At 66.5% G+C, this 55217-nt stretch carries 58 protein-coding genes and 4 pseudogenes (1 of these 62 running past the window's edge); 19 read left to right on the top strand and 43 right to left on the bottom strand.

Translation table 11 applies throughout. The features are described 5' to 3' along the window. On the top strand, positions 1–614 hold the 3' portion of the coding sequence (locus Q0925_RS09725) for an AI-2E family transporter (protein ID WP_299334752.1). 388 nt of this gene lie to the left of the window's left edge; the window shows 614 of its 1002 coding nt (coding positions 389–1002); its start codon lies off the left edge, out of view; the stop codon is at positions 612–614. 93 nt (positions 615–707) lie between these two features. Here the strand turns inward: Q0925_RS09725 and Q0925_RS09720 are convergent, their stop codons facing one another. Next, complete coding sequence (locus Q0925_RS09720) at positions 708–1490, bottom strand: sulfurtransferase (RefSeq protein ID WP_299334749.1); 783 nt, start codon at positions 1488–1490, stop codon at positions 708–710. A gap of 236 nt (positions 1491–1726) precedes the next feature. On the opposite strand from Q0925_RS09720, the gene Q0925_RS09715 reads away from it, so the two are divergent. Continuing rightward, positions 1727–2596, top strand: coding sequence for a sulfurtransferase (locus Q0925_RS09715; RefSeq protein WP_299334746.1), 870 nt, complete (start codon positions 1727–1729; stop codon positions 2594–2596). A 144-nt stretch (positions 2597–2740) separates the two neighbouring features. Beyond that, on the top strand, positions 2741–3352 hold the full coding sequence (locus Q0925_RS09710; protein ID WP_299334744.1) for a transcription antitermination protein: 612 nt from the start codon (positions 2741–2743) through the stop codon (positions 3350–3352). Between the two features lie 69 nt (positions 3353–3421). On the opposite strand, the gene Q0925_RS09705 is transcribed toward Q0925_RS09710, so the two are convergent. Together Q0925_RS09705 and Q0925_RS09700 are read right to left on the bottom strand one after the other, a co-directional pair. Beyond that, positions 3422–3685, bottom strand: a complete 264-nt coding sequence (locus Q0925_RS09705; RefSeq protein WP_299334742.1) for a DUF7553 family protein — start codon at positions 3683–3685, stop codon at positions 3422–3424. A gap of 101 nt (positions 3686–3786) precedes the next feature. Then, a complete protein-coding gene (locus Q0925_RS09700) occupies positions 3787–4500 on the bottom strand; it encodes a hypothetical protein (protein ID WP_299334738.1) in 714 nt (237 codons plus the stop codon). Between the two features lie 161 nt (positions 4501–4661). On the opposite strand from Q0925_RS09700, the gene uvrB reads away from it, so the two are divergent. Together uvrB and Q0925_RS09690 are read left to right on the top strand one after the other, a co-directional pair. Further along, on the top strand, positions 4662–6722 hold the full coding sequence (gene uvrB, locus Q0925_RS09695) for an excinuclease ABC subunit UvrB (protein WP_299334735.1): 2061 nt from the start codon (positions 4662–4664) through the stop codon (positions 6720–6722). Between the two features lie 46 nt (positions 6723–6768). After that, the gene (locus tag Q0925_RS09690) at positions 6769–7116 is read left to right on the top strand and encodes a hypothetical protein (RefSeq protein ID WP_299334732.1); all 348 of its coding nucleotides are present in this window, start codon (positions 6769–6771) and stop codon (positions 7114–7116) included. Between the two features lie 6 nt (positions 7117–7122). Here the strand turns inward: Q0925_RS09690 and Q0925_RS09685 are convergent, their stop codons facing one another. The 4 genes from Q0925_RS09685 to Q0925_RS09670 all read right to left on the bottom strand — a co-directional run bounded on the left by Q0925_RS09685 (position 7123) and on the right by Q0925_RS09670 (position 12235). After that, on the bottom strand, positions 7123–7440 hold the full coding sequence (locus Q0925_RS09685) for a hypothetical protein (protein WP_299334730.1): 318 nt from the start codon (positions 7438–7440) through the stop codon (positions 7123–7125). 219 nt (positions 7441–7659) lie between these two features. Next, positions 7660–9375 carry a formate--tetrahydrofolate ligase gene (locus Q0925_RS09680; protein ID WP_299334728.1) on the bottom strand — a complete coding sequence of 572 codons (1716 nt, stop codon included), beginning with the start codon at positions 9373–9375 and terminating at the stop codon, positions 7660–7662. Between the two features lie 56 nt (positions 9376–9431). After that, positions 9432–9947: a KEOPS complex subunit Cgi121 gene (cgi121, locus tag Q0925_RS09675; RefSeq protein ID WP_299334725.1), complete on the bottom strand. Its 516-nt coding sequence runs from the start codon at positions 9945–9947 to the stop codon at positions 9432–9434. Further along, positions 9944–12235, bottom strand: a complete 2292-nt coding sequence (locus Q0925_RS09670; RefSeq protein ID WP_299334723.1) for an ATP-dependent DNA helicase — start codon at positions 12233–12235, stop codon at positions 9944–9946. Before Q0925_RS09670 ends, cgi121 begins: the two co-directional genes overlap by 4 nt. 65 nt (positions 12236–12300) lie before the next feature. Here Q0925_RS09670 and Q0925_RS09665 point away from each other — a divergent pair, with 65 nt between their 5' ends. The 3 genes from Q0925_RS09665 to thrC are packed head-to-tail and all read left to right on the top strand — an operon-like array spanning position 12301 to position 14295. Beyond that, the gene (locus Q0925_RS09665) at positions 12301–12561 is read left to right on the top strand and encodes a hypothetical protein (protein ID WP_299334720.1); all 261 of its coding nucleotides are present in this window, start codon (positions 12301–12303) and stop codon (positions 12559–12561) included. A 57-nt stretch (positions 12562–12618) separates the two neighbouring features. After that, a complete protein-coding gene (locus Q0925_RS09660) occupies positions 12619–12990 on the top strand; it encodes a helix-turn-helix domain-containing protein (RefSeq protein WP_299334715.1) in 372 nt (123 codons plus the stop codon). Between the two features lie 39 nt (positions 12991–13029). Further along, complete coding sequence (gene thrC, locus Q0925_RS09655) at positions 13030–14295, top strand: threonine synthase (RefSeq protein WP_299334712.1); 1266 nt, start codon at positions 13030–13032, stop codon at positions 14293–14295. 200 nt (positions 14296–14495) lie between these two features. Here the strand turns inward: thrC and Q0925_RS09650 are convergent, their stop codons facing one another. Next, positions 14496–14801, bottom strand: a complete 306-nt coding sequence (locus Q0925_RS09650; protein ID WP_299334710.1) for a hypothetical protein — start codon at positions 14799–14801, stop codon at positions 14496–14498. A gap of 98 nt (positions 14802–14899) precedes the next feature. Between Q0925_RS09650 and Q0925_RS09645 the strand changes: the two genes are divergently transcribed. Beyond that, positions 14900–15235 carry a hypothetical protein gene (locus tag Q0925_RS09645; RefSeq protein WP_299334707.1) on the top strand — a complete coding sequence of 112 codons (336 nt, stop codon included), beginning with the start codon at positions 14900–14902 and terminating at the stop codon, positions 15233–15235. On the opposite strand, the gene serA is transcribed toward Q0925_RS09645, so the two are convergent. After that, on the bottom strand, positions 15232–16839 hold the full coding sequence (gene serA, locus Q0925_RS09640) for a phosphoglycerate dehydrogenase (RefSeq protein ID WP_299334705.1): 1608 nt from the start codon (positions 16837–16839) through the stop codon (positions 15232–15234). The genes Q0925_RS09645 and serA overlap by 4 nt on opposite strands. A gap of 123 nt (positions 16840–16962) precedes the next feature. Between serA and serB the strand changes: the two genes are divergently transcribed. Beyond that, complete coding sequence (gene serB, locus Q0925_RS09635; RefSeq protein ID WP_299334703.1) at positions 16963–17598, top strand: phosphoserine phosphatase SerB; 636 nt, start codon at positions 16963–16965, stop codon at positions 17596–17598. On the opposite strand, the gene Q0925_RS09630 is transcribed toward serB, so the two are convergent. From Q0925_RS09630 to Q0925_RS09595, 8 genes are all read right to left on the bottom strand, one after another. Further along, the gene (locus Q0925_RS09630) at positions 17599–19017 is read right to left on the bottom strand and encodes an O-acetylhomoserine aminocarboxypropyltransferase/cysteine synthase family protein (protein WP_299334701.1); all 1419 of its coding nucleotides are present in this window, start codon (positions 19015–19017) and stop codon (positions 17599–17601) included. A 25-nt stretch (positions 19018–19042) separates the two neighbouring features. Continuing rightward, positions 19043–19759 carry an ABC transporter ATP-binding protein gene (locus Q0925_RS09625; protein ID WP_299334699.1) on the bottom strand — a complete coding sequence of 239 codons (717 nt, stop codon included), beginning with the start codon at positions 19757–19759 and terminating at the stop codon, positions 19043–19045. Further along, a complete protein-coding gene (locus tag Q0925_RS09620) occupies positions 19759–20523 on the bottom strand; it encodes an ABC transporter ATP-binding protein (RefSeq protein ID WP_299334697.1) in 765 nt (254 codons plus the stop codon). The genes Q0925_RS09625 and Q0925_RS09620 overlap by 1 nt, the downstream gene beginning before the upstream one ends. Then, complete coding sequence (locus tag Q0925_RS09615) at positions 20520–21383, bottom strand: branched-chain amino acid ABC transporter permease (RefSeq protein WP_299334695.1); 864 nt, start codon at positions 21381–21383, stop codon at positions 20520–20522. Before Q0925_RS09615 ends, Q0925_RS09620 begins: the two co-directional genes overlap by 4 nt. Before the next feature lie 6 nt (positions 21384–21389). Continuing rightward, positions 21390–22331: a branched-chain amino acid ABC transporter permease gene (locus Q0925_RS09610; protein WP_299334693.1), complete on the bottom strand. Its 942-nt coding sequence runs from the start codon at positions 22329–22331 to the stop codon at positions 21390–21392. Positions 22332–22399: 68 nt separating this feature from the next. After that, the gene (locus tag Q0925_RS09605; protein ID WP_299334691.1) at positions 22400–23731 is read right to left on the bottom strand and encodes an ABC transporter substrate-binding protein; all 1332 of its coding nucleotides are present in this window, start codon (positions 23729–23731) and stop codon (positions 22400–22402) included. Positions 23732–23848: 117 nt separating this feature from the next. Further along, a complete protein-coding gene (metX, locus tag Q0925_RS09600) occupies positions 23849–25075 on the bottom strand; it encodes a homoserine O-acetyltransferase MetX (protein ID WP_299334690.1) in 1227 nt (408 codons plus the stop codon). After that, positions 25075–26337 carry an O-acetylhomoserine aminocarboxypropyltransferase/cysteine synthase family protein gene (locus Q0925_RS09595; RefSeq protein WP_299334688.1) on the bottom strand — a complete coding sequence of 421 codons (1263 nt, stop codon included), beginning with the start codon at positions 26335–26337 and terminating at the stop codon, positions 25075–25077. The genes metX and Q0925_RS09595 overlap by 1 nt, the downstream gene beginning before the upstream one ends. Positions 26338–26452: 115 nt before the next feature. Here Q0925_RS09595 and Q0925_RS09590 point away from each other — a divergent pair, with 115 nt between their 5' ends. Then, positions 26453–27562, top strand: a complete 1110-nt coding sequence (locus tag Q0925_RS09590) for a pyridoxal-phosphate-dependent aminotransferase family protein (protein ID WP_299334686.1) — start codon at positions 26453–26455, stop codon at positions 27560–27562. Here the strand turns inward: Q0925_RS09590 and Q0925_RS09585 are convergent. Further along, positions 27557–28381 carry an ABC transporter permease subunit gene (locus tag Q0925_RS09585; protein WP_299334684.1) on the bottom strand — a complete coding sequence of 275 codons (825 nt, stop codon included), beginning with the start codon at positions 28379–28381 and terminating at the stop codon, positions 27557–27559. The genes Q0925_RS09590 and Q0925_RS09585 overlap by 6 nt on opposite strands. Further along, positions 28378–29295 (bottom strand): ABC transporter ATP-binding protein, encoded by a 918-nt coding sequence (locus Q0925_RS09580; RefSeq protein WP_299334682.1) that lies wholly within the window; start codon positions 29293–29295, stop codon positions 28378–28380. The genes Q0925_RS09585 and Q0925_RS09580 overlap by 4 nt, the downstream gene beginning before the upstream one ends. A gap of 414 nt (positions 29296–29709) precedes the next feature. On the opposite strand from Q0925_RS09580, the gene Q0925_RS09575 reads away from it, so the two are divergent. Continuing rightward, positions 29710–30282, top strand: coding sequence for a DUF7344 domain-containing protein (locus Q0925_RS09575; protein ID WP_299334680.1), 573 nt, complete (start codon positions 29710–29712; stop codon positions 30280–30282). Positions 30283–30295: 13 nt separating this feature from the next. Here the strand turns inward: Q0925_RS09575 and Q0925_RS09570 are convergent, their stop codons facing one another. From Q0925_RS09570 to Q0925_RS09560, 3 genes are read right to left on the bottom strand one after another with little or no spacing between them, the layout of a single operon-like run. Then, complete coding sequence (locus Q0925_RS09570) at positions 30296–31456, bottom strand: signal peptidase I (protein WP_299334678.1); 1161 nt, start codon at positions 31454–31456, stop codon at positions 30296–30298. A 53-nt stretch (positions 31457–31509) separates the two neighbouring features. Beyond that, the gene (locus Q0925_RS09565; RefSeq protein WP_299334676.1) at positions 31510–32106 is read right to left on the bottom strand and encodes a hypothetical protein; all 597 of its coding nucleotides are present in this window, start codon (positions 32104–32106) and stop codon (positions 31510–31512) included. A gap of 39 nt (positions 32107–32145) precedes the next feature. After that, positions 32146–32940, bottom strand: coding sequence for a hypothetical protein (locus Q0925_RS09560; RefSeq protein ID WP_299334674.1), 795 nt, complete (start codon positions 32938–32940; stop codon positions 32146–32148). Positions 32941–33246: 306 nt separating this feature from the next. Here Q0925_RS09560 and Q0925_RS09555 point away from each other — a divergent pair, with 306 nt between their 5' ends. From Q0925_RS09555 to Q0925_RS09545, 3 genes are all read left to right on the top strand, one after another. Beyond that, positions 33247–33822, top strand: coding sequence for a DUF7344 domain-containing protein (locus tag Q0925_RS09555; protein ID WP_299334672.1), 576 nt, complete (start codon positions 33247–33249; stop codon positions 33820–33822). Positions 33823–33828: 6 nt separating this feature from the next. Then, a complete protein-coding gene (locus Q0925_RS09550; RefSeq protein ID WP_299334670.1) occupies positions 33829–34584 on the top strand; it encodes a hypothetical protein in 756 nt (251 codons plus the stop codon). Positions 34585–34650: 66 nt separating this feature from the next. Further along, on the top strand, positions 34651–34956 hold the full coding sequence (locus tag Q0925_RS09545) for a HalOD1 output domain-containing protein (protein ID WP_299334668.1): 306 nt from the start codon (positions 34651–34653) through the stop codon (positions 34954–34956). A 36-nt stretch (positions 34957–34992) separates the two neighbouring features. Here the strand turns inward: Q0925_RS09545 and Q0925_RS09540 are convergent, their stop codons facing one another. The 11 genes and pseudogenes from Q0925_RS09540 to Q0925_RS09495 all read right to left on the bottom strand — a co-directional run. Then, on the bottom strand, positions 34993–35412 hold the full coding sequence (locus Q0925_RS09540) for an HIT family protein (protein WP_299334667.1): 420 nt from the start codon (positions 35410–35412) through the stop codon (positions 34993–34995). Positions 35413–35467: 55 nt separating this feature from the next. After that, entirely contained in the window at positions 35468–36142 is a 675-nt protein-coding gene (locus tag Q0925_RS09535) for a uracil-DNA glycosylase (protein ID WP_299334666.1), read from the bottom strand. Continuing rightward, positions 36132–36986 (bottom strand): ribose-phosphate diphosphokinase, encoded by an 855-nt coding sequence (gene prs / locus Q0925_RS09530; RefSeq protein WP_299334665.1) that lies wholly within the window; start codon positions 36984–36986, stop codon positions 36132–36134. The genes Q0925_RS09535 and prs overlap by 11 nt, the downstream gene beginning before the upstream one ends. A gap of 45 nt (positions 36987–37031) precedes the next feature. Continuing rightward, complete coding sequence (locus Q0925_RS09525; RefSeq protein ID WP_299334664.1) at positions 37032–37814, bottom strand: HVO_0234 family beta-propeller protein; 783 nt, start codon at positions 37812–37814, stop codon at positions 37032–37034. 54 nt (positions 37815–37868) lie between these two features. Then, the gene (locus Q0925_RS09520; protein WP_299334663.1) at positions 37869–38570 is read right to left on the bottom strand and encodes a type 1 glutamine amidotransferase; all 702 of its coding nucleotides are present in this window, start codon (positions 38568–38570) and stop codon (positions 37869–37871) included. Between the two features lie 35 nt (positions 38571–38605). After that, on the bottom strand, positions 38606–39394 hold the full coding sequence (locus tag Q0925_RS09515) for an alpha/beta fold hydrolase (RefSeq protein WP_299334662.1): 789 nt from the start codon (positions 39392–39394) through the stop codon (positions 38606–38608). A gap of 38 nt (positions 39395–39432) precedes the next feature. After that, positions 39433–39684, bottom strand: a complete 252-nt coding sequence (locus Q0925_RS09510; protein WP_299334661.1) for a hypothetical protein — start codon at positions 39682–39684, stop codon at positions 39433–39435. Positions 39685–39768: 84 nt separating this feature from the next. Beyond that, positions 39769–42537, bottom strand: coding sequence for an alanine--tRNA ligase (gene alaS / locus Q0925_RS09505; protein WP_299334660.1), 2769 nt, complete (start codon positions 42535–42537; stop codon positions 39769–39771). 87 nt (positions 42538–42624) lie between these two features. Continuing rightward, positions 42625–43236, bottom strand: a pseudogene (locus tag Q0925_RS12340) (replication factor C small subunit); the annotation flags it as partial. Between the two features lie 3 nt (positions 43237–43239). Beyond that, a pseudogene (locus Q0925_RS09500) lies at positions 43240–44490 on the bottom strand (NUMOD3 domain-containing DNA-binding protein); the annotation flags it as partial. Between the two features lie 51 nt (positions 44491–44541). After that, positions 44542–44901, bottom strand: a pseudogene (locus Q0925_RS09495) (AAA family ATPase); the annotation flags it as partial. Positions 44902–44994: 93 nt separating this feature from the next. Here Q0925_RS09495 and Q0925_RS09490 point away from each other — a divergent pair. After that, a complete protein-coding gene (locus Q0925_RS09490; RefSeq protein ID WP_299334659.1) occupies positions 44995–45423 on the top strand; it encodes a hypothetical protein in 429 nt (142 codons plus the stop codon). A gap of 360 nt (positions 45424–45783) precedes the next feature. Here the strand turns inward: Q0925_RS09490 and Q0925_RS12440 are convergent, their stop codons facing one another. Next, positions 45784–45984, bottom strand: coding sequence for a hypothetical protein (locus tag Q0925_RS12440; RefSeq protein ID WP_299334658.1), 201 nt, complete (start codon positions 45982–45984; stop codon positions 45784–45786). Between Q0925_RS12440 and samp2 the strand changes: the two are divergent. Continuing rightward, positions 45983–46183 (top strand): annotated as a pseudogene (samp2, locus tag Q0925_RS12435) (ubiquitin-like small modifier protein SAMP2); the annotation flags it as partial. The gene Q0925_RS12440 and the pseudogene samp2 overlap by 2 nt on opposite strands. A gap of 75 nt (positions 46184–46258) precedes the next feature. Then, entirely contained in the window at positions 46259–46582 is a 324-nt protein-coding gene (locus Q0925_RS12430) for a GNAT family N-acetyltransferase (RefSeq protein ID WP_299334812.1), read from the top strand. Here the strand turns inward: Q0925_RS12430 and Q0925_RS09470 are convergent. The 5 genes from Q0925_RS09470 to larB form a co-directional block, all read right to left on the bottom strand. Next, on the bottom strand, positions 46579–47271 hold the full coding sequence (locus Q0925_RS09470) for a DUF7546 family protein (protein WP_299334657.1): 693 nt from the start codon (positions 47269–47271) through the stop codon (positions 46579–46581). The genes Q0925_RS12430 and Q0925_RS09470 overlap by 4 nt on opposite strands. Positions 47272–47378: 107 nt before the next feature. Then, positions 47379–48746, bottom strand: a complete 1368-nt coding sequence (locus Q0925_RS09465; protein ID WP_299334654.1) for a phosphoglucomutase/phosphomannomutase family protein — start codon at positions 48744–48746, stop codon at positions 47379–47381. A gap of 34 nt (positions 48747–48780) precedes the next feature. After that, the gene (locus tag Q0925_RS09460) at positions 48781–49029 is read right to left on the bottom strand and encodes a GIY-YIG nuclease family protein (RefSeq protein WP_299334651.1); all 249 of its coding nucleotides are present in this window, start codon (positions 49027–49029) and stop codon (positions 48781–48783) included. Positions 49030–49132: 103 nt separating this feature from the next. Next, positions 49133–49282 carry a DUF7563 family protein gene (locus tag Q0925_RS12490; protein WP_422653628.1) on the bottom strand — a complete coding sequence of 50 codons (150 nt, stop codon included), beginning with the start codon at positions 49280–49282 and terminating at the stop codon, positions 49133–49135. Between the two features lie 143 nt (positions 49283–49425). Beyond that, positions 49426–50184, bottom strand: a complete 759-nt coding sequence (larB, locus tag Q0925_RS09455; protein WP_299334648.1) for a nickel pincer cofactor biosynthesis protein LarB — start codon at positions 50182–50184, stop codon at positions 49426–49428. Positions 50185–50335: 151 nt separating this feature from the next. On the opposite strand from larB, the gene Q0925_RS09450 reads away from it, so the two are divergent. Then, complete coding sequence (locus tag Q0925_RS09450; RefSeq protein WP_299334646.1) at positions 50336–50503, top strand: DUF1931 domain-containing protein; 168 nt, start codon at positions 50336–50338, stop codon at positions 50501–50503. A gap of 57 nt (positions 50504–50560) precedes the next feature. Here Q0925_RS09450 and rpiA read toward each other — a convergent pair whose 3' ends face one another. The 4 genes from rpiA to Q0925_RS09430 all read right to left on the bottom strand — a co-directional run. Further along, a complete protein-coding gene (rpiA, locus tag Q0925_RS09445; protein WP_299334643.1) occupies positions 50561–51262 on the bottom strand; it encodes a ribose-5-phosphate isomerase RpiA in 702 nt (233 codons plus the stop codon). Positions 51263–51317: 55 nt separating this feature from the next. After that, a complete protein-coding gene (locus Q0925_RS09440; protein WP_299334640.1) occupies positions 51318–52673 on the bottom strand; it encodes a PQQ-binding-like beta-propeller repeat protein in 1356 nt (451 codons plus the stop codon). A gap of 54 nt (positions 52674–52727) precedes the next feature. Beyond that, the gene (locus Q0925_RS09435) at positions 52728–53852 is read right to left on the bottom strand and encodes an ORC1-type DNA replication protein (RefSeq protein WP_299334637.1); all 1125 of its coding nucleotides are present in this window, start codon (positions 53850–53852) and stop codon (positions 52728–52730) included. Between the two features lie 237 nt (positions 53853–54089). Beyond that, on the bottom strand, positions 54090–55217 hold a 1128-nt coding region (locus Q0925_RS09430), incomplete at its 5' end, for a MutS-related protein (protein ID WP_414652105.1).

The raw sequence follows: 55217 nt of genomic DNA, 5'->3' as shown, positions 1-55217 counted from the left end.
TCGCCGTCGTCGTGCCCGTTCTGGCGCTCAAACTGACCGTGTTCGTGATGCTCGTGTTCGCCCTCCTCACACGGACCGCCGACGCCAACCGCGCAGCCATCGCCGTCGTCCCGCAGGGGTATCGCGATCTGGCCCGGGGGCTCGGACGACGAACCCGTGCGACCCTCTTTGGAATCTACGTTCTGCAGGCGGCAACGGCCGTCGGCACCTTCGCCATCGCGGTGGTGTTTTTCTTTCTGCTCGGCTACCCGTACTTCCTCACGCTGGCCGTTGTCGCCGCGATTCTCCAGTTCGTGCCGGTGGTTGGCCCGTCGGTGTTGATACTCGTCGTCGGTGCGGGCCACGTGGTCGCCGGTGACCTCACGCGGGCGGCGATGGTCCTCGTTGCAGGCCTCTTTCTCATCGCGTGGTTGCCGGACGTGTTGATCCGGCCACGACTCGCCCGCGAGACCGCCGATCTTCCGGGGAGCCTCTACTTCGTCGGGTTTGTCGGCGGCCTCCTGACACTAGGGCCTGTCGGGATCATCGCCGGACCACTGGCGGTCGCGCTCGCCGTCGAGAGCGCCGAACGCCTCTCGGCGGAGCTCAACGAGGCGTCGGTCGGGGAGAGCTGAACCGACGGGTCGGTCGGCCCCGATTCGAGGGCTCGGTCCCGTCGGTCATTCGGACTCGCCGCCGCTTCTCCCCCAACGCGCGGTTCCATACGATCACTGCGCGTCGCCTTCGGCCAACCGCCCCCCACGCTCGGTCCACTCGGCGAGACTCCCCTCGTAGAAGTCGACGGCATCGTAGCCCAGGTGTCGGAGAACAACGTACGTGTGGCTGATCCGTCGGGCGGTGTTGCAGTAGAGAACGATCCGGCGGTCGGGGGTGATCCCTTTGTCTGCCAGCAGCGACTCGAGTTCGTCGCGGGGTTTCAGCCCGCGCGTCCCCTCGTCGACGAGTTCGCGCCAATCGAGTTGGATCGCGCCCGGCAGGTGGCCCTCCTCATACTCCCACGCCTCGCGGGTGTCGACGAGCAGCGCGTCGGCGTCGAGTGCGGCCTCAACGGCCTCGAAGCCGACAAGCGGCGACGACACCGGCTCCCGAACCTCGTATGTCGTGGGCGACGGCGACGGTGTCTTTGTCGTCGTTTCGTGTGCCCGGCTCCACGCGCTGTAGTCGCCGTCCAACAGGTGTAGATTACGGTGGCCGTACAGCAACGCCGTGACCAGAAACCGTGCGGCAAACACCCCGTGCTCGTCGTCGTACGCGACGATAGGATCCCCAGGTCCGATGCCGGCCGCCTCCATCAGTTCGGTCCACCGCTCCGGCCCGGGAAGCATCCCCTCGTCGCCGGTCTCGCTTCGGAACCGGTCGAACAGAACGTTGACCGCCCCGGGGACGTGCCCGATGCCGTCGAACTCCCACGCGTCACGCACGTCAACCACGCGAACCGCGTCGCGGTTGGCCGCAAGCCAGTCGACGGTGACGACGATATGTTCGTCCATACCCATACTCGGCGTACAGCCCCATCGGGTTTAGAAACGGCGCTTCGGCGAACGTCGCATTCCGAGACAATATTTGCTTGTTTTCCGTCGGTCCGACGGTTGTCAGTCGGGAGAGGGTGGATCCAGAACCGTTCGGCCGGCCAAGCAGTGGCAGCATTTTCCGGTTCGGTGGAGGACTGGTCGCCTCTGCCGTTGGTGTGGGGATTATAGGGGCGGGTTACGTACTACCCGTCGCCATGTCGGATTCAGCGTACGCAAAAGACGTTCTTGTATCGGCGGACTGGGTGGAAGACCACCTCGACGACTTCCAAAGCGACGATTCGGACCATCGGCTCGTGGAAGTCGACGTGGACACCGAAGCATACGACGAGGGCCATGCCCCAGGTGCCATCGGTTTCAATTGGGAGACACAACTGCAGGACCAGACCACGCGTGACATCCTCTCGGCCGAGGACTTCGCGGACCTGCTTGGCAGTCACGGCATCTCCGAGGACTCCACCGTCGTGTTGTACGGTGACAACTCCAACTGGTTCGCGGCCTACACCTACTGGCAGTTCAAGTATTACGGCCACGACGACGTGTGCCTGATGGACGGCGGGCGAGACTACTGGCTCGAAAACGACTATCCGCTGACCGAGGCGGTTCCCGAGTTCTCGGCCGTCGACTACGAGGTATCCGGTCCCCGCGAGAGCATCCGTGCCTACCGCGAGGACGTGGAGAACGCCATCGAGCGCGGGGTTCCGCTCGTCGATGTCCGCTCGCCCGAGGAGTTCAGTGGCGAGATTCTCGCGCCCCCGGGACTACAGGAAACCGCCCAGCGTGGCGGCCACATCCCCGGCGCGCAGAACATCTCGTGGGCCGCCGTCACGAACGACGACGGAACGTTCAAAACCCGCGAGGAGATCGAAGAGTTGTACGCCGAGGAAGGCATCGACGGCAAGGGGACGACCGTCGCCTACTGCCGGATCGGCGAGCGCTCGTCGGTCGCATGGTTCGCGCTCCACGAACTGCTCGGCTACGAGGACACGATCAACTACGACGGCTCCTGGACCGAGTGGGGCAACCTCGTCGGCGCGCCCGTCGAGAAGGGCAGCGCCGACGACTGACCGGCCTCGTCGCGAGCGTCGACACAGCGACCCAGACGCCACCCGCACTTCTTTCGACACCGACCGAGCAGCGACAGGGTCGATCACTCCGGCAGGGCAGGGTGTGGCGATGCATACAAACGATGGGGCGTCGTAGCGCCGACCATGGACGGCACGACGCTCGTGGAGACGCTGACCGACGACCTGGAGACTGAGCTGTCGCGACTCGGGTCCTCGAAGTGGCTGTACGCCCTGACCGACGGCGAGATGACCGGGGACGCGGTGCGTTCCGCGGCGGCGACGGACGCGGCGGCGGCGGCCGAGCGGTTCGAGGCGTGGGCGGCCAACGACAACGCGGCCACGGCCACGTTCGACGCACTCACCGCGACGGCGACGGACCGAGCCGAAACCGTCGACGCCGACCCGGCCGGCACCCCCGACGCCGAGCGGACGTACGCGGCACTCGCCGAGTTCGACGACGCCGTCGGGCGACTGGGTGGGGCACTCGGCCACTCGCTCGTTCTCGACCGGACCGTCGGCCAGATGGTCGGCTTCTTTGTCGGCGACGCCGACCCCTCGACTGCGGGCACCTTCCGTGACCTCCGCGACGAACTCAACGCCGACCGCGACCGGATTCTCGACGGTCTCGACGAGACCTGTGACGGCGACGACTGGGACCGTGCCGCGGCCGCCGCGCGGACGGTGGTCGACGCGGCGTACGACGACTACGTGAACATTCTCGAATCGATGGGGATCAAACCCAAAAACGTCTGTTGAGGGGTGACAGCTAGTCGCGCCGAGTGACCGGCGAAATCTCCACCGGAAACAAAGGGGTTCGGGGGTCGTTCACACGCCCTCGATGGTTTCGCGGTACGCGGTGATCGCGTCCATCGCGGCGGCGATCCGGGCGGCTACGTCGTCGTCGGCCTTTGTTTTGACCTCTCGGAGGGTGTTCTCGTGTCTGGCGAGGCGGCCGTGGTCCGCGCCGGTTTCGGCCAACGCCGCCAACTGGTCGGCCTGCCGTTCGAGTCGGTCGCGTTGTTCGCCGTCGGCCGATTCCACCGCGGCGTGCAGTTCCTCGCTCGCCGATTCGAGGCGCTCGTGGGGCATGTGCGGCGCTACGCCGGCCGGGAGCAAATTTTTTGGGCACCGCCGGTCGTCTGCCCGAGGAGGTCGAACGTGTCCGAGCCGACAGTGGCCCCGTACTCCGTTCACCGGATCGACAGACCGGCGAACAGCCCAACAACGCCCCCGACAACGGCCGTCAGGAGCAGAAAAACGCCCACCGCTCCGGGATCGAACCCCCCGGCTCGGGGGAGCGACGCGAGAAGCACGACGCCACCGGCGAGCAGGGCGGCGAGGAGTCCGACGTAGGTGCTCGTGGGTTGGGACGCCGCACCCACGTCCCGATCCGCGGCCGCGGTTGCCGTCGGGTCGATGTTGGCACCCGCCGTCGGATCGGCTCTGCCGTCCACCGTCGGGTCGGTGTCCGCGACGACGCTCCCGGCCGAGCCCACGTCCGTCCCACCCGCGTCGGGTTCGGTCGCGGCCGTCACCGCCTCTCCCAGCAACAGTCGCCAGAGCAGCGACCCCGCGTTGGAGCGCCCGGCCCCCCACGCGAGCGCCGCGAGAACGATGACCCCGACCGCCGCGAGAACGGAGCCGTCGTCCGCGTCGTCGTCGGTCGCCGTTTTGAGCGCCTCGCTCACCGACCACGCGGAGACCCCGGTCACCAACGCGAGTAGACGTATCAGCCCGACGACCGGCGACAGGTCCCCGGCCGGCCAGAGCGTCAGGCCGACAAGGGCGATTCCGGCACCGATCGCGATCCGTTTGACCCGCGTCCGGATCGCGTCGATCCGGCCCAAGCGTCGCCAACGGTCCACCGGAACGTACTCGGTGGCGTCGACCGCGACCCCGCTCATTCTCCCCCCCGCCGTCTGTCGGACTCGTCGCCGGCGGGTCGACGCCGCCGGCACAGACACGCGCCGTCCATACGGGTCGTTGGTCGCGCACTCGAATATGCGTTCGGCCCGACCCCATCAGAGCGAATCCGTCAAGTCAGTCGAGCACCCACATACCCACCGTGAGCGACGCGAACTCGGGCCCACTGTCGCCGGACCGCCCAGACGCCGACCGCCCGTTTCGGGTCGACGCCCCCTTCGACCCTGCGGGCGACCAACCGGCCGCCATCGAGAACCTCGCCGCCGGCTACGAATCAGGGATGGACAGACAGACCCTTCTCGGCGTGACGGGATCGGGCAAAACAAACACCGTCTCGTGGCTCATTGAGGAGATCCAGAAGCCGACGTTGGTGATCGCCCATAACAAGACGCTCGCGGCCCAACTGTACGAGGAGTTCAGAAATCTATTTCAGGATAATGCAGTAGAATATTTTGTATCCTACTACGACTACTACCAGCCCGAGGCCTACGTCGAGCAGACGGACACGTTCATCGACAAGGACGCCTCGATCAACGACGAAATCGACCGCCTGCGCCACTCGGCGACCCGGTCGCTGTTGACCCGGGACGACGTGATCGTCGTCGCCTCGGTGTCGGCCATCTACGGCCTCGGCGATCCCGCAAACTACGTCGATATGTCGCTCCGCCTCGAAGCGGGCCAAGAGATCGACCGCGACGAACTGCTCGCCCGTCTCGTGGACCTCAACTACGACCGCAACGACGTCGACTTCACGCAGGGGACGTTCCGGGTCCGGGGCGACACCGTCGAGGTGTTCCCGATGTACGGTCGCTACGCCGTCCGGGTGGAGTTCTGGGGCGACGAGATCGACCGCCTGACGAAACTCGACCCGCTGGAAGGGGAGGTGGTGAGCCGGGAACCGGCCGTTCTGGTCCACCCTGCGGAACACTACTCGATCCCCGAAAAGCGGTTGGAGGCGGCCATCGAGGAGATCGAGGATCTTCTCGGGGATCGGGTCGACTACTTCGAACGGCAGGGTGACCTCGTCGCCGCACAACGCATCGACGAGCGGACGACCTTCGATCTGGAGATGCTCCGCGAGACGGGGTACTGCTCGGGGATCGAGAACTACTCCGTCCACCTCTCCGACCGGGCATCGGGTGAGGCGCCGTACACCCTGCTGGATTACTTCCCCGACGACTTTCTCACGGTGATCGACGAGTCCCACCAGACACTCCCACAGATCAGGGGCCAGTACGAGGGCGACAAATCCAGAAAGGACTCGCTGGTCGAAAACGGCTTCCGGCTCCCGACGGCCTACGACAACCGCCCGCTTACGTTCGAGGAGTTCGAACAAAAGACGGGTCGGATCTTGTACGTCTCCGCGACGCCCGGCGACTACGAACGGGACCGCTCCGAGCAGGTGGTCGAACAGATCGTCCGTCCGACATACCTCGTCGATCCCGGCATCGAGGTGGCCGACGCGACGGGGCAGGTCGAGGACCTCATGAGTCGGATCGACGAGCGCATCGAGCGCGACGAACGCGTTCTCGTCACCACGCTCACCAAGCGGATGGCCGAGGATCTCACGGAGTATCTCTCCGAGGCGGGGGTGGCGGTGGAGTATATGCACGACGAGACGGACACGCTGGAGCGCCACGAACTCATCCGCGGGCTACGACTCGGCGAGTTCGACGTGCTCGTCGGCATCAACCTCCTCCGGGAGGGACTGGACATTCCCGAGGTGTCGCTGGTCGCCATTCTCGACGCCGACCAGGAGGGCTTTCTCCGCTCGGAGACGACGCTCGTCCAGACGATGGGGCGTGCGGCCCGGAACGTCAACGGCGAGGTGGTGCTTTACGCCGACGAGGTGACCGACTCGATGCAGGCGGCGATCGACGAGACACAGCGTCGTCGCCGGATCCAGCGGGAGTTCAACAGAAAACACGGCCACGAGCCGACGACCATCGAGAAGGCGGTTGGCGAGACCAACCTGCCGGGAAGCGAGACGGACACCGGGGGTGTCACCGGAGACGCGCCACAGAGCAACGACGAGGCGCGCGCCCGCATCGAAGCGCTCGAAGAGCGCATGGCGGCGGCCGCCGACAATCTGGAGTTCGAACTCGCGGCCGACATCCGCGACCGAATCCGTGAACTCCGTCAGGAGTTCGACTTCGACGACGCCGACGATGGGATCGCCCCCGAAATCGACTCCGACTTTTGACTCCCGGCCCGGAACCGTTTTGTCGCCGGATCGACATGGTGTCTATATGTTCGGGCGGGTGTTGTCGTGGCTCGGGTCCGGCGACGACACCGACACCGACACCGACCTCGATTGGACTGACCCCGAGACGGAGTACGGGGGCGACGGACCCGTGCGCCGATACGTTTGTGCCGAGTGCGGGGCGACGGTCAAGGGTGTCGGACCGGGCGAACGGGTGACGTGTCCCGGTTGTGGGACGGTGTTCGACCGTGTGCCCGTTCCCGACCACGCCGTCTGTCCGCGGTGTAGGTCACGGATCGACAACGCCACCTTCTATCCCGAGACCCGCCGCGACACCGAGTTCGCGGCGTGTGAGGCGTGTGACTACCGGTGGGAGAGCGACCCGCGAGGGTGATGGTCGTCACCCCTCGATCAGCGTGGTCCCGTCGTCGGCGTGGTTGATCGTCACGTCGTGTCGGGTGTGACGGGCGTGTGTCCGCGCCCACCGCCGGGCCGCATCCGCCGACAGGCGTTCGACGCCGTCCGGGCAGTTACGACAGGTTGCTCGCCACGTCGACACGCTGTCGGGGTAGTGGCCCGTGTGACGCTCGTGGTCGAGAGCGAACTGCTCGACGGCGCGGTTCCCCGCGACCAACTCGTCGAGTTCGTACGAGAGGTCCCATTCCCGGCCACACCGTTCACAGGAGACGGTCGGGGTGTCGTCGATCCGGTCTGTCACACGCCCCTATACGGGAGCGATGCGTTTCAACCTGACACATCCGGAAAAGGGACGGACCGCGCCGAGGGGGGAGAAGGCGCGATCCGGTGTCGGCGATCGGTTGCCCACCGGCACGCCGACCGGAGCCGAGGCGTGGGGGTGTCTCCACAACCCGGTGGACAATGACGGTATATAGATGATCCCTGGTATCTTTTTTGCCTTTGAGGCTGCCTCGGCCGATTAAAACAGGCCGGTGACGCTCCCGTCCTCGTCGACGTCCATGCCCTCGGCGGCGGGTTCGGCCGGCAGGCCGGGCATGGTGAGCACGTCGCCGGTGAGGACGACGACGAATCCAGCACCGGCATCGGGGTAACACTCCCGAACCGTGAGCGTCCAGTCGTCGGCCGGCGCGCCCTTGCGCGTCGGGTCGTCCGTGGTCGAGTGCTGGGTCTTCGAGAGACAGACGGGCATATCGCCGTATCCCTGTTTCTCCAACCGCTCAAGGTCGTCCTGTGCCGCCTCTGTGAAATGAGCGTCCTCGGCGCCGTAGACGTCGGTCGCCACGGTCCGGATCTTCTCCTCGAGGCTCTCGTCGAGGTCGTACAACGGTTGGAAGTCACCCTCGTCGCTGTCGGCGAGATTTTTCGCCGTCTCGGCCAGATCGGCGGCACCGGCCCCACCGTCGGCGAACGCCTCGCTCACGACGACCGGATAGCCCTGCTCCTCGCAGTGGTCGATGATCGCCTGAATCTCCTCGTCGGTGTCGGTCGGGAAGCGGTTGATCGCGACGACAAACGGGACGCCGAACTGTTCGATGATGCCGGCGTGGTGGTCGAGGTTCGTCATGCCGTTCCGGACCGCCTCGGGGTCGGGGTCTTTCAGGCGGTCGTAGTCGGTCGGCCACATCTCCAGCCCGTGGTACTTCATCGACCGGACGGCGGTCGTCAGAACGGCCGCGTCGGGCGAGACACCGCGCCGGGAGACGATGTTCCCGAACTTCTCGAAGCCCAGATCGGCGGCGAAACCGGCCTCCGTGACGAGATACTCCCCGAGAGCGAGGCCGAGTTTGTCCGCCACCAGCGAGTTCGTCCCGTGGGCGATGTTGGCGAAGGGACCGCCGTGGACGAACGCGGGCGACCCCTCGATGGTCTGGACCAGGTTGGGACGGAGAGCGTCTTTCAACAGCATCGCCATCGCCCCCTCGATGCCCAGGTCGTCGACCGTGACGGGGTCGCCGGCCGTGTCGTAGGCGACGATCATGCGGGCCAGTCGCTCCTTGAGGTCGGCGAGTGAGTCGGCGAGACAAAGCACCGCCATCACCTCCGAGGCGGCCGTGATCTGGAAGCTATCCTCGCGGGGCGGGCCGTTCGTCGATCCACCGAGGCCGACGACCACCTCGCGGAGCGCACGGTCGTTCATATCCAGTGCACGCTTCCACGCGACCTCGTCGACGTCGACATCGAGGTCGTTGCCGTAGTGGACCTTTGTGTCGAGCGTTGCCGACACGAGGTTGTGAGCGGTCGTCAACGCGTGGAGGTCGCCGGTGAAATGGAGGTTGATGTCCTCCATCGGCAGCACCTGCGAGTGGCCGCCGCCGGCGGCCCCGCCTTTGATCCCGAACACCGGCCCCAGCGAGGGTTCACGCACCGCGACGACGCCGCGGTGGCCGAGGTGGTTCAACCCTTGTCCGAGGCCGACCGTCGTGACGGTCTTGCCGGCTCCCTTCGGGGTTGCCGTCGTCCCCGTGACGAGGATCAGTTTTCCCTCGTCGGCGTCGGTCAGCGTTCGCCGGATCGCCTCCTGTTCGATCTTCGCGATGCCGTTTCCCTGCGGGTCGAGATCCTCGGGCGCGAGACCGAGATCCCCGGCCACGTCCTCGATCGGTCGGGTCTCTGTCGCCGTCGCGATTTCCATGTCCGTCGGTGCGTCGTCGGTGTCGGTTTCGTCCGAAGTCATCCGTAGCCACTACACGACCACACCATATGTAAGCCGCGACGTTGGCGAGTTTCACATCATTTTTTTACATCTAGCAGGGCGACCCGCTCCGCGATCAGGTCCGAGAGGTCACCGTCGACGGCATCGAGTTCCGCCGACGTCACGTCGAAAAAGTCCCGCACCCGGTCGTCGTCGGTCGAATCGAGCGTTGCCGTAGGGTCGATATCGAGGTCGAGTCGCTCCCGGAGGGCGTCGGCCGCGGCCGTCTCCCGGTCCGGGGCGTCGCCGGTGGCCGCCACGACGACGGCCACGGGGAGTCGACCCTCGCTCACCCCCATCTCGAGTGCGTCGTCGATCTGTCGCCGACCGGCGGCGTACAACAGGATTTCCACGCTTCGCTCGCGGGCGACGTTCTCGCCGCGGTCGAAGGCGCGGTCGGCGAGTTCGACCGCACGTTCTAGGTGTCGGCGGTCGACGACGTAGCGTGCGTCGAAGGCTTGCACGGTCACGTCGTGGGCGGCGGCGACGGCGTTCAACTCCGACAGAACGGTGTCGAGGTCGTCGACGGTCACAGCCCCCTCAACGACGATCACCCGAAATCACCCAGGCTGGCCTGTTGGTCGGTCGGGTCGGTCTCGTCGCCGGCGGGGGCGGACGCGTCCGTTCCGCCGGTCCGGGCGTCGCCGTTGTCTGGGGCGCTCCCCTCAGCCGGCGTAACGCCGTCCATCGAGGGGTCGCGCCGCCCGGCGTTTTCCAGGATCCGCTCGGCCGTCGCCTCGCGCCCCCGGAGCGCACCGAGAACGACCGACTTTTCGGCCTCACGGAGGGCCGCACGCGACTCGACGCCCGCCTCGTAGAGGCGGCGGGCACGCTTGCGACCGATTCCACGGACGCCGGTCAGGTCGAGCAGTTCCTCCCGGACGCCGTCGGCGACGCGTCGTTTCGCCTCGTTGACGGCGGCGGTACAGTCCAGTTCGAGTTCCGTCGCGAGTTGCTCGGCCGCGCCGAGCAACCACTCCGCGGTATCGACCTTGCCGCGTACGTCACCGGGACCGACGCCGTAGCGCTCGGTGATGCGGTCCTCGTCGACCTCGCTTGCCCAGTCCTCCAGTAGTTTCGCCGTTTTCAGCGCCGACAGCCACTCCTCGAAGCGCACGTCCTCGAACTCCGAGGGGACGCGGCCGAGGAACTCCGCTTCGCGCTCATAGCAGAGTTCCGTGTACGTCTCCCGATCCCCCGATTTCAGGTAGAGTTCGTACATGTCCGGGGTCCGGGAGACGAGGTGGTAGCAGCCGAGGGGTGTGGGGTCGTCGGCCCCGCGCAGGCCGTCGACGATTTCGGCCGCGCTCATCGGATCGAGATAGAGTCGGGAGACGGTGTGACCGAGCGGCGTGGCGGTGATCCCGTCGCCGTCGCGTTGTATGAAGTCGTTGGCGACGAGATACCCGATCACGTCGTCGACAACGGATTCGAGGCGGCCGGCGTTGTCTCCCTGAGCCGCGTACAACGTCCGGTCGAGAAAGTCGAGCAGTCCGGAGCGGGTGCGGGCAAAGCCGGAGGCGACGGTCGCGAGCAGGTGGGTCCGCATCGCCGGTTCGCGGGCGAGTTTCGACTGGACGGGGTCGGGGTCGGCCCACACGTACCGCTCGAACAGGTCGTCCATGGTGTCGTGGTCCTTCGCGAGGAGAACGGCCTCGCCGTGGGGGTCGAGGCCCGGCCGGCCGGCACGGCCGAACATCTGGTGGACCTCCAACGTGTCGAGGGGTTTCATGCCGCCGAACTCGCCGTCGTAGCGCCGCCAGTCGCGGACAATCACGCGCCGGCTGGGGGTGTTGACACCGGCCGCCAGCGTCGGCGTCGCACAGATGGCCTTCAGGAGGCGGTCGCGGAAGGCGTCCTCGACGAGCGATCGGTGCGCGGCCGAGAGACCGGCGTGGTGGAAGGCCGCGCCCTCACGGACAACCGCGGCCAGGTCGTCGCTCGTCTCGGTGTCGGAGACGCCGGCCACCTCGTCGGCCAGATCCGCCAGGTCGGCACGTTCGTCGTCGGAAAGGCGGTCTGCGGTCACGTCTGCCAGTCGTCCGGCGGCGGCCTCGGCGTTGCGCCGGGAGTTGACAAACACCAGCGACGACCCGCCGTCGTCGACGGTGTCGGCAACGAGGGCGGCGGTCGGACGCTCGTTCCGTCCCACGGGCACCTCCCGCCGGTCGCCGTCGGCGAAGGTGATGGCGTCGCCGAAGTGGACGCCCGTCCGGAGGTCGACCGGCCGCCAGTCGGACTGGACGAGTTCGGCGTCCAGCCAGTCGGCCACCTCGTCGGCGTTGTCGACCGTCGCCGAGAGCGCGACGACCTGGAGGTCTGGGGTGATGCGCCGGAGTTTCGCCAGCGTCACCTCAAGCGTCGGCCCTCGGTTCGGGTCGTCGACGAGGTGGACCTCGTCGGCGACGACACAGGTGAGACGCTCCAGCCACGGCGCGCCGTTGCGCACGAGGGAGTCGACCTTCTCGCTCGTGGCGACGACGATGTCGTGGCTGGCCAGCCGCTCTCCGGACTGCTCGTAGTTGCCCGTCGAGATACCCACCGACACGTCCAACGCGTTGAGGTCGGCCCACCGCTCGAACTCGGCCTTTTTTTCGCCGGCGAGCGCCCGGAGCGGGACGACGTACAACGCGGTCCCGCCGCGGGCGACACTCGACACCATGGCGAGTTCCGCGATCAGGGTCTTGCCGCTCGCGGTCGGCACGCTGGCGACGAGGCTCTCGCCCTCGGTGACGCCGGCCTCAACGGCGGCGGCCTGTGGCGGGTAGAGCTTCTCGACCCCCGACTCGGCGAGGTGGACGGCAACGGCCGACGGGAGTCCGGGGATGTCGGCGGGGTTCATCGGTCGTCGGCGTTTGGCGCGTCCCCGCGTTTAACCTGTCGGGTCACGGTCCCGGCGGCTTTAGCATGGAGGACGACTACGTTGGAACGATGACCATCATGGAGATCGAGCCGGGTGATCTGACGGCGGGTGAGATTCTCGACGCCCTCGACAACGGCCAGCGGATCGTCGTCCGTCTGGAGATGCTTGGCGGCGTCCACGAGGTGACGCTTCGCTACGACGGCGGCACGTACTACTGTGATACGCCAACCACCCTCCACAAACACGGCGACCCCGACGAGATGCGGACGTGTATCCGGAACATGGGGTACGGCCGCGAGGAGTGACCACCGCGGCACCGCGGGGTGGCGGAGGTTTAACCACGCGCGCGGTCAACGACGCGTATGGCCGACGGCCCGGATATCGACGAACTGGTCGGCGTCGAGGAACCGAGCTTTCGACACGTCCTCGCCTGCGTGTTCGGCGTTCAGGAACACGAGAGCCGGACGTATCTCGTGTTACTGAAACATCAAGGGAGTACAGTGGCGGAACTCGCCACGGAACTCGACCGGGACCGGAGCAACGTCAACCGATCGCTGACGACGTTGCTCGACAAGCGACTGGTGGAACGGGAGCGCCGCCTCCTCGATCCGGGGGGCTACGTCTATCAGTACACCGCGACGCCCCTGCCGGAGGCAAAGGAGATGATGCATCGCACGCTTGATGAATGGGTGGCACAGGTTCACGATGCGATCGATGAGTTCGAGCCGGAGTGAACCCACTCGTTTTTTGCCCCGGGGGCCTTCGCTCCGCCAATGAGCACGAGTATGGAGCTGACCGCGGCCGCCCCGGCTGTGCCCGCCGTCGCGGACAACGGCGTCTGGCTCGCGTGTATCGAGTGTGACGAGACGTTCGCGCCCTTCGCCGAAATCAGGTACACGTGTGACCACTGTGACGGCCTGCTTGAGGTCCGGTACGCCGACCCACCGACCTTCGACGACTTCGAGGGGCAGGGGGTCTGGCGGTACGCCGCCGCGCTCCCGTTCGACGAAGGCGTCAGCCTTCCGGAGGGCGACACGCCGTTACACCACGTCCCTCGGTTGGAGGAGGAGATCGGCATCAAGCGCCTCCGGGTCAAACACGAGGGGATGAACCCGACCGGCGCGTTCAAAGACCGCGGCATGACCGTCGGCGTTCGTGTCGCACAGGAACTCGGCGTCGGACGGTTGGCGTGTGCCTCGACGGGGAACACCAGCGCCGCCCTCGCGGCCTACGGCGCCCGCGGCGGGATGGAGACGCTCGTGCTTCTGCCGGCTGGCAAGGTGGCCTCCGGCAAGATCGCACAGGCGGCCCTCCACGACGCCCGCATCCTCGAGGTCGACGGTAACTTCGACGACTGCCTTGACATCGTCCAGGAACTCGCCATGGCCGGCGAGGTGTACCTGCTCAACTCGCTGAATCCCTTCCGGCTGGAGGGACAGAAGACCATCGGCTTGGAGATCCTAGAGGAGTTCATGACCGATCACGGCACGTATCCGGACCGGATCATCCTCCCGGTCGGCAACGCCGGCAACACCGCGGCGCTGTACAAATGCTTCCGGGAACTCGTCCAGAGTGGCGCACTCGATCCTGCGGACGTGCCGAAACTCACCGGTGTCCAGGCCGAGGGCGCGGCCCCAATGGTCGAGGCAATCGAGGAGGGCAACGAGACGATCCGCCGGTGGCCGGACGTCGAGACGATCGCCACCGCCATCCGCATCGGCAACCCGGTGAACGCACCGAAGGCGCTCCCGGGTATCCGGGCGACGGGCGGCACCGCCATCTCGGTCAGCGACGAGGAGATCACCGACGCGCATCGTGCGCTCGCCGGTGAGGGCGTCGGCGTCGAACCCGCCTCCGCGACATCCATCGCCGGCCTCCGAAAACTCCGCGATCACGGCGTCGTCGGTGCCGACGAACAGGTTGTCTGTCTCACCACCGGCCACCTGCTGAAAGACCCCGAGGCCGCCTTCGAGGCGGGCAACGATCCCGAATCGGTTCCCGACGACGCCGAGGCGGTTCTCGACCACATCTCCGAGTAAGGGAGGCCACAGCTACCGGAACGAGCCATCCGAAAAACGGGAGACGGGATGTTGTGAGGGGGCACAAAGCCAGGCGGATGGTCGTCTCCCGTGCGTGGTGAGGGACCGAGCGGTAATCAACCCTATCGTTGTCACAATTAATTAACAGTTGTCGAAGGAGTTACAACGACTGCCGTAGCGGTTGCGCCGTCGCCGTCGGCTCACGCCCCGATATCCGGGTCGGCCGCCAGGTCGTCGAACCCGGCGAGGCGGTAGGCCCGCGAATCGGTACAGTCCTCGTCGGCCGCCGCCAGATCCCCGATCGCGAGGTCGTACCGGTGGGCGAAGCCGTCGTAGTCGTTGGCCTCGGCGACGGCGTCGATCAGGTTCTCGGCCGATAGATTCTCGTCGACCTCGTCGCGGAACGCCGCGGCCTTCGCGGCGGCCGCACTCGCCGTCTCGGGGTCAGCACCGAACCGGTCCTCGAACGCTGCGGCGACCGTCGTCTCGAAGTCGTCGTCGCTCATGATCGGTCGGAGGGGCGGTCGCCACCTATACGTTGTGCCTTCGGGGTCCGACGCCCGTCTGACGGACGTTTTTGCGCGTGTGACTTGTACCCACACGCATGGGTCCGAGCGGCTTCCCGACGGGAACGGTCAGTAGCGGGCGAGACGACCACTCGGCGGCGGTGCCGAGCCGAGACGCCGGATCCGGGCCGGGGGGCGACCCGCAGGCGCGCATCGCCGAACTGGAGCGGGAAAACGAGGCGTTGCGCGAGGCGGTGGCGCGGCAACGCCGCGAAAACGAACGGATCGTCGAGCGGTACGAACGGTTGCTCGACGACTGCGACGGCGAGCGCGAGGGACCTGCCCTGAAGGAGGGTTCGTCCGAGCGCGGGGTGTCGGGCGATACGGACGGCGTCGTCGGCCGGGTCGTCGGCTTGGTTACGAACCGCACCTAGTCGTCGGAACGGCCCGCGCCCGCGCCGTCGCTGAGGGTGATATCGGTCACGTCGATGATCCGCTCGTCGGCCCGGATGGTCTCGACGGCGTCGTTGGGCACCGGGTCGTCGAGGTTGTACACCGTCATAGCCTCGCCGCCGATCGTCTCGCGGCCGTTGAACATCCCGGCGATGTTGACCTCGCTGTCGCCGAGAACGGTCCCGATCAGGCCGAGGACGCCGGGGCGGTCGTAGTTGCGGACGACGAGCATCTGGCCGGACGGGCGGGCGTCGACGCGGTAGCCGTCGATGCGGACGATACGCGGGTCGCCACCGGCAAACAACGTCGCGCCGACGACGATGTCGTCGGTCCCGTCGCCGACGGTGACGGTGATGAGACTCTGGAAGTCGTCGCTCTGTCGGGTTTTCTCCTCGGTCACCTCGATGCCGCGTTCCTCGGCGATTTTGGGCGCGTTGACCGCGTTCACCTGCCACTCGAGGGGTTCGAACACGCCTTTGAGCGCGCTCGCGGTGACGAACTCCACGTCCTCGTCGGCGATGTCGCCCTCGTAGCGCACGCGGACCGTCGAGGTCCGGCCCGCGAACATCTGGGCGGCCACCTTCCCGGCCGTCTCGGCAAGCCCGATGTACGGTTCGATCCGCGGGAACGCGCTCTCGTCGATGGAGGGTGCGTTCAGCGCGTTCGCCACGGGGTCGTTCTCGAACGCGGCGACGACCTGGTCGGCGATGCTCGTGGCGACGTGTTCCTGCGCCGCCTCGGTCGAGGCCCCGAGGTGGGGCGTAACGACGACGTCGTCGACGGCGAGGAGGGGGTTGTCCGGCGACACGGGTTCGTCGGCGAACACGTCGACCGCGGCGCCGGCGAGCGTGCCGTTCTCGACGGCCGTCGCGAGGGCCGTCTCGTCGACGACGCCGCCCCGGGCGCAGTTGATCAGGTAGCCGCCGGCCATCGAGTCGAGTTCGTCCGTCGAGATCAGGCCCTCCGTTTCGGGGGTCAGGGGTGTATGAACCGTCAGGAAGTCGGCGCGGTCGAGACACGCCTCGAACTCGACGAGTTCGGCGCCGAGTTGGTCGGCACGCTCCTGTCCGATGTACGGGTCGTACGCCGCCAACTCCATCCCGAGCGAGCCCAGTCGTCTTGCGACCTCCTGACCGACGCGCCCGAGGCCGACGATGCCGAGCGTCTTCCCGTTGAGTTCGGTTCCGAGGTAGTCGCTTTTGGCCCACTCGCCGTCCCGGAGTCGGCCGTGTGCCTGCGGGATTGAGCGGGCGGCCGCAAACGTCATCGCGACGGTGTGTTCGGCCGCCGCGCGGACGTTCCCCTCCGGCGCGTTGGCGACGATGACGCCGTGATCGGTCGCCGCGTCGATGTCGATGTTGTCGACGCCGATCCCAGCCCGTCCGACGATGACCAGATCCGGGGCGGCCTCGAACACCGCCTCGGTCACCTCCGTCCCCGAGCGCACGATGAGTGCGTTGGCGTCCGCGACGGCCGCGAGCAGATCGGACCCCTCGGCGTCGTATGCGGTGTCCACCGTGTGGCCCGCGGTACGAAGCCGGTCCAACCCCGCATCGGCGATCGGGTCCGTGACGAGTACCCTCATACCCGAATCGACCCGAGGACGGAGTTAAGCGTTTCCAAACACCGCTCCGGGCGATGAATCCGTGCACGGCCGGGCCGCCGTCCCGGTCGGGGGATTCAAACCCTCGGCCGGCGACGGGGGGGTATGCGACTCGTCGCCTTTGACTTCGACGGCACGCTCTCCGACTCGGAGATGACGGTCCTGCTTGGCGAGCAGTGTGGTGTCGCCGACCGGATGGCCGAGGTCACGGAGCGCGCGATGAACGACGAGATCAGTTACGCCGAGAGCCTTCGCGAACGGGCGGCGCTGCTCGAAGGGTTGGAGTCCGAGCGGGCGGACGATGCCTTCGGTCGGGTCCGTCTCCGGTCGGGGGCGGCCGACCTGCTCGCCGACCTGAACGACGCCGGCCACCACACGGCGATTCTCACCGGCGGGTTCGAACGGGGTGTCGACCGGGCCCTCAACCGCGCGGGTGTCTCCGTCGACACCGTGATCGCCAACCGTCTGCCTCGGGCGGGGGACCATCTCACCGGCGGGGTCGAAGGGCCGTTGATCGAGGGGACCAAAGACGAGGCGCTGGAGTCGCTCGCGGCCGATCTGGGTCTCCCGCTGTCACGGACGGTCGCCGTCGGTGACGGAGCGAACGACCTCCCGATGCTGGAGGTGGCCGGGTTCGCGGTCGGCGTTCTCCCGAAGCCGGCGGTGCGGCCAGCCTGCGATGCCGTGGTGGCGTCGATGGATCGGCTCGGACGGCTGTTCGAGGAGCGCGACCTGCTGTGATCAGGTCGCCGCGTCGATGGCGTGGTCCGGATCCGCGATGATGTCCGAGACGGTCTCAAGTCCCACCGAGAGCCGGATCATATCGGGCATGAGGCCCGCCGCGGCCTGTTCGTTCTCGGTCAACTGTTGGTGGGTGGTCGAGGCGGGGTGGATGACGAGCGTCTTCGCGTCACCGACGTTGGCCAGAAGCGAGGCGAGTTCCACGTTGTTCACCGTCTCGCGGGCGGCCTCATAGCCCGCACCGAGGCCGAAGGTGATCATACCGCCGTAGCCGCCGTCGAGGTGCTCGCTCGCGGTGTCGTGGGTCTCGCGTGTATCGAGTCCGGGGTGGTTCACCCACCCTACATCGGGGTGGTCGGCGAGATGTTCGGCGACGGCCATCGCGTTCTCGCAGTGGCGGGCCATCCGCATCGGGAACGACTCCGGTTTCTGGAGGGTGACCCACACGTCGAACGGCGACTGCGTGTTACCCGGGTCGCGCAGCCCACGGGCGATGGCGGCGTAGGTAAAGCCCGCGGGCGCGAACGTCTCGTGGAAGTTGATGCCGTGGTAGGCGGGGTTGTCCATCCCGATTTCGGGGTAGTCGGCTGCGTGCTCGTTCCAGTCGAAGGTGCCGCCGTCGACGAGGGCGCCGCCAACGGTCGATCCGGACCCGTGGAGCCACTTGGTCGTCGACCCCCACACGAGGTCGGCACCGTGTTCGAACGGTCGACAAAGGTACGATGTCGCGAACGTGTTGTCGACGAACAGGGGAGTGTCGTTCTCGTGGGCGGTGTCCGCCACCTGTTCGATATCCGGGGTCACCAGCGCCGGGTTGCCGACCGTTTCGATGTGGACGTAGGCGGTGTCGTCGTCGATGGCGTCGGCGTAGGCGTCGTAATCGAGCGTATCGACAAACCGGGTCGTGATTCCCCGCCGTTCGACGGTGTGGGTGAAATACGTGTAGGTGCCGCCGTACAGTGCCGACGCCGTGACGATGTTGTCGCCCGCCTCGGCGAGCAGAAAGGTCGCGAGATCGAGCGAGGCCATCCCGGAGGGGGTGGCGGCGGCGCCGACGCCGCCTTCGAGCGAGGCAGGGCGCTCCTGGAGGCTGCCGACGGTCGGGTTCATCAGCCGCGAGTAGACGTGCCCCTCGGTCTCGAGGGCGAACTGTGCCGCGGCGTCGGCGGCGTCGTCGAAGACGTACGACGTGGGCTGGTATATGGGTGGCGCTCGCGCCCCCGTCGACGGGTCGGGGGTCTGGCCGGCGTGGAGGCTTCGCGTGTGTAATCCGGGTCGGTCGGAGTCGTCGCCCCCCTTACCGTGTCCTTCGAGGGGGACCGTCCTGAAAACCGCCGTCTGACGACGGACGTGCCATCGGTGCTGATCGCACGGAAGCGTCCGTCGACGGGTAGTCGTCGACGTCGACGGACGCCGCACTGCGGCGGGTCGGCCGTGGTCGGCGTCAGTCGGTACCGAGGTAGAGTTCGGCCACTTCCTCGCTGTCGAGCAACTCCTCGCCGGTTCCCTGGAACCGGTTCTCGCCCATGTCGAGGACGATTCCGCGGTCCGACCGCCTGAGCGCCGCGCGGGCGTTCTGCTCGACCATCAGGATGGGGGTGCCGGCCTCGTTGATCTCGACGATCTTTTCGAACATCTCGTCGACGAGTTGTGGGGCCAACCCCGCCGACGGTTCGTCGAGGACGAGCAGATCGGGGTCGAGAATCATCGCGGTTCCCATCGCGACCATCTGTTGTTGGCCGCCGCTGAGGGAGCCGGCCCGTTGTTCTGCGCGTTCTTCGAGAACGGGGAACTGGTCGTACACCTCATCGAGTCGGTCGTCGAAGTCGAACCAGTCTTTGCCCTCGGCGGGCCACGCGCCCATCTTCAGGTTCTCCATGACCGAGAGGTTCGGGAAGATGTTGTCGTTCTGGCGGACGTAACACATGCCGTACTCGACGATTTCCTCCGGCGGCTTGCCGGCCAGGTCGGTGCCGTTGAACTGGACCGACCCTTCCCGGGCCTCGACGACGCCGACGACCGTCTTCAGCAGGGTCGATTTCCCCGCCCCGTTCGGGCCGATGATCGTGACCACCTCGCCGTCTTCCATCTGCATGTCGACGCCGTGGACGATGATCGCGTCGCCGTAGCCGCTGACGACGCTCTCGAGTTCGAGTAGCATTAGACCTCGCCTCCCAGGTAGGCTTCCAGCATCCGCTCGTCCGACTGCACCTCCTCCGGGGTGCCCTTGGAGAGCACCCCGCCGTCGTGCATGCCGATGACGGTATCGGAGATACGCATGATCGCCTCGATGTCGTGTTCCACGACCAGAAACGTCATATCGCGTTCGTCACGCAGGTCCATGATGCGCTGGAGGAGTCGGTCGGTCAGATCGGGGTTGACCCCGGCCATCGGCTCGTCGAGCAACAGGAGGTCGGGATCGGCCATCAGCGCCCGCCCGAGTTCCAGTAGCTTCCGCTGGCCGCCGGAAAGGTTGCCGGCGTACTCGTCGCGCAGATCCCAGAGTTCGAGGAACTGCAGGAGTTCCTCGGCGCGGTCACGCGCAGTCCCCTCGAAGTCGCGGACACTGCTGGTGTTTGCGGCCGCCGCGAGCACCTTCTCGCCGGGGTTGTTCTGAGACGCGAGCAACATGTTGTCCATCACCCGCATCCCGGTGAGTTCCTGTGCGATCTGGAAGGTCCGGACGAGACCGCGCTGTGTGCGGTCGTTGGGCGCGAGATCGGTGATGTCCTCGCCATCGAACACAACGGTTCCCTCGTCGGGCTTATGAAAGCCCGCGAGCAGTTTGAACATGGTTGACTTGCCGGCGCCGTTCGGACCGATGACGCCGACGATCTCCGTCCGGTCGACCTCGAAGGAGACTTCCTCAACGGCGACGATGCCGCCGAACGTCTTCCGGAGGCCGTTGGCTTCGAGAAGCGTCATCGGGTCGCCTCCCCGAACAGGCCGTCCGGACGTGTGAGTAGCCCGATGATCAGTGCGACGAGACCGACCCCGAACTTGTACTCCGAGGGGATGACGGCGACGCTGACTTCCTGTGCGACGCCGATGAAGTAGCCGCCGGCCACGGCGCCCTTGGGATCACCGATGCCGCCCAGGATGACCGCCGCGAAGATGGCGATCAGGGCGGTAAAGCCCATGTTCGGGCGGATCTGCGCGTCGAGACCGAGCATGATGCCGCTGAGACCGGCGATGGCACCGCCGATCAGCCAGACGTACAGGACGAGTTTCTCCGTGTCGACACCGCGGATGCGCGAGAGCATCCGGTCGTCGGACGCCGCACGCATCGCGATGCCGATCCGGGTTCGCCGGAGCATGACGTAGACACCGAGCAACAGCAGCAGGCTCACGACGATGATCGCGACCTGCTCGACGCTGAACCGGACCCCCGCGAACGAGGGACTGGCTTCCATCGGGAGGTCATAAAAGTGCCCGCTGGGGCCCCAGATGGCGCGCAGCAGATTCCGGATAAAGAAGGCCACGCCGATCGAGACGATGAGCAGCGTGATCGGGCTTCGTGTCCGGAAGTGCTGGAAGACGAGTTTGTCGAGAACCACCGAACCGACGGACATGACGAGGATGCCGGCGACGATGGCGACGCCGATCGGAAGTCCGGCCTGTGCGTTGACCGCCCACGCCACGTACGCGCCGGCGGCCATGTAGTCGCCGTACGCGATGTTGATGAAGTTGAGGATGCCGAAAATGAGCGTCAGCCCCAACGCGGAGACGGAGATGATGCTCCCGACGACCAGTCCGTTCCAGACGAGTTGTGGATCAAGTACCATAGAGACTCACTCCGAGGTGCCGGCCTGCAACCGCTCGGCATCGCCGAGCAGACCCTGGGGCCGGTAGTAGAGAACGAGGATCAACACCACGCCGACGACCATCAGTCGGATGTAGGAAAGTTGGTCGCCGAAGGGGACGTCGCCGGGGATGAACCGCGTGATCTGTCGGAGGAACACGATGACGCTGGCTCCGAGGATCGCGCCGGTGTAACTCCCAGCACCGCCGATGATGACGGCCGCCCAGATCAGGAAGGTGATGCTGGGCAGGAACATGATCGACGAGATGGCGTAGACGTAGTGCGCCCAGAGGCCGCCGGCGAGGCCGGCGATGGCCGCGCCGATGCCGAACGACTTCAGTTTGAAGACGTAGGTGTTCTTCCCGAGTGCCAGCGGCACGTCGTCGTTCTCGCGGATGGCATGGAGCACCCGCCCGAACGGACTGGACGAGAGCCGTTCGAACAACAGGTAGCAGACGCCGACGAGCGCCCACACGAGGACGAAGTAAAAGAGGTCGTAGCTGAACGGGATCGTGGCGTCGAGCGGTCGGGGGATGTTCTTCAGCGTCTGGGCCCCCGTCGTCAGCCACGCCTCGTTGTGGATCAACAACCGGATGAGCTCCGCGGCACTCAACGTCACTATCGCGAGGTAGTCACCTTCCAAGCGAACGCTCGGGAGGGCGATCAACACGCCGACGAGGCCGGCGAGAACGGTCCCCGCGAGCAAGCCGACGACGATGGGGAGGTCGAACCCGACGACTCGCGTCGCGAGGCTGCCGGTCGCCGGCGGCGTCGTGAGTATCGCGGACGTGTACGCACCGACCGCAAAAAAGCCCGCGTGGGCGAAGTTCAGGAGGCCGGTGTCGCCCCAGTGCATGTTCATACCGATCGCTAACAACGAGTAGACGCCGGCGATGATGCCGACGACCAACAGGAGGTCTACGAGTGCCATGGATCCGTGTGGTGCATGTGTGGAATATTAATAGTAGTGTGGTCGTCTGTGAACGGTGCAGGCGGTCGTTACGAGGTCAGATCTTCGGCCGAGAACGTCGACACCTCGGTCCACGACCCGTCCGAGACTTCGAGAACCGAGAACGGCCCGACCGGGTCGCCGTTCTCGTTGAAGTCCTGTGGGTTCGAGGCGCCCTGGTAGTTGATCTCGTTGCCGGCCTCGAGTTCCGCCTTCCCCTCGGAGAACGTCGACACCTCGGTCCCATCGGGACGCGCCACCGGGTTGATGTTGTCCGTGATGGCTTGGCGACTGGCCTCGCCGGCGCGCTGGGCCGCCAGCGCGATGATATTCATCGCGTCGTAGCCCGCGGCACCGAACGTGCCCGGTGCCTGGTCGTGCATGTCGCGGTGTGCCTGCTCGAACTGGTTGTACGCCGGACCGGGCGCGGGGGCCTGCCCGAAGATCGGGTTCTCGGCCATCACGTCGGCACCGACGCGCTCGATGAAGTCGGCCGTAACGACGTCGTTCCCGATGAACACGGGGATGTCGAGGCCGGCCTCGATGTAGTTCCGCATGAACAGCGCCGACACCTCGGTTCCGGCGGTCATCGAGATGACGTCGGCGCCGGAGTCGGCGATCTGCTGGATTTCGCTGCGGTAGGAATCGGAGTTGATGGCGAGGGGCACGTCGGCGACCTGTTCGCCGCCCTGGCTGGTGAAGTAGTCGGCCACCGCCGCCGAGAAGCTCTGGGACCCCTTGTCGTCCTTGTATGTGACCGCCATCTGGGTGAAGTCGTTGTCGAGGGCGTACTGGCCCTGTGCGCGCCCGGCGATGGCGTCGCTCGGGACCGTCCGCCAGAGGTAGTCGTCGGGACCGCCGACGGAGTCCAGTTGTGTCGTCCCGGCGGAGATGGAGATCATCGGCAGCTCGGCGTTCTTGACCGGCTGGAACAGGTTCGGGATCACCGTACTCGACGGACCGAGCGTGGCCACCACGCCGGCGTTGTTGAGCGTCTGGAACCCCGAAACCGCCGCCTGCGGCGTCGTCTCCGTGTCCTGTTCGTTGATCTCGATTTCGCTCCCGAGAACGCCGGCGTCGTTGATGTCGGCGAGGGCGACGTCGCGGCCGCGGGCGGCGTTCGGGCCGACCCAGCCGAGACCCTGGCTGAACGGGGCGAGGGTGCCGACGAGGATCGAATCGCCACCGTCGCCACCGTCACCGCCGTCGCCGTTGTCCATGTCGCCACCGTCGCCACCATCGCCGCCGTCGCTGCCATCGCCACCGTCGCCGCCATCGCCACCGTCGCCACCGCCACCGCCGGAACAACCGGCGAGTCCAACGATACCCGCTGTGCCTGCCGCTTTGACGAACCGCCGTCGCCGAACACGTTTATCAGACATTCTTCTGTTGTAGTTTCCGTGGCTTATCTCCATTAACGTTTATGGAGTACGTCCAAGACAACAGTTCGCATACATAGTAGAGTGGGTATCGCTACCGACCGCGGTCGACGGGTCGGATCAGCCGCCGAACAACGAGTTGTGGACGGGCGCGAAGTCGTCGGACCCCTCGATCTCGTCCGCCTCGACCGTGTCGTGAATCGCGCGGCCCTCCGGTCCCGCCGACAGAAAGTCCCGGAGCGGCGGCCCCACCTTCTCGGGTTCGACGAGAAAGGCGTCGTGGCCGTGGTCGGACTGGACGACGTGGTGGGCGACCGGGACGCCGGCCTCACGGCTCGCCTCGGCGAGCGACTCCGACTGAGCGACGGTGAAATGCCAGTCACCGGTAAACGACATGATCAGCGCCTCCCCCTCGAAGGCCGCGAGAGCGTCGGCGTCGCTCTCGTACCCCTCGCTGAGGTCGTAGTCGTCCATGGCGCGGGTGAGATAGAGGTAGGAGTTGGGGTCGAAGCGGTCGACGAACGTCTCGGCCTGGTAGTCGAGGTAGGACTCAACCTCGCGGTACGGAAAAAAGGCGGCGGCGCGGTCGGCGGGAAACGACCGTACTGCGTCCCGGCCGGCCGCCCGGCGGCCGAAGCGATCCGCCATCGAGGCCTTCGAGAGGTACATGACGTGGCCGATCTGTCGGGCGAGCGCAAGGCCGTCGGTGGGCGGGTCACCGTCGTAGTAGTCCCCGCCCTGCCAGTCGTCGTCGGTCGTGATCGCTCGGCGTGCGATGGCGTCGAGTCCGAGACACTGGGCGTCGAGGCGGGCGGCCGCGGCGACGGGGACGATCCGTCTGACATCGTCGGGGTACTGCACCGCCCAATCGAGAACGTTCATCCCGCCGGCGCTGCCGCCGACGACGGTGTGCAGGCGGCCAACGCCGAGGTCATCGAGCAGGCGCCGTTGACTGCGCGTCCAGTCGCCGACGGTCACGGGCGGAAAGTCGGTCCCCCACGGTTCGCCGGTCTCCGGATGCTCGGCCGGCGGGCCGGACGAGCCATAACAGGAGCCGGGAACGTTCGCACAGACCACGTAGTACTCGGTGGTGTCTATCGCTTTGCCCGGGCCGACGATGTCGTTCCACCACGCCCGCGCCTGCCCCGCCGTCTCGGCGACGCCCGCGCTGGCGACGTTCTGGCTCCCGGTGAGTGCGTGACAGAGCAAAACGGCGTTGCTTCCGCCCTCGGGATCGGCCTCGAAGTCGCCGTACGCCTCGTAGGCGACCTGCAGGTCCTCGACGGATTCGCCACACTCGAAGGTGAACGTTCCGAGACTCCGCGTCCCGCTCTCGACCGACGTCATCAAAGACCCCGGTCGAGGTCCGCGACGATATCCTCGCTGTCCTCCAGTCCGACCGAGAGACGGACCATGTCGGGCGTGACACCCGCCGCCCGTTGTTCGTTCTCGCTCAACTGCGAGTGGGTGGTGGAGGCGGGATGGACGACGAGCGTCTTTGCGTCACCGATGTTGGCGAGGAAACTCGCCAACTCGACCCGTTCGCACAACTGTTTGGCCGCCTCGTAGCCGTCGGCGAGGCCGAAGGTGACCATGCCGCCGTAGCCGTCGAGGTACTCGCTCGCGGCGTCGTGGGTTTCGTGTGTGTCGAGGCCGGGATATGTCACCCAGTCGACGGCCGGGTGGTCGTCGAGATGTTCGGCGACGATGCGGGCGTTTTCACAGTGGCGGTCCATCCGCAAGGGGAGCGTCTCCAATCCCTGCATCGTGACCCACGCGTCGAAGGGGGACTGCCCGTTGCCGAGGCTCCGAACCGAGCGGTAGCGGACGGCGGCCGCGAGCGCCCGGTCGTCGAACCGGTCGCCGAAGTCGAAGCCGTAAGCGGGATTTTCGCCCGCGAGTTCCGGATAGTCGGCGTCGGGGTGGTCCCACGGAAAGGTACCACCGTCGACGAGAACGCCGCCGAGGGTCGTCCCCGATCCGTGGATCCACTTGGTCGTCGACTCCCACACGAGGTCGGCGCCGTGTTCGATGGGGCGACAAAGGTACGGTGTCGCGAACGTGTTGTCGACAAAAAGTGGGGTTGCCCGGTCGTGGGCCACCGCGGCGAGGCGTTCGATATCGGGGGTCACCAGCGACGGGTTGGCCAGCGTCTCGACGTGGACAAAGGCGGTGTCGTCGTCGATGGCGTCGGCGTAGGCGTCGTAGTCGAGCGTGTCGACGAGTCGGGTCTCGATCCCACGGCGCGACGCCATCTTCGAGAAGTACGTGCTCGTCCCACCGTACATGTCGGCGGCGGCGACGACGTTGTCGCCGGCCGACGCGAGAACGCTCGTCGCGGCGTCGAGCGCCGCCATCCCGGCGGAGGTAGCGACGGCGTCGGTCCCCCCCGACAACGAGGCGAGTCGGCGTTCGAGCGTCCGGGTCGTCGGGTTGGAAAAGCGCGAGTAGATGTTGTCCTCGACCTCGAGGCTGAACCGCTCGGCCGCGTCGGCGGCGTCGTCGAAAACGTACGACGTGGTCTGGTAGATGGGTGGCGCGCGCGAACCTGTCGCCGGGTCGGGCTCCTGCCCGGCGTGGAGGCTCCGGGTGTGAAAACCGTCGGTCATGTGCGTAGTGCATATTCCCGAAAGAACTTATAACCGGTAGTTACGCGGTGCCGCGTCGGTCGGTGTGGTCCGGCAAAAGGACCATGCCGTCTCGCCACACGATATTTTCTACCGGATGACGACTGAACGCGAGTACACGGGCGACTACCCCGACAAGACGCTGTACATCCCGGGTCCGACCGAGGTCCGCGAGGACGTTATCGACGCGATGGCCGAACCGATGTTCGGGCACCGCATGGACCGGATGACGGATCTCTACACCACCATCGTCGAGGATACGAGAACGTTTCTGGGCACCGACAACGACGTTATCGTTCTCACGGCGTCCGGAACGGAGTTCTGGGAGGCGTCGACGCTCAACCTCGTCGACGAGCATATCCTCTGTACCACCTGTGGCAACTTCGGTGAGCGCCACGCGAAGGTGGCCGAGCGGGTGGGCAAAACCGTCGACAGGTTGGCGTACGACTGGGGGAACGCCGTCAAACCGGAGGACGTGCGCCGGCGACTCGAGCGCAGCGAGGTCGACTACGACGTCGTCACCTGCGTGATGAACGAGAGTTCGACCGGCGTCCGGAACCCGATCGAAGAGATCGGCGACGTCGTCGCCGAGTATCCGGACACCCGCTTTGTCGTCGACGCGGTGTCTGCACTCGGCGGCGACCACGTCGACATCGACGCCCACGGGATCGACGTCATCTTTGCGTCGACCCAGAAGGCCTTCGCCATGCCCCCAGGACTCGTGGTTTGTGTCGTCAGCGAGGACGCCTACGAGCAGGAGACAGAAAGCGACTCGGCGTCGTGGTACGGCGGGTTTCAACGGTGTCTCGACTACTACGACCGGAAAGGACAGACCCACTCCACGCCGGCCATCCCGATCATGCTCGCCTACCGGAAACAGATGAAACACATGTTGGAGGAAGGCCACGAGGCACGCGACCGGCGCCACCGCGAGATGGCCGAGTACACCCGCGACTGGGCACGCGAACACTTTGATCTCTACCCCGAGGAGGGGTACGAATCCCAGACGGTGGCCTGTATCGAGAACACGCGGGGTATCGACGTCGCCGAGACCATCGAAACCGTCTCGGACCGCCACGACATGGTGTTCTCGAACGGGTACGGCGAGATTGCTGAGGAGACGTTTCGCATCGGTCACATGGGCGAACACACGGTCGAGGGCATTGAAACGCTAACCGACGCCATCGAGGACGCGGCGGGGTTATAGGTCGGCCTCGCGGAACCACAGCAGTCCCAGAAGCGGCGGGACGAGAATCCACACGAGAAGCATGAGCGTTGCCGACACCTGCATGTTCACGTCGCCCTGTGTGTACAGCCCTCCCTGCAGAAAGGCGTTGGAGACGATTTTGAACGAACCGGTCGGGTTGATCAGTCTGAGCATCCGCAGCACCTCCTGTCCGGTGAGGGGGAGCCACGACGGCGCGCCGCCGGCCCCGAAATAGAACCGAAGCCGGAACTGAACCGCCCCCCACAACGGGACGAAAAGAAAGTAGATCCCGACCGCGCCGGCGATCGCCCGCCTGCTCGACGACGCCGCCGTCGAGAAACCGACGGCGATGCTGACAAATGCCACGCCCAGCACCGCCGTCAACAGCGTGTAGCCGAGATACGACGCCGCGTCGAAGGTGATCGAGGGAACGATCACAAAAACGAGTGCCGGCAGGAGAAAGCCGACTGCGATGGGGGCGGCGATGGCGCCCGATCGGCCGATCACCTTGCCGAAGACGACGTCGGCCCGGGAGTGGGGAAGCGAGAGCAGGAGTTTCAGCGATCCCGACTCGCGTTCGCCGACAACGGCGTTGTAGGCGACGATCAGCGCGATCAGGGGCACGAGCGTCGTCACGAGGGCGTCGCGGATGAAAATCGAGTTGAGCACCGCGTTCGAACTGAACGACTCGCCGGGGGCCGGCCGCACGAGATACGCCGCGGCCGCCACCAACAGAACGAACAACACCGACAGTCCGGCGACCCACCGCGACCGGACGGCGTCCTCGAAGTCCTTGCGCGCGACGGCGTTCCAGGTCACGCCGACACCTCCGTACCCTCCGTGTAGGCGATGAACAGGTCCTCTAGCGAGGTTTCCTCGGTCTGGAAATCTTTCACCGTCACGTCGGCCTCCTCCAATGCGCCGATAACCGCCGTTTTGGCGTCGGCCTCACAGGAAACGGTGACCGTTCCGCCGTCGGTCGAGGCGGCGGTCACACCGCCGAGTGCCCGCACGGCTTCGAGGTCGGCCTCGCTCGCGGCGTCGACGGTGACCGACAGTGTCTCACCGCCGTCGACCGCCTCGCGCAGGCCCTCGATGCTGTCCTTGGCGACGAGTTCGCCCTCGCGTAGAATGCCGACCCGGTCACAGACGGCCTCGACCTGACCGAGAACGTGACTGGAGAAAAAGACCGTCGCGCCGCGGTCGGCCTCGGCACGGACGATGTCGCGCATCTCGCGTGCGCCGCCGGGGTCCAACCCCGAGGAGGGTTCGTCGAGAATGAGCAGGTCGGGGTCACCGACCAGTGCCATCGCGAGAACGAGTCGTTGACGCATCCCCTTGGAGTAGCCACCGGCCGCTCGGTCGGCGGCGTCGGCGATGCCGACTCGATCCAGCAACGCGTCGGGGTCGGCGTCGACCTCCTTGGATCGTACTGCGAATTCGACGTGTTTCCGGCCGGTGAGACGGTCGTACACGCCGTATCCCTCCGGCAACACACCGGTACGCCGCCGCACCGCGACGCTGTTTCGTTCCGCGTCCAGACCGAGAACGCGCACCTCGCCGGCGCTGGGGCGGACGAAATCGAGCAACATGTTGATCGTCGTCGACTTTCCCGCGCCGTTCGGGCCGAGAAAGCCGAACACCTCGCCCTCGGGGACCGTGAGGTCGAGGTCGGAGACGGCGGTGACGTCGCCGAACCGTTTGGTCACGCCGTCAAGATCGATTGCGGCCATGGGCACTCGTTGGGCCAGTCCCGGTTAAAGAGTTTAGGTGTCGCTCGGCGAGCACAACGATCGACACGAAACGGGGGAATCAAAAACGGCGGCGCTCCGCCGGGGCAAGGGCGAGCGCCGACCACGAACTGAACAGGGATATGCCCAAACGTGGTACGCTAGAGACTGACCAAGCCTCATTTGGCAGTGGTGGTGTGTTGTATTCTGCCGGTGTTGCGTGTTCGTACGTCGGTCACCTCCACAAAAAATTGGACGCACGGGTATCATAAATACGTTTATTCGGATGTAATAATATTATTTAACGCCCTTCTATACGCCGTGTCCACCCATCCACCGGCGCACAAGACCAGATCGAACGCGACTACGGGTCGTCGGAATATTAAAGATGTAGGATTGGTATCAATAATACGTTCTATGGGGGGGACACCCACACGTGAGGTGTTTGATGACTATGGCGTGTTGCTTGATGACGTGTTCTCCGTTCTCGGAAACGAACGTCGGCGGTTGGTACTGGGATATCTGAAAAGCACAGACAAAGACAGCGTCGAGCTCGGCGACCTCGCAACCAGCATCGCGGGGTGGGAACACGACAAGCCGGCGGGCGAGGTCAGTTACGACGAACGCAAGTCCGTTCAGACGTCGCTCTACCAGTTACATCTGCCCAAGATGGACGAACTGGGCTTTGTCGAGTTCGACAGGCGGTGTGGAACGGTCACACTCACCGACCTCGGAACGGAGTTAGAGGTGTCGGTCGGAGCCGATGGCGAAACACGGATGTCCTCTGCGATGTCCGTCGTCCTCGGTGTGAGCACGGTGTTCTCGGCGCTTGTCCTCCGGTCGGGCACGTTCCCGGGCCCGGACGGAGGGCCGATTATCGCGTTCGGGGCGGTTGCGTGTCTCGGAATCGGGGCCTTGCTGTCGGTTGGATACGACCGGTGGGTGTCGTCGGACCGAAACACCGTGGGGCTGCCGACCCCGGACGACTGAACGAACCGCACGGTCACCGGACGAACCGCCGGAGTCTCGTACGGAGGGAACCGGGTCGGTCACGCGAGCGCCCTCCGATCCGTTCGCGTCCGAGGAGCCGACACCCGACGACGTAGAAGGGGACGCCCATCAGCGCGTCGATGACGATGATCGGGAGCCACGGGTGCCACCGGTAGAGTGAGTCGAGCATCGAGTCCGGGAGAACGGCGAGATAGTGGTAATGCGAGACGAAGCGGTGGTACCCACCGGTCGAGTCGGGAGCGTGGAGCGTCACCGTGACGTTCGTCTCGCTGTCGGGTGCCAGTCGGACCTCGCCGGGTTCGACGTCGACGTCGTCGTCGGGTGCCTTGACGTACACCTTTGTCGGGAGCAGTCCGGCGTTGGAGAGCCGTCGGTCGTGTCCCTTCGACTCGCCGGTTTGGATGACGGTCGGGCGTTCCGACTCGAAGCTCGCACTCACGAAATCGATCCGTTCTGTCCCGGACGGCACAGCCATCGGCAGCGTCAACCCGAGGAGGAGGATGAGCGTCAACGCGCCGACGACGAGGCGCGGATCCAGCCCGAACTCCCGGCTCCGCGTCCGACCTCGGTCGCGTGACCGCCCGCGACCATTTCGGATCGTATCAACGAGATACAACGCGAACACGATGGCTGCGAGGACCGAGAATCCCCCAGTCGTTCCGAGAATCGAGCCGACCCCGAGAAAGACCGCGAGGCGTCGCTGAGCGTTCACCGCCGTTTCCTGAACGGACGACGTGGCGTCACCCAAGTGTGGGAGGACAAGCACCTGTCCGTTCAGTCGTACGACCTTCGAGACGATCTGACCGTTCTTTACCGGTGGCTCGCCGCTATCCTGATCCGTGACGGCGTTGTTGTCACCTCTAGTGACGTATCCGCGTTCCGTCTCGCCGACGACACGGTGGGTGGTGAGTCCGCCGCCCTGAATCTCCTCGGCGCGGAAGACGATCACGTCGCCCGATTCGACCGGACCAGCCACCTCGATCGGGACCGCCAGAAATCCGTCGCCCGGGTCAAGCGCCGGCTGCATGCTTCCCGTCCGGACGAACCCGAGAACAACCGGCCCACCGATCGCCTGCCCCACGACGAGAACGAGAATCACGAACACGGCGACGATCTCCAGCGACGCCGAGACCATCCGTCCGATCGAGGCCATATCTTAAATATCTGTCATATTCTGCATAATAATAAATGTTTTGTGAGAAGCGATCAGGTCGCGTTCGCGCTGATCGAAAGCGTCACCGAGACGTTTTCGGGTTCGCTGACACCCAGTGCGTTCGCGAGAAACGAGACGCCGACGTGATCGCCGGGGGAAAGGGTGTACTCGAGCGTGCGGCCGCCACCGTTGGCGGTAAGCAGGCTCCCCGTCTGCGAGCCGTCGTCGTGGAACTGGAAAAACACCCGCGTGTCGGCGTCATCGCCCCTCCTAAACCCCACCTCGCAGTCGAGTTGCTTTGTGTTCGCGGTGTTGTTGGCGATGGCGAACGCCGACCGAAGGCTTGAGTCGCCCGAGCGGTCGCTCGGCGCGGGCGCGGTGACCAGATCGAACGTGCCGGGCGTCGGATCGGTGCCACCCTCCACGAACGCGCCGAACTGGTAGATCGAGTCGACGTTGATGTCGGGATCGAACTGCAACTCGCCGTCGGAGAGCCCGACCGTCGAGAGATCCGGGTTCGGCACCAGGCCGATCAGGCCGTCGGTGTCGTCAACGACACTGATTTCGGCCGACCGGGCCATGGTCGACGCGGTGAACGCGCCGACGCCGCTTGCGGCTGCGCTCCCGGACAGCGCGAGGCTCGTTCCCAACAGGAATCGACGCCGGTTCACGGGTAGGGGAGTGGGGGGTTACTCCGTTCCGGGGTCGGCGGCCTCGTTGGCGTTGACCACGAGGCTGCCCGGGAGGGGGGCCTCGCCCGAGGTGTCGGCCTCGGTGGCGTCGACCTGGAACGAGACGTACACCTGCTCCCCGGCCGGAATGGCCTCGTCGGGGTCGTTTCCGTTGTTGAAGCTCAGAGCCTGCTGTGCGGACGGATTGTCGCTCAGCGTGAGTTGTGTCGTGTCCGTCGCTCCATCGAGTTGGCTGGGATCGTTGGTGCCTGTGGTGCCGCGGTCGGCGCTGATCGCCGTCGCCTTTCCTTGCAGAAAAACGCTTGCGGTTCCGGGTTCGGTGTTCCGGTTGAGTTCCAACCCGACCTCCAGATCGATGGTCTGACCGCTGTTGTTGCTGATAACGAACGCCGACTGGTCCACTCCTCCACTACCCGTGACGACGAACGGTTCGCCGCTGCCAGCCGCCGCCGGGTTGGTGTCGCTGTCAAAAATACTCTCGAAGGCGACGGCGTCGCCCTGTGCGTCGTCGTTCATCGCGCCGAGCTGGTACTTCGACTGGTCGTTGACACCGGCACCACTGCCGCTGCCCACGATGTCGATCGCGAGTTCGCCGTTGCCGTCAAGGCTCACCCGATCACCGAGACCGCGAGCGCCGCCGGGTTCCATCGCGACGAGCGCGTTGCTGTCGTTGACCACCGCCACGTTCGCGGACCGCGACATCGTCGCGGCCGTGAACGCGCCGGTGCCTGATGCAGCCGCCCCGCCGGCGGCGAGCGATCCGAGTCCGACCAAGAACTTTCTCCGGTCCATTGGTTGTCACCGCCCGTGTATCACGGGCGCACCTCATACAGGGGGCCAAGGGGGTATTGTTATACAGGCGATGGGGGATCGGAAAAAGAGGCGTCTGCGAGGTGCCAAGCGGCCGTATTCTCGGCCGGTAACAACCCGTTTCGGGAGGTGAAAGCGGATCTTACCGGCTGGTCGGTTTCGGGTACGAGGTTTTTTCGGGAGTAGTAACGGCCTAATTATCAGACCGATAAACCATCATAACAACGGTATCCCCGGCCTTACGATGTGACACGGGGATGCATGGCAAGCGGCACTGACACAGGGCGCATGATAAGCGGTACCGGCATAGAGGGAGACGCACAGGCATTATCGAAAGACGACGTATTCGAGGTGTTCAGCAACCAGCGACAGCGCCTCGTCTTCGACTACCTGCACCGGCAGGACGAGCGCGGACCGGTTGACATCTCGGAGATATCGACACACGTCGCGGCGGCGGAACTCGAGACAGCGCCCGAGCGGATCAACTACGACGAGCGAAAGAACGTCCACACGGCGCTCCGTCAGTTCCACCTGCCGAAGATGGACGCCGCAGACATCGTAGAGTTCGACAACCGAACCGGTGACATCACACTCACCGAGGAGGGAGAAGAACTCGATGTCTATCTGGAGACCGTCTCGGGGGACGAGGTCCCGTGGGCGACGTACTTCGTGTTGTTGTCCGGGACGCTGGTGGCGGCCATTCTCGCGGCGTGGCTGCATATATACCCGTTCACGATGTTCACGGACTTGGAGTGGGCGGGGATCAGCTCCGTCGCGTCGCTCGTCTCGTCGATAGTATACCTGTACAGTAACCGGTACGAGATGCATCTCGGTGCCGGCGACATACCCCACAGACAGGAGTGACCAGTCGTGGCAAGCGCACGGATAGTGCTGCTCGGCACAGTCTGTCTGCTCGTTCTGGTAGCCACCGGGACCGGCGGCTTCACCGCGGCGGGGTTCGATCGAACCGCTCCGGTGACCGTGGGGGGTGGAGAGTCACACCTCGGCGTGACCACACACGGCGGCCTCACCTGTGGCTCGGGGACGGCACTTACGGTGCACAACCGATTTCCGGCGGTCGATCTGAATGAGGTTGACGTAACAACACGGAACACGAGCAACGGCGTCCGGGTCGACGACACCGGTTCGACGGCACCGATCCGGGCGGGAGAGGCGGGGACCGTCCGCGTGCGACTCGCGCCGGCGGGGACTGCCGATGGCGGCTCAGAGTGGGTCGATCTCGTGGTCCGCGCCACCGGTAGCGACACCGCCGTCGGATTTATCCGGCGGGTGCCGGTGTCCTGCCAGCGGACGGGGATCGAGTTTGTTACGCTGTGTGGGGACCACAACGCGGCGGCGGCGAGCGTGTCGGCCGTCGGCGCCGACGGGACGACTGCTCCGACCGGGGTCTCTTTGGACGGACAAGGGATCACGAGCGTTCTCTACGGCTCCGACGGGACGGAGTACCATCTCGATGACACCTCGGCCAGCAAGTTCAAAGAGGGCGAAGGACGGCCACTCGACAGAGCGGGCCACACCTGTGGCGATGTCGAGTCGGGGGCCGTGAGCATCGGGAGGTTCGAATACAACCACACCGCTGGAACGTTCGAACGGACGGATGAGTAGATCGGACGCGCGAAACGCGGCAGGAGAGATCACACAACGGGAACGGGAACGGCAGGTGAAAAACCGATGAGCGACGACCCGGACACGTCGGTGACACAGCCACCACTGTCACCGAGTGACGTCACGTACGCCGAATTCGAGTGGGACGACATCACACCTCTCACCGCAATCACGGAAACGTTGGCCGGTCGGACGGACGACGAGGTGGCCGATGTGGGGCCACTGCACGAACACGTCGATCTGGACGCGCTCAACGGCCTGTTGCTCAACCGGTCGTGGTACACGCCGGAACTGAAGGTTTTCTTTCGGATCGAGGGATCCCTCGTTTTCGCCGATTCCGACGGGGCGGTACGGGTCCAGCCGGTGGAGTGATTCCCGGTGTTTCCGGGCGTCCGCGGCCGCGAGCGGTCAGGTGGAGCCGATGGTCGCTGCCACGTCGGCGAGTTCGTCGTCGGCCACGTCGGGTCGGTCCTCGATCAGGGCGTGGATCGGTCGCCCGCCGTCGGCCTCGGACCGGGGGACGATGTGGGCGTGAACGTGGGGAACTTCCTGTCCGGCGGCGGGACCGTTGTTGAACGCGATGGTCGTCGCGTCGGCGTCGACAGCGCGTTCGATCCGGCCGGTCAGGTCGTGGACGGCCGCGAAGATATCCGTCGCGAGATCCGCAGGCAGGTCGTTCACCCGCTCGTGATGGGCCTTCGGGATAACGAGCGTATGCCCCCGGGCGAGGGGGTTGGCGTCGAGAAAGGCCATCACCGTCTCGTTCTCGTGGACCGTGTGACTGGGGATGTCTCCGTCGACGATGTCACAGAAGATGCAGTCTGACATACGTGTTTGATCGTTGTCCCGTCTCAAAAGCGTCCCGGAGGCGGCGAGTACTCGATCAGTCGTCGAGGGCGACCCCGCACTCGCGGAGCGTCGCCGCCAGCGCCTCCCGATAGGACGCCCGGTCGTGACCGAGTCGCGACCGCCACACGTCGGCGTAGGAGGGGTGCAGGAGTGGGACGAGCGTCGTTCCCATGGTCGGGCAGTCGACCGGTGAGAGCACGTGGTCGATGAATCCATCGAGCGTCCGGTTCTCGACGGCACGTAGGGTGGTGGTCGCGTGTTTGCCGGTCGCGAGAACGACCGTGGGATCGATTGTTTCGACCTCCGTCCGGAGGTGTGTCCGGCAGTTCGACCGCTCCGCGTCCGTCGGCTCCCGGTTCGATCCATCGCCGTCGGCAGGGTGACACTTCACCGCGTTCGTGTAGAAGGCGTCGCCGTCGAGGCCGACGGCCGCAAGCAGCGAGCGGATCCGCCGCCCCGAGTGGAGCGAGGTGTACGCCAGCCCCGAACGGTTGCCTCCCGGCCAGTCGACTGCGTCGGGGTCACCCGTGGCGGGGGCCTCACCCACGACGAGAACCGCCGCGTCCCGCGGTCCATTCCCCCACGCGATCCGGTCGCGTGCGTCCACGAGTGCGGGACAGCGCCGGCAGTCGGGTGCGAGAACGAGGGCGTCGTCGGAGTCGGGCGGATCGGGTGAGTCGGGCGAGACCACGGATGTCTCACAGGGCATCGGCGACGGTCGGAGCGACCGAGGTTGCGGTCACCTCGCGCTCGATGGTGTCGGTGCCGTAGATGGCCGATACGCCGGCGCGTTCGAGTTTCGTCCGCGCGTTCCGGGCGAGCAGCGGGTGGACACAGGTGACGTACACCCCGTCGGCACCACGGTCGGTCAGAAGCCCGACCGACTCACTCATCGTCGTCCCCGTGGCGACGATGTCGTCAACGACGATCACGTCTCGGCCCGACACGTCGGCGTCGCCCGGCGTGATCTCCACCTCGGTACCGGAGTGGCGGACCTTCTGAAAAAAGTCCACGCCACCCCGGCCGTAGGCGTCCCGGGCCGATTCGGCAAGCGCAACGGCGCCCGCGTCGGGCGAGAGAAAAAGCGGATCGGTGAGGTTGGCGGGAAGCGGGGCGGCGAGTCGGGGGGCGGCGTCGACGACCGCACAGGGGACATCGAAAAAGTCGGTCACCGACGCCTCGTGTGGGTTGACGAGAACGACCCGGTCCGTGCCGGTCGAGACTGCGCGGGCGACGGCGCGGGCCGAGACGGGTTGGCCGTGTTCGAACGCGTGCTCCTGTCGCCCGTACCGCATATACGGCAGGACGGTCACCAGTTCGTCTGCTCCGGCCTCGCGGGCGGCGTCTTGCAGTTGGAGAAGTTCGACGTAGGCGGTATCTGCCGTCGTTGAGGCGACGACCACCGCCCGGTGGACGGCGGAGTCGATGCCGGGCGTCGACGCCATGCGTTCGCCGTCGGGAAACCGCTCGTACCGTACGTCGGCGAGCGAGCGGCCCGTCTCGGCGGCCAGCGCCGCCCCGAGCGCCTGCGAGTTCGAACCGGGGACGATCATGTGGAGTGGATTGACTGCCGCCCCGAAAACCGTTTCCGTCCACAGTCAGCCACGGACCGCGAGCGCCGCGACGCCGCTGACCCCCAGTTCGCGTGTCCGCCACCCCTCACCGGCGTCGGCGAGCAACGCCCCCCCTTCGGTCACGGCGACCGTGGCCTCGTCGGTGTAGGCCACGTCGACCGGATCGGCGGGCGTCTCGACCGCCGTCCACTCGCCGACCGACTCGCGGACGAACGTCCCGTCAGCGCCGACGGCGTGGGCGCGGTCGTCGGCCGCGTCAACGCTCACCACACCGAACGCGCCGTCGCGTTCGGTCATCCACCCGTTGCCGAGGCGGTAGAGACCGTCGCCGGTGGCCGCAAGCGGCATTCCGTTGCCGTGGACACCACGGACGCCGTCGAGACCGACGTTCCGTAAGCCATCGTCGACCATCCAGACGCCGTCGGCGGCCCCGACCATCCCGCCGTGGACGGTACGGGGTGTCTCGACGTGGCCGAGCGTCGTCCACTCGTCCTCGTCGTCGAGGCGGGCCACCCGACCGTCCGGCCCGGCCGCGAGCAGATCGGTGCCGTCGAATCCGACCGCGGCCGCCGGACCGAACCCCGTCGGTTCGTAGCCACCGGCGAGAACGTCCTGGTCGGTGGCGACGGCGCGACGGTCACCGGTCGCGGCCACGTCGCGGGCGGCCGTCCGGTGATCGATGCGGAACTCGCCGACGCGGTCGGCCGACAGCGACGTAACGACGACGCCCTGTTCGGACGCGACCAGCACCGTTTCCGCCCCCGTTCGGTCGGCGTAGACACGCTTCTCGTCGATCGTGTGACCCATGCCGTTATCTCCGAGGCGGGGCCTCAAAACGATTGGTAGATCCGGGCGGGCGGGTCAGGCCTCCGACCGCTCCGTCGCCGTTGCCGTCCGCTCGCGGACGTATGCGACGAAGTTGTCGAAGAGACGCTTGGTCCGGCAGGCGGCGGCGTAGTTGTCGGCGGTGATATCGGCGACGACGGAGTCGATGCGCTCCTGTGGGAGGTCTTTGCCCCGCGTGACCGTCTCGGCGCTCGACCGGTCGTACTCGGGGTGGAACTGCACACCCCAGCAGTCGCCGCGGCGGAATGCCTGCACGCCGCGGTCGTTCTCGGCGAGAAGCGTCGCATCCGGCGGCAACTCGACCACCCGGTCGGAGTGTGTCTCGAAGGCGACGAAAGGGGAGTCGAGCCCCGAAAGCAGTGGATCCTCGCCCGACCGGTTGATCTCCCGATACCCGAGTTCGAGGTCGTTCATCGCCTCGACGCGGCCGCCGAGTGCCGCCGCGAGGGCTTGGTGGCCGTAACAGACACCGAGAATCGGCATGCGGTCTGCCGCCCGCCCGATCCAGTCGGTGAGACCGTCGATCCACGGCTCGTCCCAGTAGACCGAGGACTTCGATCCGGTCACGACGGCGGCGTCGTAGGCGAACTCGCGCGGCAGTTCGCCGGCCGACGCGTCGAACTCGGTGAGGGCGGCGTCCAGTTCCCGACGGAAGTTCCGACGGGTGTGGTCGGCGCCGTGTGAGGCGTCGAGGAGAACGATCCGGGGTCGGCTCATCGTATGTATGTTCTGACGCGCGAGGCGGTAGTCGCTTACGCCCGCTCGTGTCCGGCGCTCTGAAAAAAGCCGACGAGACGGTCGTTCACCTCGCGGGAGCGCTCGACGCCAACGAGATGCCCCGCGTCGAGGCCGACGAACTCGCCTCGGGGGAGCCCGTCTGCGAGTCGCCGGCCGCGGTCGACCGGCCAGACGGCGTCGTCGCGGCCGTGAACGACGAGCGTCGGAAGGGTCACCTCGTACAACCGGTCCGAGACGTCGAACGACCCGACCGCGGCGGCCTGTGCTTCCCACGCCTTGCGGGTGGCGTCCTCGTCGGCGCGCCAATCGACGATCCGGTCGATGACCTCGGGATGGGTGTCGAGAAACCCCGAGGAAAATGCCGCCGACAGCGACGACACCAGTTCGTCGGGATCGGCCGGCGACCCGAACAACGGATCGAGCGAGACGCCGTCGCCGGTCGCGGCGGTCCCCAAAAGCGCCAGCGACGCCGGGCGCGACGACGACCGGGCGAGTTCGAGCGCGACCAGTCCACCCACTCCCGCGCCGACGACGTGGCTTCGCCGCGCTCCGTGGTCGGCGAGAACGGCCCTCGCGTCGGCGACGAAATCCTCGACCGTGTAGGGACCGGGCGGGGCGTCGGACCGTCCCGCACCCCGTAGGTCCATCACCACCGTCTCGAAGGGACCCGTCAGACCGGCGTGTTGCCAGCCCCACTGCCACGCGCCGTAGCCCACATCGCCGAGACACAACACCGTCTCCCGGTCGGGGTCGCCGTTGACGGCGTAGTGGATCGACGCCGAGTCGTTCGATGCGGTCGGCATGGGCGGGGCTACGGCCCCCCAGCGGTTAGTAGCATTGCTCACGCCGTGCGGGCGGTCAGAAGCGCCGGCCCGATCACGGCGACCGTAAGGAGGAGTCCGAGGCCGGCGCCGCCGGTCAACACGACCGACGGCGGGACGGGCGACGGCCCGGTGAGAAGCGCCGCCGGTGTCGTGTCGGGCGACGGCACGGCGACGGTCGGACGCGCACGGAGCGCCATCGCACCCGCGAGAAGGAGGCTGAACGCCGACACCACAAAGGCCGGGACGACGGGAAGGCTGAACGCCGACACCACAAAGGCCGGGACGACGGGAGCCGCGGCGAGGAAGTCACGGCGGGTGTGGCCGCGGGACCGAATATGAAGCTTCGGCCCGGCTCAGGCGTTCTGTACCGCCCGAAGCACGTCCGGGGCGTCCTCGAGAGCGTCGTCCAGAGCGTCGACGTCGGGGCCACCACCCTGTGCGAAGTCCGGCGGGCCGCCGCCGCCGCCGCCGGCCTGCCCCGCGAGTCGGCCAACGACGTCACCCGCGTTGATGTCGACGCCGTCCGGAACGCCGACGACGAACTGTGCGCTCCCGCCCTGTGCGCTCCCGAGAACGGCCACCGACCCCTCGTCGACGACGGCGTTGGCGGTGGCGCGGAGTTCGTCCGCGTCGGCGTCCAGCCGCCGGATCACGGCGTCGACGCCGCCGACATCAACACCCTTGGTGTCGGTCGCGGCGGCGCGTGCCTCCGCGAGTTCCTCCGTCAGGCGGTCGATCTCCTTGCCGCGGGCCTTCCACTCCTCGAAGAACCGCTCGGCCGTCTCCGGCACGTCCTCCGGAGAAACGTCGAGAACGTCCGCGGCCTCGTAGAGGGCGTTCTCGGTTCGCTGGGTCGCCCTGATGGCGGCGTCGCCCGCCGCGAAGCTGATGCGCTCGACGCCGTCCTGGATCGGTTCGGTGTCGACGATTTTGATCGCACCGATGTCGCCCGTCCGGGCGACGTGCGTGCCGGCACACGCCTGCACGTCGTCGTCGACGTGGATGAGTCGGATCGTCTGTCCCGGGGGAACACCCCCCTGATACAGGTCGAACCCGTGTTCGGCCTCGGCCTCGTGGCGGTCGGGCCACTCCTGGGTCACCGGCCGGTTCTCGGTCACGATCTCGTTTGCGACGCGTTCGATCTCCGTGACCTCTTCACGGGAGAGACGCCGGAAGTGACGCACGTCAAGGCGGGCCCCGTCGGTGCCTTTCTGTGCGCCGGCCTGCCGGACGTGATCGCCGAGTACCTGCCGGGCGGCGTGGCCGATCACGTGGGTCGCGGTGTGGTGGCGCATCAGGCTGAACCGCCGTTCGGCGTCGATCCGGCCGCGGACGAACTCGCCTTTGCCGGGGGTGCCGTCCGTCCGGTGGAACACCACCCCGTTGTGACTCTGGACGTCGGTCACCTCGACGGTCGTCTCGTCGGTCGAGAGAACACCGGTGTCCGCCGGTTGGCCGCCACCTTCGGGGTAGAACATCGTCTGGTCGAGGACCACGTCGTACCCCTCCTCCCGTTCGAACACGTCGAGAACGACCGCCTCGAACTCGGTTCTGTCCTGTTCGTCGTAGAACAGGCGGTCGGTCTCGGGGAGGTCGACCAGGCGGCCGTCGCGGCCGGCAGCCGTCTCGTCGTCGCCGTCCTCGCCGTGACGGGCGGCGACCAGTCGGTAAAAGTCGGCGGGGACGTCGACGGCCGCGCCGTGGTCGGCGGCGATATCCGCGACCATATCCGGCTGGATGCCGTGGGAGTCGTAGAGTTCGATCAGGGTTTCCTGGGGGATCGGTTCGCCGCGGTCGGCGTACTCCTCGGCGATGGTCTCGACCTTTCGGGAGCCGCGGTCGAGTGTCTCGCGGTACTTTCGTTCCTCGGTGCGCACGATATCCCGGACCGTGTCGCGGTTGGTGTAGCCGAGGCGGTCGACCTGCATGTCGACGAGTTCGTCGAGTGGAGCGTCGATGCCGAGGCCGTCGACGAGGCGTTTGGTTCGACGGAGCACCATCCGGGCGAGATACCCCGTCCCGACGTTCGACGGGACGATGCCGTCGCCGAACATGTACGCGAGCGTCCGACAGTGGTCGGCGATGGCGTAAACGTCCTCGAGGGGTTCGAGAAGGGCGGTGAGTTCGGCGGCGTCGACACCGAGTTCGTCGGCGACCTCCGCCCGGGCTGTGGCGAGGTCGTCGATCTCGTCGACGTCGAGATAGCCCGACAGGCGGGCGGCCTCCTGGACCAGCGCCCGGTCGTCCTCGGAGTGGTCGATGCCCGCACGATCGGTGAGAAAGTCGATCATATCGGGGTAGATGGCCTCGTAGACGGTCGGTGTCCCCTGACTCATCCACGTCCACCGTTCCAGTCCGTACCCGGTGTCGACGACGTATGTGTCCATGCGGCTGTAACGGTTGCCGTCTTTCATCTCGTACTCGCCGTCGGGGTCCTGTTCCATCGACATGAAAACGAGCGTGGCGAGTTCCAGTCCCCGGTAGATCACCTCGAAGGCCGGGCCGGCGTTTCCGCCCCCGACCCACGGATCCTCGATGTAGGTGATGTCCTCGAGGTCGACCCCCATGTGTTGGAAAAAGCGGTCGCAGTACTCGACGGTCTCGTCTTTCCAGTACACCTCGCCCTCGTAGGCGTAGTCGTCGGGGGCGTCATCGCGAGTGTTGAACGCGTGGTGGGCCATCATCTCGAAGGCCATGGTGTGACGGCCCGTCTTGCCGACGTTGTCGATATCCTGCATCCGGATGCAGGGCTGAGAGATGGTGAGCGGATTCGCCGGCGGCGGCGTCTCGCCGGACGTGACCAACGGCTGGAAGTCGTAGATAGACGCCTGCGTCAGGAGAACGTCGTCGCGCCACCGGTTCGCCGCAACGGGGTAGGGGTCGATACGCTCGTGGTCGTTGTTCTCGAAAAAGGAGAGAAAGGCCTCGCGCGTCTCCTCCAGCGTGTACGACTCGTCGAAGCCGGGGTTCCCGATGAAATCGTAGTCGTCACAGGGTGGTTCGCCGCAGGTGTCACGCTCCACCCGGGCCCAAAAGTGGACGCCACACGAGCAACACTCCTGTCGGGTGAATCCCTCCTCCTCGAAGTACTCGAGGCGGTAGGCCTCTTCGAGTTCGCTCATTACCACCTTCTTCTCCCGGCTCCGAATAAAACAGTTCCGGGAACGGCCATCTCGGGTCAAAAGGACCGGACTGCGGCGGGGAGGAGTTCAGTCCTCAAGCGCAAGCGACGCCAGCATCGCCTCCAACTGCACCTGCTCGTTTGCCCCCTCAGTGATGCGGTAGTCGGCCTCGCCCAACCGCTCCATCAGGCGGACCGTTCGCCGGTCGTCGAGGTCGAACTCCCACGCCGACCGGTGGAGTTGGTCGATCACGTCGCCACCCGCCATCCCCGAATCCACGAGAAGCGTTTCCAACGTCGACCGTGCCCGTGGAAAGTCGCCGTCGATGGCCGCCTCGATCATCGACTCGATCTTCTCCGGCCGGACCGTCGAGGTGACGGTGTAAACGGCCTCGTCGTCGACGGTCTCGCCGGTCGTCGCCGCCGCCTGAAGCGTGTTGATCGCGCGGCGCATGTCCCCGCTGGCGGCGTACACCAAGGCGTCGAGACCGTCGTCGGTCAGGTCGATTCCCTCGGCCGCGGCGATCTCGCGGACCTGTGCCGCGACGGCGTCGTCCGGAAGCGGCGAGAAGCGAAAGACCGCACACCGGGACTGGATCGGGTCGATGATCCGACTGGAGTAGTTACACGAGAGAATGAAGCGGGTGTTGTCGGCGAACTGCTCCATGGTTCGGCGGAGGGCTGACTGGGCGTCCGAGGTGTTGTGGGTCAAAATCCCGTTCGCGAGCATGAAGTTCGGCGTCCCATCCATGCTGATATTGTAGGCCTTTCCTCGGTGGTTGTGTTCGATGTGGCTGATTTCGACGGTTTCGACCGCTCCGAGGCCGCCATCGGAGAGCACTGTTGGATCGAACTCCGACCGGTGATAGTGTTCGTGATGAGGAAGCTCCTCATCGCCGACGACGATGAACGTGTATTCGTCGCCGTAGGTTTCGAGGAACTCCTCTACCTTCTCGGTCTGTCCCCACAGTGCGGCGACCCCTTTGACCTCGATTACGGTATCGTCGAGCAAGAAGTCGGGATGGTACACCGAGTCGGACAGTTCGAACGTCGGCTCGTACTCATAGTCGATATTCGCATCCTGCAACGCCTTTCCGACCTCGTACTCCCAATCGGATCGGACGAGGTGACCGAGTTCGTCGCTGTGTCTGACGTTACCACCCGTTGGCTCGTGTCCCTGTAATGCCTCGGAGACTTTTTGCGCGACTTCGGGGTCGCGCATGGGGTTGTCGTCGCCGCTGATATCACGAACCGGATAATCGCAGTTCTCGACGCTCTTTTCGATGATCGCCGCTTTTTCTTCATCAGCGAGACTCGCCCACCACTCGGCGGAAGCCATCCCGATTTCCTCCTTTACGCGTTCAGGGTCGGCATCGACTACCCACTCCTCCCACGGCGTTCCGGATCGCATCTCACTTATCGTTTCGCGGACTCGTTCCACCGTCTCGTCGTCCATCTCCCAGACGTGGGTTCCGTGAAACGAGCCACCGTAATTCGGGTTGTTCTCGCCCGCAAATCGACCGTCAGAGAGTTTCTCAACGATCTTCTGGCGTCGTTCATCCGACCACGTGGTCCCGTACATCGGGTTCCGTTCGCCGCTCATATCCCGACTGTGTCCTTCGTCCTTGCAGTCGACAGAGCAGAACCGCCCTGCAGTCCAAGCACCACAGCTCTCGCACCGCGACACACCGATGTCGTCTTTGAAATCCGCGATTTTGTCCCCCGGAGACAGTTCGCGTAACTCTTTCTCGACGAGTCGCCCGTCCTCGTAGACGACGAAGAACGGGTGGCTCAGACTCGCCAGAACCGTCCGGCCATCAGCCAGTTCGATCTCGAAGAAGTCCGCGACGCCCGAGTCGACGAGTTTCCCGCTGTCGGACTGTATCTCGTTCGTCTCGAAGTCGACCGACGGGATCGGTTCCCCCTCGTCGCTCACCTCCTCTATCGGCTTCACTTCGGGCTTCGACGGATGCCCAGTGACCACTTCGGTCCCCGGCGGCACGCACAACGAGTCAGCCTCGTCGAGAAAGATGATGCGATAATCGAACCCACCAAACGACGAACGCGCGAAGTTCTTGATCCGGTCGCGCACCACGTCGATCCCGCGCTGGTCCGAGGCGTTGAGTTCGAGAAAGTTCCCCCGCCAGTCGTCGCCGTACACCTCGCGGGCGATAGCCGTGGCGCAGGTTGTTTTACCGATGCCTGCCGGGCCTGAAAACAAGAGATGGGGCAGGTCGTCCCGTTCGATGTAACTCGACAGACGGTCAACGATGTCGGTCTGTCCGTTCACGTCGTCGAGGGTCTTCGGGCGGTACTTCTCGATCCAGATTTCCCGGCCCGGTCCCGACCCGTCGGCCTCGCTCATACCGTATCGAGAGGCCGGTCGGCACATAAACTCCCCGAGACGGGGAGCGTCGGCGACCGATCGGTTATTATCCCCGAATGCGTACAATCGACAATGGCGTCGCCCTCGGTTTTCGATCACGTGTCGTCAGGCGAACCCGACCACCCGGACGGAATCTACCGCGTCGTCGGGACACGCGAGGATGGCGTGACGCTGCTTCGGGTCGGGGACGCCGACGGACGCCGACGCAACACGGGCGTGATCCTGACCGTCGACAACGACGAGTTCGAGCGGTTCGGCCCCGCGGAGAATCCCGATGGAAATCGGCCGGCCGGTGTCGCCGTTGCATCGGCGGCGGTGGCGGCGTACTGGTCGGGGCGGGCCTTGATCGGTCGACTGGCCGACCGGCCACGGTCGGTCGTCGTTGCGGTGGCACTCGTCTCGCTCGGTGTTGTGGGCGACGGCACGTCGGTCCCCGATCCGGTCGTGGACACACTCCTAATCGGCGGCGTGCTTGTGTTAGCGTACGCCGGACGCGGATAGCACGACCAGCACCGAGGTGTGACACAGGTAGCGGACCGTCGAGTCTGGCCCCAGCCCGTATGGCCCCGCACGGCCGGGTGTACGCACTCCCGCTGCCCGTTGTCAGCGAGACGGGAACCCGTGGAGAGGGGTGAACCGACCCCCGACAACGCTCTGTGGCACCGAACTCGATGTCGGTGTCGCCGTCGCTACACCCACCGGTGTTCGGCAGTCGGTCGGTCCGGCGAGGGCAGCGGGGAGATCGCCGAGCGCGTTCGCGGCGACGGCACCGAGCGGGAGGTGGATCAGAGGTCAGGCTCGGTGCGTCCGGGCGCCGTTGCGCGATGCCGTCGGGGGCAGTGAGGCGGTTCCGGTCGTCTGTCACGCCGTCAGCCGCCTCGCGTTCACCGCGACTCGGATGGCGGTTTCCCCGTCGTAGGGCGCCGGGTGCCCGGCTTCCCCGATGCGTGGGAGAACGGAATCGCCGCCGACCGGAAACGGCCCCACCGGAACGATGACTGGCACCGCAGGGGTGGCCCGAATCCGAAGGTTCAGGACCGCCGCGCCCCTCGGTCGAGCCATGCCGACGGTTCGCGTCGAGGTGGTCGGCGAGGGTGAGCGGGAGCTGTGTCTCGACGACGACGCGACGTACGGCGACCTGCTGGCGGCGCTTTCGTTCACGTCCCACGAGGCGGCCGTTCTCGTCGACGGCACGCCCGTCCCCGAGAACGGGACGATCGACGCCGACCGGGTCCGCGTTCTCCGTCTCCTCAAGGGTGGCGCGCGACCCGACCCCGGCGTCGTCGACGACCGCGTCCGGGTGCGCCCGGCCACCGCCGAGGACCACCTCGACGTGATGCGGGTCGTCGACGGCGCGGCGCTCGAAGCCGACGCGGCGACGGTCCGGAAACGCATCGAGGCCGGTGGCGTCCGGGTGGCGACCGTCGGGGAGAACGTCGTCGGCGCACTCGTTTGCGACGGCGACCGCATCACCGCGGTGGCGACGCGTCGCCGGTGGCGCGACCGCGGGGTTGGGACCGCCCTCGTGTCGGCGGCGGCCGAGCGCCGCGACCGCCTCGTCGCCGAGTTCGACCCCGACGTGTGCCGGTTTTACGAGTCGCTCGGGTTCGAGATCACCGAGACCGAACCGGCTGACGGCCGTCTTCGTGGAGAACGCTAGCGGCGGCGCGAGACGGCGGCACCGACCGCGTCGGCCCAGTAGAGGAGCGCGACGGTGAACACGAACACGAGCGTCGAGAGGTCCCACGCGAAGCCGGTGAGCGTCGACCCGAACAGCGTCGTCGCGCCGAGCAGGGGCAGGAGGATCGAGAAGGCACAGCCGACACACGAAAACAATCCCAGCGCACCGGAGAGCGCCACCCGCGTCGCATCGAGCAGTCTGGCGTAAACGAGATACGCCAGGGTGAGATACCCGACGAGCTTGAACGGGATGAGTGAGAGCCTGAGGTGGGGCGTCCCGTAGACGACGATGGGGCCTCGCCCCGGGATGTCCCAGTAGACCGACGCCGCCGCCCCGCCGGGGAGCGGTTCGAGGAGTCCAACGAGAAGCACCCCACCGGCCCACAGAAGCACGAGGAGGTAGCCGACGGCCACCGCGGTCGCGATACCCCATTGCCGGCGGTCGACACGCGGCGTCTGCGTCCGGAGAACCGCCCAGACGCCGACGTTGATCCAAACGAACGGGTAAACCACGTACCGGGGCTGGGTGATGGTCAGTCCCGCGAGGTCGATGTAGGCCGTCGCGACGGCGACCTCGGCCGCGACGACGAGACACCACCACCGAATGGCGGCCAGATCCGCGGACACGAGGCGGCGAAGCCGTGACAGGGGACCAAGCGCATTGCTCACGGCCACGCCTCCCGTCGGTCCCAGTCGGTCACACGCATGTCCAAGAGTGAGGGGTGGAGGAATATGGGAATGTCGACTTCGGCGGCGGAACCCGGAACAAAGAACCGTCAGACCAGCCCGGCGACCAGGTCTCGACCCTCGTCAAGCAACGCGTCGACCCGCTCGCGGCTCCGAGCCTCGGCGTAGACGCGCATTTTCGGCTCCGTCCCGCTCGGCCGGATGAGGAGCCACGAGCCGTCCGACAACAGGAGTTTGAACCCGTCGAGGGTGATCACGTCGTCGACCGCGCGGCCGGCGATCGACGCGGGGAGAACGTCGCCGAGACCGTCGACGACCGCCGTTTTCCGGTCGTCGGGGCAGTCGACGCTTACCTTGTCCGCGACGATGGCACCGTGGGCGTCGAGTAGGCGGTCGACGCGCCGATCCAGCGGCTCGGCCGCCGTCATGTCGGCGGCGAGCAACGCCATCACCACGCCGTCTTTCTCGGGGACGTGGCCGCGGAGGCTGAAGCCGCCGGACTCCTCGCCGCCGATCAGGGCGTCGGCCTCGACCATCGCCTCGGCGATCCACTTGAATCCGACCGGCGTCTCGATCACCTCCTCCCCGTGGGCGTCTGCGACCCGGTCGATCAGAAACGTGGTGGAGACCGACCGGACGGCGGGACCGGCGTCCGATTCGAGCAACGCATCGTAGACGGCCGCAAAAAAGAGGTTCTCGTCGAGAACGCCGCGGTCGGGCGTGACGACGGCGAGGCGGTCCGCGTCGCCGTCGTTTGCGACCCCCAGATCGGCGTCGTGAGCACCGACGGCGTCGACGAGGCCGGCGAGACGCTCCGCGCTCGGCTCCGGCGACCCACCTCCGAAGGAGGCGTCCCGCTCACAGCGACGCCGGAACACCGTCGCGCCGGCGGATTCGAGAAGGGCGTCGGTAACGTCCCGGCCGCTCCCGTGCATCGCGTCGTAGACGACGGTCAGCCCCGCACAGTCGGGATCGATCGCGTCTCGGGCCTGGTCGGCGTGAGCGGCAACGAAGTCGACGCGTGTTACCGACCCCTGAGGACCGTCGGTCGACGGGTCGGCGAGGCGGGCCTCGATGGCGTCGGTCACGGCGGGGAGCGCCGGTGCGCCGTTGCCGGGGATGAACTTCACCCCGTTGTACTCGGGCGGGTTGTGAGAGGCGGTGATCATCAACGCCCCCGCGAGGTCGCAATCGACGACTCCCCACGCGACCACGGGGGTCGGGCAGTCGCGGTCGGACAACCACACGTCGAATCCGTTGCCCGCGAGAACGTCCCCGAGCGACTCGGCGAACCCCTCGGAGGTCACACGGGCGTCGTAGCCGACGGCGACGGGGGCGTCGACTCCCTCCTCGGCGAGGTAGTCCGCGACGGCTTGGCCGACCATCCGCACACGCTCGTCGGTAAAAACGTCGAGACGGGCGCGCCACCCGTCCGTCCCGAAGGAGATGGCGTCCATACGACCCGGTCCCGGGCGAGGGGCAAAAAGGTGCTCACGCGTCGTTGTTCTCGATCAGTCGCTCCTTTGCCCGCCGGGAGAAGGACTTGATCTCGTGTTCGCGGGACATCGCCGCCGACCGCGTGTCGTGTGACTCGGCGTGGACGAGTTCGACGGGCGTTCGTCCGCGGGTGTACTTTGCCCCCTCGCCGGCGTCGTGTTCGGCGACGCGTCGCTCCACGTCGGTCGTGTACCCCGTGTAGTAGGTGCCGTCAGAACACTCGATTACGTAGACGTAATGCATCGTCGGACCGTCGGCCCGGCCGCACATAGTGGTCCGCGTGTCGGCGCCCGCGTCCCGCGTTCCGAAGGTGGCTTGGTGTGGTGGTCAAAGGGCGTTACAACCGTTAGGCGTTCGGGGTGCGTTGTCTCGAGGCCTCCGCGATGCCAGCGTTGGCCGAACAACTGGGGCAAGCGAGGATGCGCCCGTTTGCGTCGGCGAACACCCGTGCGAAGCGTTCCGAGACGTGTGACCCACAGTGATCGCAGCGTGCCATGATTGTGCCGGCTACCGTCCGCCGGTACCCATTGTTTATCCCACACCCGTAAATGCCTGCCGCGCGCGCACGCGACGGACAAACAAATGTCCAGTTATATCGACAAAAGGAGTCGTAACTGTGGATATGCGTTGCCAACCGGCTCAATCGTCACGAGCGGCGTCGACCGCGCGAGCGATCAGCCCCGCCTGTGCGCCGGCGGTGAAGCCGGCGTCGATGTTGACGGTCGAAAGCACGGTGCATGACTGGAGTGTTCCACTAAGAGCCGCCTCGCCGTTTCCGCCGAAGCCATAGCCCGTCGACACCGGCAGACCGATCACCGGCGTGTCGACGAGGCCGGCGACGACGGTGGGGAGTGCCCCTTCCCGCCCGGCGGCGACGATGGCCACGTCGGCCGCCCGGATCGCGTCGAGATTGTCGACGATCCGGCCCAAGTGAGCGACGCCGACGTCGTCAACCCGGTTGACCGTCGCGCCGATGGTGCGGGCGAGAACGGCCGCTTCACCCGCCGCCGCCGCGTCGGAGGTGCCCGCGGTGACGACGGCCACGGTCGCGTCGAGAACCGGGGGATCGAACGCCGGCGCTCGGACGACGAGCGTCCGGGCGCGGTCGTCGCGATGGACCGTCGCGTCCACCGGCAGGTCGTCGGTAACGGCCGCGACGTGGTCGGCGGTGGCGCGGGTGATCACGGCCCGTCCGGTCGTTTCGAGGGCCACCTCGGCCATCGAGGCCACCTCGGCCGGCGTTTTGCCGTCCGCGAGCACCGCCTCGGGGATCCCTCGTCTGCGCTCGCGGGCGGCGTCGAACCGTCCCGCATCCGTTGTCGCGTAACCGGCGAGGCGAGCCTCCGCCTCGGCCGGTGAGAGTTCGCCACTCGCCACCGCGTCGAGTACGTCGCGCATATCGGTCGTGGACCGGTGAGACACTCGTAGGTGTCGGTTCGGGCCACAGTATTTATATATCTGCACCGGAGGGCGGCAGAACGGCATTTGTGGCCGTATGCGCGGCGGATTTGGGAAATCTTATTAATAGGGGTCGGCTTGTGTAGGTCGTATGGCAGACCTCATCGTTAAAGCAGCCGTCAAGGAAGCGCTCCAGAATAAGAACGTCTCTTCGGACTTCTACAATGCCCTCGACGACGAGGTAGAGGAACTCCTCGAGGACGCCTCGCGTCGTGCAGAACAGAACGACCGGAAGACCGTGCAGCCGCGCGATCTGTAATCCGGCCTCCGTTTTTCCGCTGTTTCAGCTGTTTCAGCCACTGAGCGACGCCGTCTGTCAGTCACGTCCCGCCGTCGTCCGAACGGTCACGCCGTCGGCGCGGCCGACGTGAACCTCGTCGGTGAGGCCGACGAACAGTCCGTGTTCGACGACACCCGGAACGGCGGAGAGATCGGCGGCCAGCGGGTCGGGGTCGGAGATAACACCAAAATCACAGTCGAGAACGAGATTGCCGTTGTCGGTCACGACGGGACCGTCCTTGCGGGCCGCATCGCGAGGTGTCGGTGTTCCGCCCAAGTCGCGGATGGCCCGGCGGACGGTCGCTCGGGCGTCGGGCAACACCTCGACCGGAACGGGCCGATCGAGTGTCGGCCGCTCCTTCGAGGGGTCGACGACGACGACGAACCGCTCCGCGGCGGCGGCGACAACCTTCTCGCGGGCGTGGGCCGCGCCGCCACCCTTGATCAGGGCGAGGTCGTCGTTCACCTGATCGGCCCCGTCGATGGCGAGGTCGACCCGGTCGACGGAATCGAGGGCGGCGAGTGGCACCCCGACCTCGCGGGCCAACTCGCGGGAAGCGTACGAGGTGGCCACGCCTTCGACGTTGAGACCGGCCGCAACCGCCCGGCCAAGCGCGCGGATCGCGTATGCGGCGGTGCTGCCCGTCCCGAGGCCGACGGTCATTCCGTCGGCGGCGAGGTCGGCGGCGTGTTCACCCGCGCGACGCTTCGCCGCGTCCGACCCACCTGGCGTTTTCATACACACGGGTGGACGGGCATCGGGCAAAAACGGCCCGGTGGGTGGCGGGCTACGCTCAGATGCTCGTGAACGCGAACAGACGGCCGTCGGTCGTGGTGGCGTAGAGATAACCGTCGGCGGCCATCACGTCGACGATAGGGTCGTAAATCTCCTGTTGCCACCGGACCCCACCGGACGCCGCATCGACCGCCACCAGCAGGATGCGTTGGGTCGTCGGGTCGGCCCGACCGATGGCAAAGAGAACGTCGCCGACGAGGATCACGTCGCCCCGGACACCGAAAGAAAGGGACCACCGCTCCTCGCCGGTCGCGGTGTCGAGACCGTGGAGCGTCCGTCGGGTGCCGTACACCGCGGTGCCGTCGGCCACCGCGAGCGTGGGCGGGCGGACGGCGGCGTCGGCCACGACCTGCCAGAGCCGCGTGCCGTCCGCGGGGTCGAACCCCGAGATGCCGTCTCCGGTCGTCGCGAGAACGACCTCATCGGCGACGGCGAGGCGGCCGACCGGGCCGTCCATCTCGGCGTGCCACTGGACGCCGCTGACCGACGGATCGACCGCGTACAGGTGGCCGGCGTCGGTCGTCGGCGCGCCGTCGGGGTAGCCGGTCCCGACGTAGGCCATCTCTCCACCCACCGCGGCCGCCCTGATCTTCCGGTCGCGGCGTGTCGCCCCGCTGACGTCGTTTGGGGTGAACGACCAGCAGTGGCCGGCCGTACGGGCGTCGACGACGCGGTAGGACTGGTCGGTCGGCACCACCAGACTCGCGCCCGCCGTCGCCAGCCCACCCACGAACCGGCCGGGAAGGCCGTACTCGGTGAGCAAACTGCCGTCGTTGCGGTCGACGGCGACCACGCGGGCGTCTTCACGGGTCCCGAACGGAACGTACACCCCGTCACCGGCCACGACCGGCGGCCCGATCGGTGTGGCGTCGACCTTGTGCCGCCACTGAATCTCGCCGTTCCGGCGGGGGTCGTGACAGAGAACGGCCGACTTCGGGACGCCCTCCGCGTCGGCGTTTGCCGCGACGGCGTAAACGTACGCCCCGTCGGCGACCGGAAACGTGACCTGCGATTCGAGCGCCGACATCGTCCAACGCTCGTTGAGCGGGAACGACGTAGGCCCGTTGCTCGCGGGGGCCGCGTTCGTGCCCGCAGGATCGTGGTGGGGCATCGGCCACGTCCCGTCGGCGATGGATGTCGAGTTGAGCGCGCAGTTGCCCGGACCGCGTTCGAACGACTCGCTCGCCTCGGCCGTCACCTCGTCGGCCGCCGCCGCCGTCGGGGTCGACGTCGATGTCGATGCCGATGTCGGAGTCGACGTCGACGTCGACGTCGAGCGGCCGCCACACCCCGCCGTCAATCCGGCGGCGACGGCGGCGAGCCACCCGCGGCGTGTAAACGTATCACGCGGCATGCTATGGTTTCATGCGGAAGCCCGTCGGTAAATGTGTTCCGCCCCCGCGAGCGGTCACAGCCGGTCGAGCACCGCGTCTGCGTCGTAGGAAAGCGTCAGCGACCGCGAGCGTCCCCGACCCTCGACGTCGGCGTAGTCGGCCTCGATAACGCCCAACTGGTCGAGTTTGTTGACAATTTCGGTGTAGCGCGTATAGCCGAGCTGTGTCGTCTCGTGGAACGCCTCGTACACCGCCCCGGCCTGCTGACCGTCGTGTTCCGCGATTGTCTCGACCAGCGCCCGTTCGGAGTCGGAGAGTTCGCGCAAGCACCGCGAGAGGTGGACGTACTTCGATTTGTCGTATGCCGTCTCTACGTCCTCGGCGCCGATGGTCTTGCTGGCGCGCATCTCTGCGTTGAGGCCCGCACGCCGCAGGAGATCGATCCCGACCCGAAGGTCGCCGCTCTCCGCGGTGAGTCCGGCCACCCGGTCGAGTTCCTGCGGTCCGATCACGCCGTCGTGGAAGCCGCGGTCGATCCGCTCTTGCAGGATGTCGACGATCTCGTCGGCGTCGTAGACCGGAAAGTACGTTTCCTCCGGCCGGAAGACGCTCTGAACGCGGCCGTCGAGTTCATCAAGCATGGTCAGACCGAGGTCCGAGGAGACGACGATGACGCCGATCCGGACGCCTGCGGACCCCTCGTGGGCGCGTAGAAGCGAGTAGAGCGTATCTGAAGCCTCGTTCTCGTAGAACAGGTAGTTCACGTCGTCGAGTGCGACCACCAACACCTCGTCGTCGTCGACGAGGCGGTCAGTGACCTGGCCGAACAGTTTCTTGAACGAGATGCCCGAGGATGGCGGTTCGTAGTCGAAGACGTTCTCGAAGATACGCGAAAAGACGGCATAGCGTGTCGAGTCAAGTTGGCAGTTCACCCGAACGGTCCGGACGCCCGGCTGTCCGGAGAGTTCGCCGAACAGTTTCAGGACCGCGGTGGTCTTGCCGGTCCCCGGCGGCCCCCGGACCATCGTGTTGAGGGGGCGAGAGCCGCGAACCGCCGGCCGGAGGGCGTACTTCAGGCTCTCCAGTTGTGACTCGCGGTGGTCGAACGTCTCGGGGATGTAGTCGATTTCGAAGACGTGTTCGTCCCGAAAGACCGACTCGTCCCACGACAGCATCCCCTCATCAGGGTCCTCTGTCATCACCGACATTTCGCTTGCGTGAGTACTTAACCGTTGTCGCGGTGCGGGGACGGCCGCGCGTGACAGCTCGGGGGCGTCGGCGACGCCGGGTGCGATCCGCCCGGCGGCGTCGCGACCGCCACCGTCGTCGGTCGACGACACGCCCCGGCCACGTTCTCGAACGGGCCGAACGGGCGAAACGTACTGCTAACGGGTCGGGCCACAGGTACGGTCCCGCGACGTGTGGTCGCCACCGCCTCAGAACTTCTTCAAGAGGCGCGTATAAAAGTCGTCGCGGTCGGTGTTCTCGGCCAGTTTCTCGACGATGAGTTCGGGTGTCGAGCGCGCGAGGTGGTCAGTGACCGGCGAGCGGTTCACCCGGAGTTCGCCGTCGACGAGGCCAACGGCCTCGATACCGTCGACGGCCACCCTGATGCCGGCCGCGTCCCGGATTTCGGCGGCGAGATGGGAGACGAAAACCGCGGTGATGTCGCCGCAGTCAAGCGATTCGAGGATGCCGGCGATGATCTTCGCGCTCGCGCCCGGTTCGGTGATGCTTTCCAGTTCGTCGACGAGGACGAGACGAGAATCGGTGCCATCGGCGAGATCGGCAAAATCCCGCAGCGTCGCCTCGAACGCGCCGGCGTCCAGTGTCCCCTGACTCTTTGCGTAGTAGTGGAGTTCGTCGACGCGTTCGACCCGCGCGGCGTTGGCCGGGACGGGAAACCCCATGTGTGCAAGAACCGTCACCAACGCCAGAAGGTCGAGTGTCGACGTCTTTCCGCCGCTGTTGACGCCGGAGAGAAGCGTCACGCCAGACACCGAGTAATCGACCGGGGCGACGTTCTCGAAGGCCACGTCGAGCAACGGCGAGCACCCGCCCTCGACGGCGACACCGGAGAGGTCGGCGTCGATTTCGGGGAGGGTGCAGTCGAAGTCGGCCGCGAACCGGGCGACCGCGAGTTCCACGTCGTGTTCGAGTGCGTTTCGAACCAGCCGATCGGCGGGCTCGCGTAGCGCCCGGAGGTCGTCGGCCAGTTCGGTTTTGAGACGAGCGGCCCGGCGGTCGCGTGCGGCCGTCAGTTCCGTCCGGAGCCAGGAGACGGCGCTTTCGTCGTGTTCCAGCGGAAAGGTCGGCTCCCCCCCGAAGACGCGTTCGGCTATGTCGGCCTCGTCGTCGAGCGCGAGGGCGTCGACGAGGCGCTCGCGGGCCTTCTGGACCGCGCGGTCGAACTCGTCGGCGAGTTCCCGGGAGAGAAGGGCGTCGACGCGTGCGCCCTGTTCGACCAGCGAGAGAAAGTCCGTCCCCTCGATGGTCACGTCCCGTTCGCGGATCGCGGTCCGGAGATGGTCGTTGGCGGCGGATTCGGCGGTCCCGACGGCGGC

This window comes from Haloplanus sp. (assembly GCF_028275055.1).
GTDB lineage: Archaea > Halobacteriota > Halobacteria > Halobacteriales > Haloferacaceae > Haloplanus.
Note: the sequence above shows the minus strand (reverse complement) of the source record. Positions and strands in the feature narration are given on the sequence as shown.

Bases quoted from the DNA above. Each gene is read 5' to 3' on its own strand.
- Q0925_RS12490 (WP_422653628.1), bottom strand. From the start codon at position 49,282: ATGGCACGCTGCGATCACTGTGGGTCACACGTCTCGGAACGCTTCGCA.
- serA (WP_299334705.1), bottom strand. From the start codon at position 16,839: ATGAGGGTACTCGTCACGGACCCGATCGCCGATGCGGGGTTGGACCGG.
- Q0925_RS09435 (WP_299334637.1), bottom strand. From the start codon at position 53,852: ATGACAGAGGACCCTGATGAGGGGATGCTGTCGTGGGACGAGTCGGTC.
- Q0925_RS09710 (WP_299334744.1), top strand. From the start codon at position 2,741: ATGGACGGCACGACGCTCGTGGAGACGCTGACCGACGACCTGGAGACT.
- Q0925_RS09520 (WP_299334663.1), bottom strand. From the start codon at position 38,570: ATGAGCCGACCCCGGATCGTTCTCCTCGACGCCTCACACGGCGCCGAC.
- Q0925_RS09705 (WP_299334742.1), bottom strand. From the start codon at position 3,685: ATGCCCCACGAGCGCCTCGAATCGGCGAGCGAGGAACTGCACGCCGCG.
- Q0925_RS09540 (WP_299334667.1), bottom strand. From the start codon at position 35,412: ATGTCAGACTGCATCTTCTGTGACATCGTCGACGGAGACATCCCCAGT.
- Q0925_RS09680 (WP_299334728.1), bottom strand. From the start codon at position 9,375: ATGACTTCGGACGAAACCGACACCGACGACGCACCGACGGACATGGAA.
- Q0925_RS09610 (WP_299334693.1), bottom strand. From the start codon at position 22,331: ATGGCACTCGTAGACCTCCTGTTGGTCGTCGGCATCATCGCCGGCGTC.
- metX (WP_299334690.1), bottom strand. From the start codon at position 25,075: ATGACGTCGGTCGAGAGCGGGACGCGGAGTCTCGGAACGTTCACCTTC.
- Q0925_RS09465 (WP_299334654.1), bottom strand. From the start codon at position 48,746: ATGGACGCCATCTCCTTCGGGACGGACGGGTGGCGCGCCCGTCTCGAC.
- Q0925_RS09580 (WP_299334682.1), bottom strand. From the start codon at position 29,295: ATGGCCGCAATCGATCTTGACGGCGTGACCAAACGGTTCGGCGACGTC.
- Q0925_RS09690 (WP_299334732.1), top strand. From the start codon at position 6,769: ATGTTCGGGCGGGTGTTGTCGTGGCTCGGGTCCGGCGACGACACCGAC.
- Q0925_RS12440 (WP_299334658.1), bottom strand. From the start codon at position 45,984: ATGGCTCGACCGAGGGGCGCGGCGGTCCTGAACCTTCGGATTCGGGCC.
- Q0925_RS09670 (WP_299334723.1), bottom strand. From the start codon at position 12,235: ATGAACCCCGCCGACATCCCCGGACTCCCGTCGGCCGTTGCCGTCCAC.
- Q0925_RS09715 (WP_299334746.1), top strand. From the start codon at position 1,727: ATGTCGGATTCAGCGTACGCAAAAGACGTTCTTGTATCGGCGGACTGG.
- Q0925_RS09650 (WP_299334710.1), bottom strand. From the start codon at position 14,801: ATGAGCGACGACGACTTCGAGACGACGGTCGCCGCAGCGTTCGAGGAC.
- alaS (WP_299334660.1), bottom strand. From the start codon at position 42,537: ATGAGCGAACTCGAAGAGGCCTACCGCCTCGAGTACTTCGAGGAGGAG.
- Q0925_RS09720 (WP_299334749.1), bottom strand. From the start codon at position 1,490: ATGGACGAACATATCGTCGTCACCGTCGACTGGCTTGCGGCCAACCGC.
- Q0925_RS09570 (WP_299334678.1), bottom strand. From the start codon at position 31,456: ATGGCCTCGATCGGACGGATGGTCTCGGCGTCGCTGGAGATCGTCGCC.
- prs (WP_299334665.1), bottom strand. From the start codon at position 36,986: ATGATCGTCCCCGGTTCGAACTCGCAGGCGCTCGGGGCGGCGCTGGCC.
- Q0925_RS09525 (WP_299334664.1), bottom strand. From the start codon at position 37,814: ATGGGTCACACGATCGACGAGAAGCGTGTCTACGCCGACCGAACGGGG.
- Q0925_RS09575 (WP_299334680.1), top strand. From the start codon at position 29,710: ATGGGGGGGACACCCACACGTGAGGTGTTTGATGACTATGGCGTGTTG.
- thrC (WP_299334712.1), top strand. From the start codon at position 13,030: ATGAGCACGAGTATGGAGCTGACCGCGGCCGCCCCGGCTGTGCCCGCC.
- Q0925_RS09660 (WP_299334715.1), top strand. From the start codon at position 12,619: ATGGCCGACGGCCCGGATATCGACGAACTGGTCGGCGTCGAGGAACCG.
- Q0925_RS09625 (WP_299334699.1), bottom strand. From the start codon at position 19,759: ATGCTACTCGAACTCGAGAGCGTCGTCAGCGGCTACGGCGACGCGATC.
- Q0925_RS09460 (WP_299334651.1), bottom strand. From the start codon at position 49,029: ATGCATTACGTCTACGTAATCGAGTGTTCTGACGGCACCTACTACACG.
- Q0925_RS09665 (WP_299334720.1), top strand. From the start codon at position 12,301: ATGGAGGACGACTACGTTGGAACGATGACCATCATGGAGATCGAGCCG.
- Q0925_RS09620 (WP_299334697.1), bottom strand. From the start codon at position 20,523: ATGACGCTTCTCGAAGCCAACGGCCTCCGGAAGACGTTCGGCGGCATC.
- Q0925_RS09545 (WP_299334668.1), top strand. From the start codon at position 34,651: ATGAGCGACGACCCGGACACGTCGGTGACACAGCCACCACTGTCACCG.
- Q0925_RS09590 (WP_299334686.1), top strand. From the start codon at position 26,453: ATGACGACTGAACGCGAGTACACGGGCGACTACCCCGACAAGACGCTG.
- Q0925_RS09560 (WP_299334674.1), bottom strand. From the start codon at position 32,940: ATGGACCGGAGAAAGTTCTTGGTCGGACTCGGATCGCTCGCCGCCGGC.
- rpiA (WP_299334643.1), bottom strand. From the start codon at position 51,262: ATGAAAACGCCAGGTGGGTCGGACGCGGCGAAGCGTCGCGCGGGTGAA.
- Q0925_RS09555 (WP_299334672.1), top strand. From the start codon at position 33,247: ATGATAAGCGGTACCGGCATAGAGGGAGACGCACAGGCATTATCGAAA.
- Q0925_RS09490 (WP_299334659.1), top strand. From the start codon at position 44,995: ATGGCGTCGCCCTCGGTTTTCGATCACGTGTCGTCAGGCGAACCCGAC.
- Q0925_RS09535 (WP_299334666.1), bottom strand. From the start codon at position 36,142: ATGCCCTGTGAGACATCCGTGGTCTCGCCCGACTCACCCGATCCGCCC.
- Q0925_RS09615 (WP_299334695.1), bottom strand. From the start codon at position 21,383: ATGGTACTTGATCCACAACTCGTCTGGAACGGACTGGTCGTCGGGAGC.
- larB (WP_299334648.1), bottom strand. From the start codon at position 50,184: ATGCGCGACGTACTCGACGCGGTGGCGAGTGGCGAACTCTCACCGGCC.
- Q0925_RS12430 (WP_299334812.1), top strand. From the start codon at position 46,259: ATGCGGGTCGTCGACGGCGCGGCGCTCGAAGCCGACGCGGCGACGGTC.
- Q0925_RS09645 (WP_299334707.1), top strand. From the start codon at position 14,900: ATGGGTCCGAGCGGCTTCCCGACGGGAACGGTCAGTAGCGGGCGAGAC.
- Q0925_RS09450 (WP_299334646.1), top strand. From the start codon at position 50,336: ATGGCAGACCTCATCGTTAAAGCAGCCGTCAAGGAAGCGCTCCAGAAT.
- Q0925_RS09605 (WP_299334691.1), bottom strand. From the start codon at position 23,731: ATGTCTGATAAACGTGTTCGGCGACGGCGGTTCGTCAAAGCGGCAGGC.
- Q0925_RS09440 (WP_299334640.1), bottom strand. From the start codon at position 52,673: ATGCCGCGTGATACGTTTACACGCCGCGGGTGGCTCGCCGCCGTCGCC.
- Q0925_RS09595 (WP_299334688.1), bottom strand. From the start codon at position 26,337: ATGACCGACGGTTTTCACACCCGGAGCCTCCACGCCGGGCAGGAGCCC.
- serB (WP_299334703.1), top strand. From the start codon at position 16,963: ATGCGACTCGTCGCCTTTGACTTCGACGGCACGCTCTCCGACTCGGAG.
- Q0925_RS09700 (WP_299334738.1), bottom strand. From the start codon at position 4,500: ATGAGCGGGGTCGCGGTCGACGCCACCGAGTACGTTCCGGTGGACCGT.
- Q0925_RS09515 (WP_299334662.1), bottom strand. From the start codon at position 39,394: ATGCCGACCGCATCGAACGACTCGGCGTCGATCCACTACGCCGTCAAC.